General features: G+C 33.7%; 50 protein-coding genes, 1 tRNA gene, 1 other RNA gene and 1 riboswitch (1 of these 53 only partly in view). Of the genes, 7 read left to right on the plus strand and 45 right to left on the minus strand.

Annotated elements, in window-relative coordinates:
* Nucleotides 1-78: 78 nt before the first annotated feature.
* The 17 genes from metK to T537_RS0104280 form a co-directional block, all read right to left on the minus strand.
* On the minus strand, nucleotides 79-1,254 hold the full coding sequence (metK, locus tag T537_RS0104200; RefSeq protein ID WP_031556493.1) for a methionine adenosyltransferase: 1,176 nt from the start codon (nucleotides 1,252-1,254) through the stop codon (nucleotides 79-81).
* Between the two features lie 121 nt (nucleotides 1,255-1,375).
* Nucleotides 1,376-1,485, minus strand: a riboswitch (SAM riboswitch).
* Between the two features lie 161 nt (nucleotides 1,486-1,646).
* Nucleotides 1,647-2,753, minus strand: a complete 1,107-nt coding sequence (locus T537_RS0104205; protein WP_031556494.1) for an HD-GYP domain-containing protein — start codon at nucleotides 2,751-2,753, stop codon at nucleotides 1,647-1,649.
* A gap of 176 nt (nucleotides 2,754-2,929) precedes the next feature.
* Entirely contained in the window at nucleotides 2,930-3,082 is a 153-nt protein-coding gene (locus tag T537_RS12830) for a hypothetical protein (protein ID WP_155895228.1), read from the minus strand.
* 93 nt (nucleotides 3,083-3,175) lie between these two features.
* Complete coding sequence (locus tag T537_RS0104215) at nucleotides 3,176-4,072, minus strand: YitT family protein (RefSeq protein ID WP_034244250.1); 897 nt, start codon at nucleotides 4,070-4,072, stop codon at nucleotides 3,176-3,178.
* On the minus strand, nucleotides 4,056-5,390 hold the full coding sequence (locus T537_RS0104220) for a DEAD/DEAH box helicase (RefSeq protein WP_027437976.1): 1,335 nt from the start codon (nucleotides 5,388-5,390) through the stop codon (nucleotides 4,056-4,058). Before T537_RS0104220 ends, T537_RS0104215 begins: the two co-directional genes overlap by 17 nt.
* Before the next feature lie 161 nt (nucleotides 5,391-5,551).
* Nucleotides 5,552-6,010 carry a low molecular weight protein-tyrosine-phosphatase gene (locus tag T537_RS0104225; protein WP_031556498.1) on the minus strand — a complete coding sequence of 153 codons (459 nt, stop codon included), beginning with the start codon at nucleotides 6,008-6,010 and terminating at the stop codon, nucleotides 5,552-5,554.
* A gap of 76 nt (nucleotides 6,011-6,086) precedes the next feature.
* The gene (locus tag T537_RS0104230) at nucleotides 6,087-6,527 is read right to left on the minus strand and encodes an HTH domain-containing protein (RefSeq protein WP_027437974.1); all 441 of its coding nucleotides are present in this window, start codon (nucleotides 6,525-6,527) and stop codon (nucleotides 6,087-6,089) included.
* A 21-nt stretch (nucleotides 6,528-6,548) separates the two neighbouring features.
* On the minus strand, nucleotides 6,549-7,688 hold the full coding sequence (locus T537_RS0104235; RefSeq protein ID WP_242839157.1) for a Fic family protein: 1,140 nt from the start codon (nucleotides 7,686-7,688) through the stop codon (nucleotides 6,549-6,551).
* A 20-nt stretch (nucleotides 7,689-7,708) separates the two neighbouring features.
* On the minus strand, nucleotides 7,709-7,897 hold the full coding sequence (locus T537_RS0104240) for a MerR family transcriptional regulator (protein ID WP_027437972.1): 189 nt from the start codon (nucleotides 7,895-7,897) through the stop codon (nucleotides 7,709-7,711).
* A gap of 115 nt (nucleotides 7,898-8,012) precedes the next feature.
* Nucleotides 8,013-8,570 carry a hypothetical protein gene (locus tag T537_RS0104245; RefSeq protein ID WP_031556501.1) on the minus strand — a complete coding sequence of 186 codons (558 nt, stop codon included), beginning with the start codon at nucleotides 8,568-8,570 and terminating at the stop codon, nucleotides 8,013-8,015.
* 58 nt (nucleotides 8,571-8,628) lie between these two features.
* Complete coding sequence (locus tag T537_RS0104250; RefSeq protein ID WP_027437970.1) at nucleotides 8,629-9,387, minus strand: metallophosphoesterase; 759 nt, start codon at nucleotides 9,385-9,387, stop codon at nucleotides 8,629-8,631.
* Between the two features lie 551 nt (nucleotides 9,388-9,938).
* Nucleotides 9,939-10,184: a hypothetical protein gene (locus T537_RS0104255; RefSeq protein WP_155895230.1), complete on the minus strand. Its 246-nt coding sequence runs from the start codon at nucleotides 10,182-10,184 to the stop codon at nucleotides 9,939-9,941.
* Nucleotides 10,185-10,336: 152 nt separating this feature from the next.
* Nucleotides 10,337-10,615, minus strand: coding sequence for a hypothetical protein (locus tag T537_RS0104260; protein WP_031556503.1), 279 nt, complete (start codon nucleotides 10,613-10,615; stop codon nucleotides 10,337-10,339).
* Between the two features lie 70 nt (nucleotides 10,616-10,685).
* Nucleotides 10,686-10,994 carry a hypothetical protein gene (locus tag T537_RS0104265; protein ID WP_031556504.1) on the minus strand — a complete coding sequence of 103 codons (309 nt, stop codon included), beginning with the start codon at nucleotides 10,992-10,994 and terminating at the stop codon, nucleotides 10,686-10,688.
* 111 nt (nucleotides 10,995-11,105) lie between these two features.
* Nucleotides 11,106-11,870, minus strand: coding sequence for a SagB/ThcOx family dehydrogenase (locus T537_RS0104270; protein ID WP_027437967.1), 765 nt, complete (start codon nucleotides 11,868-11,870; stop codon nucleotides 11,106-11,108).
* A gap of 13 nt (nucleotides 11,871-11,883) precedes the next feature.
* Nucleotides 11,884-12,684 carry a carboxymuconolactone decarboxylase family protein gene (locus T537_RS0104275; protein ID WP_031556505.1) on the minus strand — a complete coding sequence of 267 codons (801 nt, stop codon included), beginning with the start codon at nucleotides 12,682-12,684 and terminating at the stop codon, nucleotides 11,884-11,886.
* Between the two features lie 156 nt (nucleotides 12,685-12,840).
* Nucleotides 12,841-13,572, minus strand: a complete 732-nt coding sequence (locus T537_RS0104280) for an ATP-binding protein (RefSeq protein ID WP_027437965.1) — start codon at nucleotides 13,570-13,572, stop codon at nucleotides 12,841-12,843.
* A 151-nt stretch (nucleotides 13,573-13,723) separates the two neighbouring features.
* On the opposite strand from T537_RS0104280, the gene T537_RS0104285 reads away from it, so the two are divergent.
* Nucleotides 13,724-14,398: a Crp/Fnr family transcriptional regulator gene (locus T537_RS0104285; protein WP_031556506.1), complete on the plus strand. Its 675-nt coding sequence runs from the start codon at nucleotides 13,724-13,726 to the stop codon at nucleotides 14,396-14,398.
* Between the two features lie 49 nt (nucleotides 14,399-14,447).
* Here T537_RS0104285 and T537_RS0104290 read toward each other — a convergent pair whose 3' ends face one another.
* The 11 genes from T537_RS0104290 to T537_RS0104340 form a co-directional block, all read right to left on the minus strand.
* Nucleotides 14,448-16,487 carry a methyl-accepting chemotaxis protein gene (locus tag T537_RS0104290; RefSeq protein WP_031556507.1) on the minus strand — a complete coding sequence of 680 codons (2,040 nt, stop codon included), beginning with the start codon at nucleotides 16,485-16,487 and terminating at the stop codon, nucleotides 14,448-14,450.
* Nucleotides 16,488-16,660: 173 nt separating this feature from the next.
* Nucleotides 16,661-17,893: an L-lactate MFS transporter gene (locus T537_RS0104295; protein WP_031556508.1), complete on the minus strand. Its 1,233-nt coding sequence runs from the start codon at nucleotides 17,891-17,893 to the stop codon at nucleotides 16,661-16,663.
* A gap of 47 nt (nucleotides 17,894-17,940) precedes the next feature.
* On the minus strand, nucleotides 17,941-19,884 hold the full coding sequence (locus T537_RS0104300; RefSeq protein WP_031556509.1) for an oxidoreductase: 1,944 nt from the start codon (nucleotides 19,882-19,884) through the stop codon (nucleotides 17,941-17,943).
* 137 nt (nucleotides 19,885-20,021) lie between these two features.
* Nucleotides 20,022-20,894, minus strand: coding sequence for a LysR family transcriptional regulator (locus tag T537_RS0104305; RefSeq protein ID WP_031556510.1), 873 nt, complete (start codon nucleotides 20,892-20,894; stop codon nucleotides 20,022-20,024).
* Between the two features lie 20 nt (nucleotides 20,895-20,914).
* The gene (locus T537_RS0104310; RefSeq protein ID WP_031556511.1) at nucleotides 20,915-21,466 is read right to left on the minus strand and encodes a hypothetical protein; all 552 of its coding nucleotides are present in this window, start codon (nucleotides 21,464-21,466) and stop codon (nucleotides 20,915-20,917) included.
* Between the two features lie 244 nt (nucleotides 21,467-21,710).
* Nucleotides 21,711-22,553 (minus strand): SDR family oxidoreductase, encoded by an 843-nt coding sequence (locus tag T537_RS0104315; RefSeq protein WP_031556512.1) that lies wholly within the window; start codon nucleotides 22,551-22,553, stop codon nucleotides 21,711-21,713.
* Nucleotides 22,554-22,585: 32 nt separating this feature from the next.
* A complete protein-coding gene (gene uxuA / locus T537_RS0104320; protein WP_027437957.1) occupies nucleotides 22,586-23,632 on the minus strand; it encodes a mannonate dehydratase in 1,047 nt (348 codons plus the stop codon).
* A gap of 16 nt (nucleotides 23,633-23,648) precedes the next feature.
* Nucleotides 23,649-24,485 carry an HAD family hydrolase gene (locus T537_RS0104325; RefSeq protein WP_027437956.1) on the minus strand — a complete coding sequence of 279 codons (837 nt, stop codon included), beginning with the start codon at nucleotides 24,483-24,485 and terminating at the stop codon, nucleotides 23,649-23,651.
* A 20-nt stretch (nucleotides 24,486-24,505) separates the two neighbouring features.
* Nucleotides 24,506-26,248, minus strand: coding sequence for a glycoside hydrolase family 3 protein (locus T537_RS0104330; protein WP_031556513.1), 1,743 nt, complete (start codon nucleotides 26,246-26,248; stop codon nucleotides 24,506-24,508).
* 61 nt (nucleotides 26,249-26,309) lie between these two features.
* Nucleotides 26,310-26,681: a TM2 domain-containing protein gene (locus T537_RS0104335; RefSeq protein WP_031556514.1), complete on the minus strand. Its 372-nt coding sequence runs from the start codon at nucleotides 26,679-26,681 to the stop codon at nucleotides 26,310-26,312.
* Nucleotides 26,682-26,698: 17 nt separating this feature from the next.
* A complete protein-coding gene (locus T537_RS0104340; RefSeq protein ID WP_031556515.1) occupies nucleotides 26,699-28,168 on the minus strand; it encodes an MFS transporter in 1,470 nt (489 codons plus the stop codon).
* Between the two features lie 214 nt (nucleotides 28,169-28,382).
* Here T537_RS0104340 and T537_RS0104345 point away from each other — a divergent pair, with 214 nt between their 5' ends.
* Nucleotides 28,383-29,609: an AraC family transcriptional regulator gene (locus tag T537_RS0104345; RefSeq protein ID WP_031556516.1), complete on the plus strand. Its 1,227-nt coding sequence runs from the start codon at nucleotides 28,383-28,385 to the stop codon at nucleotides 29,607-29,609.
* Nucleotides 29,610-29,612: 3 nt separating this feature from the next.
* Here the strand turns inward: T537_RS0104345 and T537_RS0104350 are convergent, their stop codons facing one another.
* From T537_RS0104350 to ffs, 11 genes are all read right to left on the minus strand, one after another.
* Nucleotides 29,613-30,422, minus strand: coding sequence for a class I SAM-dependent methyltransferase (locus T537_RS0104350; protein ID WP_051637159.1), 810 nt, complete (start codon nucleotides 30,420-30,422; stop codon nucleotides 29,613-29,615).
* 106 nt (nucleotides 30,423-30,528) lie between these two features.
* Nucleotides 30,529-31,737, minus strand: coding sequence for an iron-containing alcohol dehydrogenase (locus tag T537_RS0104355; protein ID WP_027437951.1), 1,209 nt, complete (start codon nucleotides 31,735-31,737; stop codon nucleotides 30,529-30,531).
* A 276-nt stretch (nucleotides 31,738-32,013) separates the two neighbouring features.
* Nucleotides 32,014-34,008 (minus strand): transketolase, encoded by a 1,995-nt coding sequence (gene tkt, locus T537_RS0104360; RefSeq protein ID WP_027437950.1) that lies wholly within the window; start codon nucleotides 34,006-34,008, stop codon nucleotides 32,014-32,016.
* Between the two features lie 185 nt (nucleotides 34,009-34,193).
* Nucleotides 34,194-36,698, minus strand: a complete 2,505-nt coding sequence (locus T537_RS0104365; RefSeq protein ID WP_027437949.1) for a hypothetical protein — start codon at nucleotides 36,696-36,698, stop codon at nucleotides 34,194-34,196.
* Between the two features lie 174 nt (nucleotides 36,699-36,872).
* Nucleotides 36,873-41,309, minus strand: a complete 4,437-nt coding sequence (locus tag T537_RS0104370) for a coiled-coil domain-containing protein (RefSeq protein ID WP_031556519.1) — start codon at nucleotides 41,307-41,309, stop codon at nucleotides 36,873-36,875.
* Nucleotides 41,296-42,015, minus strand: a complete 720-nt coding sequence (locus T537_RS0104375) for a DUF6063 family protein (RefSeq protein WP_027437947.1) — start codon at nucleotides 42,013-42,015, stop codon at nucleotides 41,296-41,298. The genes T537_RS0104370 and T537_RS0104375 overlap by 14 nt, the downstream gene beginning before the upstream one ends.
* A gap of 11 nt (nucleotides 42,016-42,026) precedes the next feature.
* On the minus strand, nucleotides 42,027-43,541 hold the full coding sequence (locus tag T537_RS0104380) for a hypothetical protein (protein ID WP_034210387.1): 1,515 nt from the start codon (nucleotides 43,539-43,541) through the stop codon (nucleotides 42,027-42,029).
* Between the two features lie 43 nt (nucleotides 43,542-43,584).
* Nucleotides 43,585-44,181 carry a recombination mediator RecR gene (recR, locus tag T537_RS0104385; protein ID WP_031556521.1) on the minus strand — a complete coding sequence of 199 codons (597 nt, stop codon included), beginning with the start codon at nucleotides 44,179-44,181 and terminating at the stop codon, nucleotides 43,585-43,587.
* Nucleotides 44,181-44,531 carry a YbaB/EbfC family nucleoid-associated protein gene (locus tag T537_RS0104390; RefSeq protein WP_027437945.1) on the minus strand — a complete coding sequence of 117 codons (351 nt, stop codon included), beginning with the start codon at nucleotides 44,529-44,531 and terminating at the stop codon, nucleotides 44,181-44,183. Before T537_RS0104390 ends, recR begins: the two co-directional genes overlap by 1 nt.
* On the minus strand, nucleotides 44,531-46,156 hold the full coding sequence (dnaX, locus tag T537_RS0104395; protein WP_031556522.1) for a DNA polymerase III subunit gamma/tau: 1,626 nt from the start codon (nucleotides 46,154-46,156) through the stop codon (nucleotides 44,531-44,533). Before dnaX ends, T537_RS0104390 begins: the two co-directional genes overlap by 1 nt.
* A gap of 179 nt (nucleotides 46,157-46,335) precedes the next feature.
* An RNA gene (gene ffs / locus T537_RS12660) (signal recognition particle sRNA large type) lies at nucleotides 46,336-46,600 on the minus strand.
* Nucleotides 46,601-46,691: 91 nt separating this feature from the next.
* Here ffs and tadA point away from each other — a divergent pair.
* From tadA to rsmA, 3 genes are all read left to right on the plus strand, one after another.
* Entirely contained in the window at nucleotides 46,692-47,216 is a 525-nt protein-coding gene (tadA, locus tag T537_RS0104400) for a tRNA adenosine(34) deaminase TadA (protein WP_031556523.1), read from the plus strand.
* Nucleotides 47,217-47,228: 12 nt separating this feature from the next.
* Complete coding sequence (locus T537_RS0104405) at nucleotides 47,229-47,774, plus strand: GNAT family N-acetyltransferase (RefSeq protein WP_031556524.1); 546 nt, start codon at nucleotides 47,229-47,231, stop codon at nucleotides 47,772-47,774.
* Nucleotides 47,775-47,836: 62 nt separating this feature from the next.
* Nucleotides 47,837-48,712 (plus strand): 16S rRNA (adenine(1518)-N(6)/adenine(1519)-N(6))-dimethyltransferase RsmA, encoded by an 876-nt coding sequence (gene rsmA / locus T537_RS0104410; protein ID WP_155895231.1) that lies wholly within the window; start codon nucleotides 47,837-47,839, stop codon nucleotides 48,710-48,712.
* A gap of 163 nt (nucleotides 48,713-48,875) precedes the next feature.
* Here rsmA and metG read toward each other — a convergent pair whose 3' ends face one another.
* The 5 genes from metG to T537_RS0104435 all read right to left on the minus strand — a co-directional run bounded on the left by metG (nucleotide 48,876) and on the right by T537_RS0104435 (nucleotide 54,797).
* Complete coding sequence (metG, locus tag T537_RS0104415; protein ID WP_027437940.1) at nucleotides 48,876-50,879, minus strand: methionine--tRNA ligase; 2,004 nt, start codon at nucleotides 50,877-50,879, stop codon at nucleotides 48,876-48,878.
* Nucleotides 50,880-51,047: 168 nt separating this feature from the next.
* Complete coding sequence (locus tag T537_RS0104420) at nucleotides 51,048-52,832, minus strand: DUF885 domain-containing protein (protein ID WP_027437939.1); 1,785 nt, start codon at nucleotides 52,830-52,832, stop codon at nucleotides 51,048-51,050.
* A gap of 119 nt (nucleotides 52,833-52,951) precedes the next feature.
* The gene (locus T537_RS0104425; protein ID WP_031556525.1) at nucleotides 52,952-53,680 is read right to left on the minus strand and encodes a DnaJ domain-containing protein; all 729 of its coding nucleotides are present in this window, start codon (nucleotides 53,678-53,680) and stop codon (nucleotides 52,952-52,954) included.
* Nucleotides 53,681-53,694: 14 nt separating this feature from the next.
* Nucleotides 53,695-54,531 carry a DUF5685 family protein gene (locus T537_RS0104430; RefSeq protein ID WP_027437938.1) on the minus strand — a complete coding sequence of 279 codons (837 nt, stop codon included), beginning with the start codon at nucleotides 54,529-54,531 and terminating at the stop codon, nucleotides 53,695-53,697.
* Between the two features lie 193 nt (nucleotides 54,532-54,724).
* Nucleotides 54,725-54,797, minus strand: a tRNA-Lys gene (locus T537_RS0104435).
* A 454-nt stretch (nucleotides 54,798-55,251) separates the two neighbouring features.
* Between T537_RS0104435 and T537_RS0104440 the strand changes: the two genes are divergently transcribed.
* Complete coding sequence (locus T537_RS0104440; RefSeq protein ID WP_051554959.1) at nucleotides 55,252-56,628, plus strand: AI-2E family transporter; 1,377 nt, start codon at nucleotides 55,252-55,254, stop codon at nucleotides 56,626-56,628.
* A gap of 102 nt (nucleotides 56,629-56,730) precedes the next feature.
* Here the strand turns inward: T537_RS0104440 and trmB are convergent, their stop codons facing one another.
* Nucleotides 56,731-57,372 (minus strand): tRNA (guanosine(46)-N7)-methyltransferase TrmB, encoded by a 642-nt coding sequence (trmB, locus tag T537_RS0104445; protein ID WP_027437936.1) that lies wholly within the window; start codon nucleotides 57,370-57,372, stop codon nucleotides 56,731-56,733.
* A gap of 196 nt (nucleotides 57,373-57,568) precedes the next feature.
* On the opposite strand from trmB, the gene T537_RS0104450 reads away from it, so the two are divergent.
* On the plus strand, nucleotides 57,569-57,671 hold the 5' end (the start) of the coding sequence (locus T537_RS0104450) for a D-alanyl-D-alanine carboxypeptidase family protein (protein ID WP_051554958.1). Its footprint extends 1,292 nt past the window's final position; the window shows 103 of its 1,395 coding nt (coding positions 1-103); it begins with the start codon at nucleotides 57,569-57,571; its stop codon lies beyond the right edge, outside the window.

Consider the following 57,671-nt stretch of genomic DNA (forward strand, 5'->3'; position numbering starts at 1 on the left):
ATCTACTTAAGGGGAATCATATCACAAAAAATACTGCTTCTTTTTTATATATTTTTTATAATCTGCACTAACTACAAATTATAAATATTTCTTAAGAGTTTCTACCTTATCAAGATGCTCCCATGGTAAATCTACATCTGTTCTACCAAAATGGCCATAAGCTGCTGTCTGCTTATAAATTGGTCTTCTAAGGTCTAACATCTTTATAATACCATTTGGTCTTAAATCGAAGTTTTCTCTTACAATTTCAACTAACTTCTCTTCTGATAGCTTACCTGTTCCAAATGTATCTACTCTAACTGATGTTGGAGTTGCAACACCAATAGCATATGATAACTGGATTTCACATCTATCTGCAAGGCCTGCTGCAACAATGTTCTTAGCAACATATCTTGCTGCATAAGCTGCTGAACGGTCTACCTTAGTACAATCCTTACCAGAGAAAGCTCCACCGCCGTGTCTTGCAGCTCCACCGTAAGTATCTACAATAATCTTACGTCCTGTAAGACCTGAATCACCATTAGGACCACCGATTACGAAACGGCCTGTTGGGTTAATATAAATCTTAGTATTCTCATCAATCATGTTCTGATCTACGATAGCATCAATTACATACTTCTTAATATCAGCATGAATCTGTTCCTGTGTTACATCTGCAGCATGCTGGCTTGAAACTACGATAGCATCAAGTCTTACTGGCTTGTCGTTCTCATCATATTCTACTGTAACCTGAGTCTTACCATCTGGTCTTAAATAGCTAAGTGTTCCATCCTTACGAACCTTAGTTAACTGAAGAGAAAGCTTCTGTGCTAAATTAGCTGAGTATGGCATAAATTCAGGTGTTTCATTAGTTGCATAACCAAACATCATACCCTGATCGCCAGCACCTGTTTCTAAGTCATCCTTACCATCTCTTGTTTCAATAGCATTATCTACACCCATTGCAATATCAGCTGACTGCTTATCAAGAGCAACCATAACTGCACATGTGTTACCGTCAAATCCCTTATCAGATGAATCATATCCAATATCTGTAACAGTCTTACGTACAATTGCTGGGATATCAATATTAGCCTTAGTTGTAACCTCACCCATAACCATTACAAAACCTGTATTAGTTAATGTTTCACAAGCTACTCTTGAATATGGATCCTGTTCAAATAAAGCATCTAAAACTGCATCTGAAACCTGATCACAGATTTTATCTGGATGTCCTTCTGTTACTGATTCTGATGTAAATAATCTTTTTTCCATTATTGTATAATCTCCTTTCATACTAAAAAAACGTGCTTCTTGAATATCTTTTATATCTTAATAAGAGATCTCACATAAAAAAAAGGCCCTCAAAAAGGACCCGAAATACAAATTCAGACTCCTCTTATTGTTCGAAATTATCTCGCTCAGGTTGGCACCTTCCTCTAATCTATGTTAGAGGGGTTGCCGGGCTTCATCGGTCCTATGTACCTCCACCACTCTTAATAAGGGATATAATCAATATTCACTTAATATTGCAAATTACCATCTGCTATACTTGAATCATATAATATATGTATACATTAGTCAAGTTAATATACTAAACTATATATAAAAACCCCAGAGTAGGTTTCCCTACCCTGGGTAAAAAAATGAAGAAGGAAGTTATAAAGCTAATTAATAATTGCTGTTATCTCAATTTCCGGATGCTTAACCATATCTACTAACTCATCACCAATCATAACAATTGGCCTTGATAAAGCATTCTCGTTAATAATAACAACCCTACCAACTCTTCCATCTGATAATCTAATATCATTATTTATGTAAGAAGAAACAATATTTTTTAAAAAAGAAAGTGCAATAGCTGGATCGTACTTTGAGAAAGTGTCAGCATGCATCATCTCAACAACCTGGAAAGGACATATAGCCTTTCTATAGACCCTGTTAGCTGTCATAGCATCATAAACATCTGCAACCGCCATAACCCTAGCTACATATGGAATTTTATTACCCACAAGTCCAAAAGGGTAACCTGTTCCATCATATCTTTCATGATGAAGTAAACACGCTTCTTTAGCCTCTTGTATAATATTCTGATCTCGTAAAATCTCATAGCCAAGATTTACATGCTTCTTCATTATGGAATACTCATTATCTGTTAATTTACCTGGTTTTGTTAATATTTCCTTAGGAATCTTAACCTTACCAATATCATGAAGCATACCAGCAACAAAAAGATTTTTTTCATCTTCATCTTTAATGCCTAACCATCGCCCTAATACAGAAGCAATTAAAGCTACATTTAAGCTATGGACATATGTTAGATCATCATATTTGCGCATACTATGAATCATATCTAATAATCTAAAACTATTGCTATTGCTGCTACTATTTATAATATCCATCGGACTATTAAGTATTTTATTAGTATCAATCTCTTTATGATCTTCAACGATGCTTTTAAATTCTTCCTTAAGAACGTCTACTGATTTTTCAAATTTTTCCTCAAAAACTTTAAAATCTTCAGATTGTCTAATCTTGTCAAAATACTGAATACTCTCTTCAGACTCTTCTACTTTTGGAACGTCTGAATTAGTTGATGCATTCTCATCATAAATTTTTATCTCAAGAACCTGATGGCTTGAAATGTCTGAAATAGATTTCCAATCCAATACAGTATCCTTTTTTACCAGGAGATTTCCTTCCTGTGAAAAAACATCGGCCGATAATTTCATGCCAGCTTTAGCATCAAAAATAAATATTACGGCTTCTTCCATACAATTCTCCTTATCGTCCGCCAGACTATAGTAATATTATATAATTTACATTATCCTTAGTCAACAAACAATTTAAAATTTTAAAACACTAAAAAAAGAACCTCTCAGCAGCTATTGTATAACGCTCTCCACGTCCTACGTTCTCCTTGAGGTTCTTTAATAACAAATTGTATTATTTATCCACGTAATCCATTTATGACACTTAATTCATCCACAATTACGCTATCAAATTCCATATTACTGTCTATAACTCTAACATCATTTATTGTATTATTAGTTTCTGTTTGAGTTGTAGCAACCTTACTTAAATTATTAATTTTAATAGCCACAAACATCATGCATAAACCAAATAACACAATAAATAAATCAATCTTTATTCTCTGTAATAAATTTATCGGACGATTCCCTTATAACTTAACCCCTTATATGGAATTTTTTATTGTCTTAGGTATATATCTAATTTCAGAAACTGTGTAAACCGTTATAAAAGCCTTAGGATCTGTTTCTTCAATAAAACACATAAGTTTTTGGTATTCCATCTTAGAAACAATACATATAATCTCATTTCTTCTTTTTAAATCATAAGCCCCAATTGCTTCATAGATTGTTGCGCCACTCTTTAAATCGTTCAAAATGAAATCTCTTATCTGTTCTTCTTTTTCAGAAATAATGCACACTCTACGTTTAATATTCTGACCAAAAATAAAATGATCAAGAACAAGACCGTTAAGGTAAGTACCAAATAGTGATAAAATAACAGACTTTGTATCATAGAAAAATATTGTCGAACAAGCTATAACAATGCCGGCAAGACTCATAGCCTTACCTAATTCAATCTTTAAGTATTTATTAAGCACCTTTGCAACAATATCCATTCCACCTGAACTTGCATTGTCATTAAAAAGCATTGCACAGCCAAAACTTCCAATGCATATATAAATCACAACATCAAGTAATGCATCATTAGTAAATGATACATTGTCTGGATGAATATGCTCAAATAAAGCAAGGAATAAAGGCAACATAAGAGATGTGTAAATTGTCTTAAATCCAAACTCTGAACCAAATAATGCAAAGCCAACAATTAACAATATAAAATTCATAATAAAAGCCAATTGTGACACTGAAAGTGGCAATACATTATTAAGAAGTATTGCAAGGGCTGATACACTTGAAATAGCTGCCTTAGATGGCTCCATAAAAAAATACACACCAAAGGCAATAATAAATGTGGCAAAGCCCATATAGATTAAATCTTTAATACATTCACCAACAGATGAATATGTCTTATTAAGCTTAAGTTTACTTAGAAGATTCATTTTTAGCTCCTTTGTAATTTTTAGGATTTCTATAATTTTTTCTATTGTTATTATTTCTATTATTATTCTTATTACCGTTATTATGTCTGTTAAACCTGTCGTGTCTTCCTCTGTTAAACCTTCTAGGCTTGTTTGACTTAGATGCTTTAATACTTCTATCTAGGTCAATTGACCAGTCAGTTTTATATTCAGGTATTTCCTTATTTATTAATTTTTCAATTGCAATAAGTAAATGTAATTCATCTTCACAACAAAGTGTATATGCAATTCCTGACTTACCAGCACGTCCAGTTCTTCCAATTCTATGTACATAATTATCTGATTCTTCTGGTAAATCATAATTAAATACATAATTTAATTTAGGAATATCAAGGCCTCTAGCTGCCACATCAGTTGCAACTAAAATCTGCATCTGACCCGCTCTAAATCTATCAAGCGCATCCTTTCTTTGACCTTGAGTCTTATCACCATGTATTGCCACTGAATTAAGGCCAGCCTTTACAAGGCAAGAATTCAATCTGTCTGCACCCTTTTTAGTTCTAGTAAATACAATGGCATTTTTTCTATCCTTTTTAGGGAGGGCAAGGTTTTCCTCAGTTTGAATTTCCTCCTTTAAAAAATGAATAAGTATCTTATCCTTATATTCGCCTTTTGTATAAATTAGACGCTGTTCCACTGTAGATGCTGTGTCATTTTTTGCTGCAATCTGTATTCTAACAGGATCCTTTAGTAACTGTCCTGCTAAATCCTCCACAGATTTATCCATAGTTGCAGAGAACATAATCATCTGTCTCCATTCAGGAAGCAATGTATTAATCTTCTTAACATCAGGAACAAAGCCCATATCAAGCATTCTATCAGCTTCATCTAATACAAAGAAATCCACTGATTTAAAATCAATAAATCCCTCATCATATAAATCTAATAGTCTTCCCGGTGTTGCAACTATAATGTCAGCGCCCCTTTTAATCTGAGCAATTTGGTTGCCTTTTTTAGCGCCACCATATAGACATACTGTTCGTAAATCCATATAACGACCGTATTTTTTAAAATTTTCAAAAGTCTGAATTGCTAGTTCTCGTGTCGGTGTAAGAATAAGTGCCCTTACTCTTGCTCTCTTTCTAAACTCTATAGCATTTAAAATAGGTAAGGCAAAAGCTGCAGTCTTACCTGTACCAGTCTGCGCTAAACCAATTACGTCCTTGCCTTCCATAATTACAGGAATTGCTTTTTCCTGAATTGGTGTAGCCTCTTCATAACCAGCTCTTCGAATCGCGTTTAAAATATCTTTCTTAATTCCAAATTCTTTAAATTTCAATATGTTTCTCTCTTTCCAAAAAAAAGACTGATCAAAAGCACATCGCCCGATCAGTCGTAGGTCTTTATGTTTCTTAGTACTTTATTCACAAAAATAGCTACATTATTATACAGTACTTTCCCACAAAATACAAAACATATATTAATTTTTTCCTAAACATTTTATAAACTTTCCAAAAGCCTTGTTACACCTAACTCAATATCATCCCAAGTTGTATTAAAATCACCTGTATACCATGGATCAGCCACTCCTCTTTTAAGGCCTGCATACTCCATCATAAGATGAATCTTATTCTCAGGATCACTTTTCCAAAGCCTCCTCATATTTCTAATATTGTTCTCATCCATTGCTATTAATAAATCGAAATTATCATAGTCTTCTAATACAATCTGGCGTGCTCTCTTTCCAGCACAATCTATTCCATGTGCTCTTAAAACATCCCTTGCTGGTGGATATACCGGATTTCCCACGCCTCTCCAAATCTCTTCAGAAGAAGTCGCAGCCGATTCCACATAAAACTCCCCTTCACGTCCCATTTTCTTAATTTTATCTTTCATAATAAATTCTGCCATTGGCGAACGACAAATGTTGCCGTGGCAGATGAAAAGTATTTTTATCATTGTCTTAAATTCCTTATAAATGCTGTATTTACGGGCTTTCCCGATGTTTTTAACAATGTATCATCTCTTCTATTTGTTAACTATTTTTATCATATTCTGTTGCGTATTTAAAGCGATACATTCCTTTTCCTTTTCCTGTGACAGGCACTATCGTCTCTGTCTCCTTAAGCTTTGTAATAAGATTTCTGGCTGTTCGCTCGGAACATTCAAGTATTTTTTTGATATAAGCAGAACTAAACACTTGATTGACCTCCAAGTTATCGTACACCCTTTTCATATTATCAATTGTTGGCTCATTATAGTTTTTATTTGTACAAGCTTGTAAAAAAGCATCTCTAAAAAGTTTAATCGGCAAGTTTTGTTCTTCAACATTGCCGTTTTGAACTGAATCGGCAACTTTTAAGTCTTCAATCGGCAACTTTTGATAAGACGAACTCATAATTGTCGTCTTGAGAATAAACGTATTGTTATCAAACACAGGATCTGGAAGTCCAATTGCTTCCAACTCCTTACACATACGATCAACGCCCTCTCCAACTTACTTATCTTCCGTATTCTTAAAAAGATACTTCCCTTTGCCTTTTCCCTTCATTGGATAAATTAAATCCAATTCAAGCATTCTTTTTAACAAAGCAGATGAAGGAGATGCTGTTAATCCTAGAATATTTTGCACATCTGTTCTTCCAAAGAACCGGTCATATCCAAATTCACAAAACAAATCTCGAATGTGCTGTTTTGTCTTTGAGCTTAGCTCATTCGGTATTTCAATATCCTGTTTTATCTCCTGAATGTCCTGTTTCGAGTCTCCAATATCCTGTTTTATTCCCTGAATGTCCTGTTTTGCATCTTTCCATCTAACATGAAGATATCTATTTTTCAGTTCATTTGTTTCTCCTAGCAAAAGATTTCTTAAAAACAATTCCAAATACTCTGTTGTTTCCCGAATATTTTTCGTATAATCGTTATAATTTGCTCTAACCAAAGCATTTCTAAAATACCAGGAATTCTTTGCAAACAAATCATTAGTTACATCAAATCCTAAGGACCTCAAATATTTAATGAGAAATACTGCTGTCGTTCTCGTATTCCCCTCACCAAATGCATGAATTTGCCATAGATTCGAAACAAACTCTGCCAGATGAGGAATCAGCTCTGCCACAGCAGAAAATGCATACTTGTACTCTCTTTCCTTTTGCATATCGTATTCTAGCATTTCCCTGAGTTCAAGAGCATTTCCATAATTCACCGAAGCACCATCTAACACCCATTCTCGCTTTGATATGTTGTAATCTCGAATTTTCCCGGCATGAGAAAATACTCCTTCAAAAATTCTTCTATGAATTCCAATATACTGAGGAACCGAAAATGTAAATGCATTTTCAGATAGAATCGCTGCGATTCTACCCGCGACAATATCTGCTTCTCTGTCTCTATCACTGCTTTCTTTTCTATCTGTCGATGCAATATAATAACTCTCAATCAGTTTATTAGCCTCAGGCAAAGAGATATTTCCTTCAATATTATCTTTCGCAACTTTTTTAAGATAATCAGATGTTTTTAAACCATCAACTGCTTGGAGTCCCATGGCAGTATACCATGCATAACCCAAATCTTTTTTTGATGGCTCTGATTGTTTTATATATTCTTCAAATGGGTCATTTTTTATATCATCCACCATATTTCTCCTCCTGATTTATTCTATACGTCGTTTTCTTTCTTCATTTTTCGAACCTTTCTAGGATCTTCTGGTTTTTCCGCATTGTCCGGGATAAGCCATATCCCCTTATTAATAGCACCTTCAACGCGACCTTCTTTACATAGAATCTGTACTCTACGCGCGGTTATTCCCCAAATCTTTGCAATTTCTGAAGTTGTTAAATATTCCATAGATTTCTCCTATTAGATTAAGTTAAAATCCAACAATTCTATTATATTCGTAGCAGCGAACATTTACAAGAAAAAGGAAAGGAATATGGCGCATTTGCCACATTCCTTTCCTTTATCATTTTACTACAACTACTTCTCTTTTATATGCCGGCGAATACTCCTCATCCCACTCTTCCAAGAAATCATCATTATCAGAGATTTTATCAATCAAATCATATCCTCTCTGAATTGTTATTTCCTCAGAAAACGGAACTGTATCCTTCTCAAAAGATATCTCACGACCACCCACTTCGAAAATAATTGCTCTCGTAAGCCAAACCTCATATGCAGGTTCACCGTTAATCGCCATAGTCTGCTGTTCGTTAACCATCTTTACCGAAGTAATCTCTTCTCCTACAGGTGTAGATATCATTTCAACATTCTTGAATGCTGACTTTATCATTGAATCCGCTGTAACTGATAATTTAGCTACTGCCATATCATCTATTGCGCCGAAATAATCGACTGCCTCCTGCACATTGGTAAATGCATACACTTCATCACCAATATACAATCCAACTATCTGTGTCACGCTATTGGTATACTCAAAAGCATCGCACTTATACTTAACAAACGACTTTCCAATCCAACTCTGTATTAAATTGGAATCAAATCTCATATCTATAGTTTTCATGGCACATTATCCTTTCATCTTTTTTTTAAAAATCCGCGAAAAAATCATCCATGACCCTTTATGAGATTCGAATCATTTGTTCATAGATTAAAATCTCTTTATCGAATATATTTCTATTATCGTGGTAGTGTCCAAAGAACCACTTTTTATAGTTCACATTGTTTTTTATAAACTCCAAATAATCCGTCTCTCTATCCGGCTTATACATAGTGCCTCCCAATAGCACCTGCGTACTACTAGAACAACAATGTGTAATAATAAAATCCACAGTATAATCATGCTTTCGCAAGTTGTTTCTGCCTTCTTCCATCTCTTCTTCATTCGCAAGTTCCTGTTCCCACCAAGAGAGATGGTTGATACGATAAAGTTCATATTCTTTATCGAGTCTTTTCTTCTTTAGCTTAAAGTCCGGGTCATCGGTTTCAAGAATTCCACCCGTTACATCATGACTGCTTGCACCACCAAAAGTAAAAATCTTCTTTTCATCTATTTCAAAAACTTGACCACGCATTAAATGCAGCACATGTGGTCTGAGTTCATGAACCTTGCCTCCATGCCACTCCTTAACAGGATAACTATTCAATCTATCAAAGTTTTCATGATTGCCATCGACAAACAAAAGCGTGTATGAACGTTCTTCAAACCAGTCAAGCCAATGCTTCTCATTTTTGCTCTCCTGCCCCACATTCCAAACTCCACCAAAATCACCACAGATAATCACATAATCATCCTTAGTCATTTCCATTTGTTCAGGAAAATTATCCATATTAAATCTACGTTTAAAGTCAGCATGCGTATCTCCAGTAATATAAATCATAGTAATTCCTCCGTAATATTATTCTATCCTAATATGCTTATGCTTTTCCATCTCCATTTAGGGTGATTTTTCAGATTTTACAACATCAATTATTATTTTGACAATTTGTGACCACATGCCCACTTTTTATCAAATATTTAGTTCAGTTCATATATCGACCGAGATGGTCATTTTAAACACGTTGTTGTTACGGTACACGACTCATTTCATTGCATAATTCTCCACGCTCATAATAAAAAGCAACCACTTTTCATAAATTACTGCTAACGAAAAGTGGTTGTTTATTCTTATTTTACAAATTATTCTTCATAATTTCCAAGTAATTCTCTGGAAAACCAATCAACTCCAAATCAATATCATTTCTGTAGTCATATATCACTTTTTACAGTGTCTGCAACGTAAAAAAGCTGAGCACAAGTCTCAGCTTGGTCCCCAATGCCAAAAAGACTTTGGGCAACTCTGTTACATATAATATATTCAAAAAAAAGAAAAATTGCAATAGATTATATTGTTTTCATCTTTTCCTTATCCAAAACACACCATTATTCATTTTAATAAATCCAAATATCCTCTTCTGTAATTGACTCCAACATGCGAAGCACAGTGACTCCATCTTGCTCTACTTTTATGAGTTCATCAACAGTCTCCACTTCCGTTGTCTCCTGATAAAACTCACAGAATGAAATCACATCTTTACCGTCAATCACTCCATACGTTATAGAATACTTTTTTCCATTGAACTTAAATTCAATCTCACGTCCCTCAGAAACATATTCTCTTAACTGATCTAAATTCATTTGTTTTACCTCCGTATCTGAACTATCTCTATGCATCTTTACATTATCGTAATAGATTATCTTATGCTGATGCGGAACATTAGGATGCATCTTAGGGTATCCTCAAATATTTCCCATTGAGTGTTAGTTGAGGTAGCGCCCAAGGGGATTTTTTATTCGTCTACCCATTCCATTTCCTTTTCACATTCCCAGAAAGTTCTTCCATCAAATAATGGTTCTTTTAAAAACGCATCTAAACTTGCAGAACAATCCAATCCTTTTACACTCCATAAAACGGATGCTGTGGGTTCCCACTGCTGCAGCTCGAAATAATACGTTCCATCATCAAGATTATATCCTTGCGAAAAATACTTTTTTCCATGATAGGTATAAATCACTTCTTCACCACCCCAGAGTTTATCTACGAATTCATCAATATTTCCATTAATCATAATTCTGCTCCTTTAAAAAACTGCTTATAATATTTCCATCCCTTTCAATCAGCAATGCAATAATTAGTCTTTATAAACTATCTACATAATCCTTAGCTTCCACAAGACTTACACCTGTAAATTCTCTTACCATTTTAATTGCTTCCACAACTCTACCTGCTCTTTTAAGATTAAGGACCTGTGAATAAGCACTACTATTTAATCTAATTTTACCACTATTCGAATTAATACCAGACTGACCGATGGGCTTATTAAGAGCAACTGGTGAGCTATTTATATTATGCTTTCCAACTTCGCTTTTAGCTTCGTTATTAAAAAAATTGTTATAAACAAAAACAATAATAGCCAATACAACTAAACCGATTAATATATATATCACTTCTCACACCTCACTTTTTTCTACTTCTTTTTCATTCTAACATAGGCAAAATAAAAATTAAAATCCAGCCAAGAAATTTGACTGGATTTTAAAGAACTCTATATATAAAATTTATTTTTTCTTACCAACTGCTGCCAGATAAATTACAAATTCATCTTCACCATCAAGATCAAGCAATGCATCCACCCTATCCTGATCATAGATACCAATTGCACAAGTTCCTGCATCTATAGATTCACTTGCAATATATAGATTTTGACATATATGTCCAACATCAATAAGAATCTTTTTATGGGTCATTATATTAAACTTATACTCTCCACGATATGGAACTGCTGACCATGCAAAAAGTACTGCTGCACCATTGGCAAAACCTGGAAGGTAAGGCTGTTTAGAATCTAGCATAAAACTCTCAATAACTTCCTGCATCTTATCAATACTCTTTATAAAAGCAAGTTCATTATCTAAAGGACGATATCTATAAATACCCTGCTCTAAACCCTTAACATTTCTTACAATAATATAAGTCTCAATAGGATAACACGCCCCACCTGATGGCACCGCTCTTTTTTTATTGCCCTTAGAGTCAATATCAGTAACGCCAAAACTTGCCCATAAAAGGTATGAAAGTTCTTCAAAACTAATAGCTTCATCCGAATAATTTCTCACGCTTCTTCTAGATTTAATATTATCAAACGTATCATTACACTTTACAATATCCTTAGATGGACTTGCTAACTTTATAAGCCTTTCACCATCTTTTACCTGCTTTTGTGCTGCCGGCTTTTCTAAGCCAAGAACCGCATCAGTCTTAATTCCAGCCATATCACTAAAATATGTCTTTAGGAATCGTCTGTTTTCTTTAATCGTAGCCATAAAAATAGCCTCCTTATTTATTAACAGCTTTAGCGTAATCCTCCTCTGTTACTGCTTCGCACCATTCATTGCTTGTCTCCTCACCCTCTACTTCAATTGCAAGGTGTGAGAACCATGAATCAGCCGCTGCTCCATGCCAATGCTTAACCTCTGCTGGAATATTTATAATAGTTCCAGGAGTCATTTCAACAGCATCTTTTCCCCATTCTTGATAGAAACCTCTACCTCCAACGCAGATAAGCATCTGTCCACCACCAGATTTTGCATGATGAATATGCCAATGATTTCTACATCCTGGTTCAAAAGTTACATTAAACATAGGAACCTGCTTATCTGAAACTTGAGCAAGATAACTCTGTCCGTCAAAAAATTTTCCATAAGGATTAGGCTCTCCAACTGGGAAGAAGATTGATTTTTCATAAGACTCTTTAGTTTGCACCAAATTCTCTTCTGTCTCCCCGTTAACTTCCTTAGCCAAGCTTTCTACATCCTCGCCATAAACTTCCTTAGCCAAATTAAACACAGCCCATGCCTTTGGCCAACCAGCATAGAAAGCTACATGTGTTATGATTGCTGCCATTTCTTTTTGAGATACACCATGCTTTTGGGCATTATCAATATGATACTTAAGACTGCTATCAGTAATACCCTGAGCCATAAGCGACACAACTGTAATTATGCATCTCGTTTTTACATCAATATCCTGATTGTTCCAATTTTCACCAAATAGCACATCATCATTAAAATGTGCAAACTCCGGCGCAAATTCCCCAAGCTGATTTCTTCCTGCTGTTTGTACAATTTTCTCTGTCATTAGTTTTTCCTCCTTATTCTATTCCTAATCCGTCTATCTAACTTCAATCTACACTAAAAATACGACTAAAGACTCAATTACATCTAACAGATACAATATACACCTTCGAGTTAACTCCAAGTCAACAGCTAATTTAAATCAAATAAAATATTTACCCTACTCAATAATTCTTCCATCACAAGATATTGTTACTACTTGCCATGGAATAAACTTACCACTATTTTTTAGAGCTGTAATAGCTGCTGCCTGCAAGCCTCCGCAACATGGCACCTCCATACGCACAATTGTGACGCTTTTTACTGAATTATTGGCAATAATAGAAGTAAGCTTTGTAGAATAATCAATGTCATCAAGCTTAGGACAAGCAATAATTGTAACTTTGCCCTTCATAAAATCCTCATGCATGTTGGCATATGCATATGCTGTACAATCAGCAGCAATCAATAAATGCGCATCATCAAAGAAAGGTGCCATTTCAGGAACCAATTTAATTTGACATGGCCACTGATTAAGTCTTGATGGATGCAAGTCATTTTTTAATACTAACTTGTTAGCTTCCAAATTAACATCTCTATTAAATGTTCTCATTCTAGAACCAGGACATCCACTAGATTGGCCAACATTTATCCTGTTACTGTCATTTGTCAGCTTCTTTTTCTTACTTTCCATAACTGCTGCTTCATCATAAGCTGGCGCATCCCTGTGTTCAAAACTTATAGCATTAGTTGGACAGCTAGGAAGACAGTCCCCAAGTCCATCGCAAAAATGCTCACGTACAAGCTTAGCCTTACCATCAATAATTTCTATAGCACCTTCATGACAAGCGCTTGCACATAAACCACAACCGTTACATAACTCTTCATCAATATGAATAATCTGTCTAAGCATTTTTATACCTCTCATTCTATTTCTTATATATAAATGTAAAGCAGGCATTTTAAATTCGCTTTGCAACTTAGCCTTAGCTTTACCGATCGTGAGAATTATAATATACTAAGAAAAAAGAATACGTGGTTATAACCACCAACGAGGTTTAAATATGGATAAAATAGAATTAATGAATAATCCTCTATTTAATAATCTTACTGATACGGATTTCAAAAAGGCAATGACAATTCTAAATCCCACAAGTAAAAAATACCACAAAGGTACAATAATCCTTAGAGCCGGCGAAACAACAACTAGACTAGGCATTGTTCTATCAGGTAGCGTTAATATTGAAAGTAATGATATCTGGGGAAACCGAAGTATTCTAAATCACATTAATAAAGGACAACTTTTTGCAGAAGTTTATGCCCTTCTAAACCCTGAAATTATGCTTGTTGATGTCATCGCCAATACTGATTGCGAAATACTTTTCCTTGATATTTCAAAATTACTATCCATAACAGGCACTACTAATAGTAACTTTAATAAGCAAATAACTAATACTCTTCTTAACAATTTACTTACCATAACCGCAAGAAAAAATTTACAATTATCAAAACGCAGCTTTCATACAGCTAAAAAAACAATACGTTCTAGAGTTATGTCCTATTTAAACTCAGTTTCATTACAGGCAGGAACTAACGATTTTTCCATACCATATAATCGCCAACAACTAGCCGATTATTTAAATTTAGAGCGAACTGCCCTATCTAAAGAATTAGGAAAAATGAAGAAGGACAGACTAATAAGCTTTCATAAAAACCATTTTAAAATTCTAGATACATAAAAAGTGTGGATGTAACCCATCCACACTTTTACTTTATTTAATGTCTAATTTATTCAATTGTAAACTGATTAAGTAATCCATTAATAGAATCTGCCGATTGAGAAACAGAGTTTGCTGAATCCTCAACATGACTGCTTCTATCTGCAATATCGTTAGCAGAAACAACTAAATTTTCTACCGTTGCAACAACTTCTTCTGAACTTGCTGACTGCTCCTGTGAAATTGCAGCTACATTAGAAGCAATATCATTAACATCATTCATCAAGCCAATCATAGATTGCATGATTCCTGCAGCACTATCAAGTTCCTTAATAATAACAGAGAAGCTATCTCCTGCCTTTTTAACAGCCTCGCTACTCTCTCCAATAGCCTCCATATTGTTTTGAGATTTATCAGTAAGTTTAGCAATCTCATCTGTAATTTCATGAATAATATTAGCAATATCCTTAGCTGCATCCTGACTGTTAGAAGCTAGATTTCCAATTTCTCCAGCAACAACAGCAAATCCCTTACCTGCTTCACCTGCTCTTGCAGCTTCAATACTTGCATTAAGTGATAAGAGGTTAGTCTGTTCTGAAATAGAATCAATCATTCTAACAATCTCGTTAATCTTATCTGCAGATGTCCTTACTACATTAACAACATCATTCATTTCACCCATTGATTCAGTAATACGATCCATGTTCTGTTCAACATTAATCATATCCTTTTTGCCGACATCAGCCTGCTTTACAAGATTTAACATTACCTGGTTAGTTTCATTACCATTCTCTGTTAAATCTGAGATTGACTGTGCAAGGTCTGTTGCATTTTGTGCAAGCTCTGTAACAGCTCTTGAAATTCCATCCATTGCCTCTTCAATCTGTTCCATTGAAACTGACTGATCCTTAGCTTCCTTTGCCATAAAGTTAGAAGCTTCCTTAGATGTGTCTGACTCTCTTTGTAATTGGTCAGCTCTCTCCATAATTTCACTAATGGTTTCTTTCATCTTGTCTACATAATTAGACATTTCAATACTGATAAGTCCAATTTCATCACCACTGCTTGCTGGCATAGTAGTTGTAAAATCACCATTAGAAATATTTAAAATACTATCTGTAAGGCTGCCAACAGGTTTTGTAATAATTCTGTTAATAGCAACAAGAATAACCGCTGTTACAATTACAAGTACAACCAACATAATAATAATTGCAACAATTCTAAAGTGGACAGATTTTGCAAGAACATCCTTTTCTGCCACAACTGATACAAGAACCCATGTAGTACCCGGTATATCATACTTAGATACATAATTCTTAGTACCATTATCCATCTTTAAATCAATTACTTCTGTCTCTGATGTATTATAAGCATACTGTACAAGTTCATTAAGATATTTACTATTAGCACTTGAAATTAACGTACCATTTAAACTTGAATCACTATACGAAATAAATTGTGTTTCTGAAATAACAGCTGATCTACCTGTAGACATAGGAGTTAGACCAGAAACCTCTTCATTTAAATCATTTAAAAATACATCCATAGCCATTACAGCTTTAGTACCATCATACAAATCTACTCTTCTAGCAAATGTAACACATAAAACCTTCGTAGCTGCATCAACATATGCATCTGTTATTTTAAAAGTATCATTTTGCATGCCAAATTTATACCAATCTCTTTGGGTAGGTCTCCATGAAGCCTCCTGAATTGTACCATTAGCAAACATATAACTGTCATCTTCAAAGCCAAGATAAATACCAGTATTCTCAATCGGCTGATAATTTACAGAAGGAGTTATATATTCCAATATAGCATCATGGTTTTCAAACTCTACATTCTCTAAGGTATCTGCATACATACCAAATTTTGATGTCAGCATTTGAAATGGTGAACCTAATTTACTTGCATTTTTTTCTGTTTCAGCCTGTAAATCCATCTTAGATAATTCCATCATAGAAGATGAAGCCTGTTGATTAAGGAAAAAAATGATTACTATAATTCCAATTGCTATAACAGGTAAAATAGCAATTAACAAGGTAGTACTAATACTCCTTTTGACTTTTGGCTTAGCCGTTCCATCCATTAAAGCGTTTTTCTCGTTCATAGATAATATCTCCTATCTTTTGCATACTTATTCAGTTTTTCACGTCTGTTACTTAGTATTATTATAGCTTTTATTCTGAAGATATACAAGCATATGCAGCAATTCAAATTAGATTTTTAACATAAAAAAGCATAGGTACAATTAAGTACCTATGCCTTTAAACCTATATAGAATTAATTAGAAGATTTTCTTCTTGTAACCAATCTGAACAAGAATGTAAATACAAGACCAATTACTGCAAAGCAAATTGCATACATGAATGCTGTCTTATATTCTCCCGTACTTGCAAAAGTATTACGCATAATCTGAGGACCAAAGTAACCTGCAATAGCAAAACCAATGAACATAATACCATAGTTAACACTGTTGTTCTTTGGACCATACTGATCAGCTGTAAAGCCTGGATAAACTCCCATAAATGAACCATAACTTATGCCAACAACTGATACGCCAACATAGAATAATGCAACAGACTGACTATCTGATGATAAGAATAGACATGCTAAACCAACAATTGATAATACACATGCGATTGAAAGTGCATTAATTCTACCTAATTTATCTGATAAGAAACCTGCAAAAATTCTACCAAATGCATTAAATAAAGCGATTACAGAAACTGCTATAGCAGCAGCTGCAGGTGTCATACCTACCATACTCTGAGCTACTGATGATGCCTGAGAAGTAATCATCATACCTGAAAAAGCACCACATGTAAGTAAGAAAAGCATAACATAAAACTCTGGTGTCTTAATCATACCCTTCCAATCCTTTTGTTCTCTGTTAAAAGCAGCCTTTACAGGTGGATTCCATCCTGCTGGCTTATAATCCTGTGGACACTGCTCAACAAATAATACTGAAATAATAATAAGAACAATAAATGCAACGCCTACTGCCTTGAATGCAAATGGTGCGCTTGTCTTATCTACAATTGCAGTAACAATTGGAGGTAAGATTACTGAACTCATACCATAAACTGCAGTAGTTATACCACCAATAAGACCTCTCTTATCAGGGAAAAACTTAACACAAGTAGATACTGTACTACCATATGCCATACCAAGACCTAAACCACCAATGATACCGTAAGTAACAATTAAGAAACCTACGCTTGTAGCAAATCCTGAAAGGAACATTCCAAGACCCCACATAATACCACCAACTAAAATTACTCTCTTTGGTCCCATATGATCATTAAACCAACCACCAGTAATCATAGTAATAGGTCCAACAGAATTAGCTATTGTATAAACTAAAGCTAAATCACCAGCTGTAACACTAAGTCCAAGTGAATTATTAAAATAACCTGCCATTGCTGAAGAGAATACACTCCAAGCATAAATAGAACCTAATACAAGGTTAATAAAACAACATGCGATCAAAACGACCCATCTTTTCTTATCCATAAAAATCTCCAATTCATTAAATTTACTTTTGTATTTTCTGCTAAAAATTAAATATCAAGAGCGGCATGATAACCCCAATATACAGCATTAGTTATAGTAGAAACCTTAGCTGCATCACCAATTACACGAACGAAAGGAGCTGTGTTTCGTAAAGCCTCAACCATATCTGTACGTGAGCGCTGTCCTAATGCACAAATTACGCTTTCGCCAGGAACTAACACTTCTTCACCCTGTGCATTTTCACATACAACACCTTCTGAAGTTACCTTAACTGCTTTAAATCCTGTATGAACAGTTACATATTTATCAATTTCCTTTAATAATAAAGGACGATGACGTACATTCGCATCTGGAGCTAATTGATCACGCATTTCAATAAGTTCTACATGCTTACCTTCCATACCTAAGTGAATAGCACATTCGCAACCTGCAAGGCCACCACCCATTACAACAACCTTGTCAGTAACTTTGTCTTTTTCCTTATAGTAGTTATTAACTACAACTACATTATCACCATCAAGACCAGGAATTGGTGGAACAAGTGGAGATGAACCAACTGCAATAATTAATGCATCTGCATTTTCTTTTTCTGCATATTCCTTAGTTACTTCTGTATTAAGTCTAATTTCAACACCAGCTTTTCTAGCTAATTTTTCATATGTAGCTGTTAACTGATACATTTCATACTTAAATGGAAGAGCCTGCTCACTCTTAAGAATTCCACCAAGTTCATCTTCCTTCTCACAAAGAATTACTTCATGACCACGTCTTGCTGCTGTATATGCTGCATAAAGTCCACCAGGACCACCACCAGCTACTAATACCTTCTTCTTAACTGGTGCAGGACATACCTCATCACCCTCAATTTCACGTCCAATAAGAGGGTTAACTGTACAACGACGTGTAGATGTAGCTGCACGCTCTGCCATACATGTAAAGCATCTTAAGCAACGAACAATCTCATCATCACGATTCTCTGTAATCTTCTGTGGTAAATATGGATCTGCAAGAAGTGCACGTCCCATATAAACAATATCAGCTTTTCCAGATGCAATAATTTCTTCCATCTGAGCTGGATCATTAAGACCACCAATTGTAGCTACTGGAACCTTAACATGCTTCTTAATTTCTGCTGCAAGGAACACGTTACGTCCATGTTCTTCAAACATAGAAGGATGTGTAATACCAAATGTCTTCTGATATGTACCAGCTGAAACATGAAGAATATCTACATAGTCTTCAAGCTGCTTAGCAATTTCAATTCCTTCTTCAAGACCGTAACCACCTTCACAGAACTCAGAACCAGACATTCTAAATTCAATTGGGAAACGTGGACCTACTGCATTTCTAATAGAAGTAAGAATTTCCTTAGCAAGTCTACATCTATTCTCAAGACTTCCGCCATATTCATCTGTTCTTTGGTTAAATAATGGTGAAAGGAACTGATTTATAAGCCAGCCATGACCACCATGTACCATAATCATTTCAAAACCGGCACGCTTTGCCATAGCAGCAACATCACCATAAGACTTAACGATTTCATCAATCATTTCCTTAGTCATACCCTGAACTTCAACGCCATCAGGTCTAACTGTGTCCATTGGACCCCACTGCTTCATAGTCTTCTGCTTTGTCTTATCTGTCATGTATGTTCCAGCAAACATACCAGAATGAGAAAGCTCTAATGAAGGCATACCACCATGTCTTCTAATTGCATCTGCTGTATAAGTTGCACATGCTAAAGAATTAAGAATTGCTGGATTAAGTCTGTATGCATGACTTCCATCAGATTCATGAACCATACATTCTGAAACAGTAACTGCACCAGCACCGCCCTTAGAACGAAGTTCATAAAAAGCTGTAGACTTAGGACCAATACAGCCATCATTAGTTATATCTGTTCCACCCATTGGAGCTGAGAACATTCTGTTTCTAAAAGTTACACCAGCAACAGTTATGGGACTTGTTAAATGTGGATACTTTCTTTCCATTGATATTACCTCCATATGTGTTAAAAAATTAACATTCATTTGTTATAATTTTAACACTCCTTTTTTTATCAATCTATCAACAAAAAATAAGTAGGTAGAAACAATTTGTTTCTACCTACTTAGATATAATATTATTCTTATTTCTTCTTGATTATCTTTTTTATGAACTCTTTTATTATTGCACTATCTTTATTTTTCTTATTAAATGCTACATAAATAGCCCACGGAATTGCATCCACAATAGGAATTAACTTAATATCTTTGTTAATACTGCCTCCCTTATGAATATTCACATCAATTCCAATACCAAGACCATTTTCTACAAATTCATAAATCATAGCAGCTTCCATGGTCTTAATCTTAATACTAGGATAAAAACCTGCATGCTCACATGACTGTACAAAGTTGTGATATGACTGATATTTTTCATTAAGTATAATAATATTTTTCTCTTTCAAGTCATTTATTTCTAATTTATCCCTATTATAGTAGTCATGTCCCTTAGGAATAACCGCGCATAAGTCCCTACTGTTTATTTCCTGCTCAACATAATCTGAAGCAGCTAAACGACCAATAACTAATGCCACATCCAAATCTCCAGCTATTAGTTTTTGCTTAATATCTGGATTTTGACCCTCCTCCCATATTAGCTCATAATTACTAAATTTATCTTGGAAGAAGTCCATTTTATCCAAAGAAAGAGATCTTGATAATCCACAGGAATATCCAACTCTAAATAGTTCTTTTTCCCTCTTTAATTTGCCTAATTCTTTTTCTAAATCATCAGTATCACGAAGTATCTGCTGCCCTTTTTCATAAAAAATAATGCCAGCTTTTGTTGGAATTAGTCCTGTCTTAGTCCTTTCAAAAAGCTTTATATGCAACTCTAATTCTAATCTGTCTAGTATCTTACCTAAGCCCTGTGGACTAATATACAAAGTTTTAGAGGCCTTATTAATACTTCTTGTTTCATAACATTCTATAAAACTACGAATATCTTTTAGTTGCATAAGTTCTTCCTTTCAATTCACTAATTAAGAGTTAAAGTTGCATTCTCTATTCTGCAATACTTTTCTCCGTTCTCCTCATAAACAGCATATATTCCACATACAGTTACCTCTGCCTTATCCTCTGGATATTCCTTTGGATAAATGTGGCTACCATCGCCCCAGACAAATTCCATTCCTGACGAACAGCATCCAAGGGCATCAGAAATCAAGCAAAATGTATAATATGTATTATTGGACTCATCATATGTAGCATAATACTGTCCTTTCATCTTTACTGTCTTACCTAAATATCTAGCTGGATTTCTCATCATATCATCTACAGTTGCATAGCAAAAAGTCTGACTCATTGTTGTTAGATCGTAATCTATCTTCTCAGACAAATTAGTTGATTTTGCACTATTCATTTCTGTTGATTCATTAACATTGTTTGTGCTCTTACTTGTTTCGATATTACTACCCGTCTTATTTAACTCATTTTCATTTTTCTGACTAACATGATTGCAATTAACAATATTAATCGAGAGTATCATTATGACAATAACTAGTAATAATTTTTTGGCTTTTCTTTTCATAAAAATACAATATCTCCTTTGATGTCAAAAATACTTGAATGTATTATAACATGAAACTAGTTTTTTCCAAAATTTTAAAACTGCGCATTTAATATTAATACTAAGATTATAGTTTCCAAAAATCTTAGTAAAAAAAAGAAGTACTTAACCTTCATCTAATTTCTTAGTTGATAATGGTCAAAGTACCTCTTTTTTTAGCTATATTTAAGGAAATTAAGATATATTATTATGATGCATATTAGAATTATACACCAGAATAAGCAGAGAAACCTGCATCGATAGGGAGTACAACGCCTGTAATTGCGCTAGCTGCCTTATCGTCGCAAAGGAAGAATACACCACCAAGTAATTCTTCGCTATCAACGAAACGTCCCATTGGTGTACCCTTTAAAATCTTCTCAGAACGAGCTGTTGGAGTACCATCTTCATTAAATAAGAGTGCTCTGTTCTGGTTAGATACTAAGAATCCTGGAGCGATTGCATTGCAACGAATTCCTGTACCAGCAAAATGTGTAGCAAGCCACTGAGTGAAGTTACTAATAGCTGCCTTAGCTCCTGAATATGCAGGGATTTTTGTAAGTGGTGTATAAGCATTCATAGACGAAATATTAAGAATGCTACCAGACTTCTTCTCTACCATATCCTTAGCAAAAATCTGAGTAGGGATTAATGTTCCCTGGAAGTTAAGCTTAAATACAAAGTCAACTCCTGAAGCATCGAGATCAAAGAAAGTCTTCTGACCTTCCTTAGCTTCATGCTGATATTCGTTATCTGTTGTTGCTCTTGGATTATTTCCACCAGCACCGTTTACTAAAATGTCACAAGGACCGAAATCCTTTAAGATAGCCTGATGTACTTCTTCTAACATTTCTGGTTCAAGTACATTTGCCTTATAACCCTTAGCAATAAAACCTTCTGCTGTTAATTCTTCAGCAACCTTCTTAACTGCTTCTTCGTTAAGATCAAGTAAAGCTACCTTAGCGCCAGCCTGTGCAAAAGCTCTTGCCATATCACTACATAAAACTCCACCTGCACCTGTTACTACTACAACTTTTCCTGTAAAATCAATGTTTAAAGGTAAATTCATAATTCTAATACTTCCTTTCATAAATGTCTTTTTTATTCAATAACTCCGCCATTAGCTTCAATAAGTCCGTTAATATAAGCTGAGCCAAGAGCTCTATCATATAGGCCATAACCTGGCTTACCTGTTTCACCCCAAATCATACGTCCGTGATCTGGTCTAAAGTATCCATCAAATCCTGTTTCAACTAATGCCTTAACAATAGCATTCATATCAAGACTTCCGTCCTTTGTTAAATGTCCAGATTCTTCAAAAGAAGTATCCTCTAAGATTCTTACATTTCTAAGATGCATAAATCCGATTCTCTTCATTTCTGAATACTTTCTTACCATTGCTGGAATATCATTCTTAGGTGAACATCCAAGAGAACCAGTACAGAAACATAATGTATTAGATGGACTATCTACAATTGAAAGATATCTATCAATATTAGCTTCACAAGTGATTACTCTAGGAAGACCAAAAATTGGATATGGAGGATCATCTGGATGAAGTGCCATAACTACACCACATTCCTCAGCAACAGGAATAACTCTTTCAAGGAAATACTTAATGTTCTCCCAAAGACCTTCCTCACCTAATTCTCCATAAGCTTTAATAAGTTCTCTAACCTGGTCCTGTGTATAGCTTGAATCCCAACCTGGAAGATGAATATCATCCTTTAAAGGATCAAGACCCTTTAACTGATTCCAATACATAACAAGGCTTGTAGAACCATCTTCTGCCTTTTTATCAAGCTGAGTACGTGTCCAGTCAAATACTGGCATAAAGTTATAAGTTACACACTTAACACCGTACTTAGCACATCTTCTAATTGATTCACAATAGTTTTCAATGTGTCTATCTCTTTCCTTAGTACCAAGCTTAATTTCTTCTGTTACAGGAATAGATTCAACAACATCAAATACAAGACCATTTTCCTTGCACTTATCAGCAATATACTTAATGCTTTCTTCTGGCCAAACTTCACCAGGTTTAACATCATATACAGCAGATACAATAGAACGCATACCTGGAATTTGTCTAATAAATTCTAATGTGACAGGATCACTATCACCATACCAACGAAATGAACTCTTCATAGTTTTTCTCCAATCCTTACTTTAAATTATCTATAAATTCTTGTTCCTTTACCTGACCATATTCCTTATAATCAAGCTCGGTTAATTTAGAGATTCCCTTTGTTTTTAACTCTTCCCATGATTCTTTTTCATGGCGAACAAGTATAGGATAAAAATAAACATCATTTGATTTAGCTGCTGCCATATCTCCTGGCGCATCACCAACCATTAAAATGTGATCATTTTCATAGCCTAAACTCTTAAGCTTCTCAATACATAAAGCCTTAGTACCAGAGTCCTGGCAGCATAAGCAATCAACATAGTCTGTTAACTTAAATCGCTGCCATTCCTCCACTACTGCTTCCCTATTGGCACTTGAAACAACTGCAATGTCAGCAACAGTGTGTGCCATCTTTAACCCCTCTAGGACATTATCGAAAGGTTTCTTCAAACTATCATCTAATTCATTAATAGACTTGTTAACTGCATTAGACCAGTTTAAAGCCTTAGAAAAAATAGGACATCCTGTATCCTTAAACATTTTTTCAACAGCTCTATTACTTAATTCTGCTGCAGTTTCAGTCCAACTTAAAAACTCATCAATATACGGTATTTCGCAGTATTTTTTATTAATCTCATCTAATGCCTTAGCAAGCCCAGCGAATCTATTGATACCTCTTGTCATGCTATAAAGATTAATCTCATTCCATCTAACTAGAATTTCATCATTCCACTTAGATAGGTTCCATTCAGCTACCATACATGGTCCAAAGCAATTAAAATGCTTAATATCCATAGTATCCATAGCACAACCATCGCTATCAACGCAGATTAAAAAGTCTTTATTTTTCTTAAATTCACTTAAATTAACCATAGCTATTCCTTTCTAAGAAACTATAATCTTGTATCCCAACGGCCACAGAATACAGTCTCATCTGCTTTACCATTAAATGTATCTAAACCTATCATCTTCTCAATTGCTGCTCTAATATGTTCTCTCTTTGGTGAATAAGCATTAATAAATGTATGAATTTGAGGTAAATCAATTAAATGATTTGTGTAATTTAAACTCATAGCAATTGTAGGTACTTCTTCGTTATACCAAGGAAGCTCACAACTGTGATTTACACTCCAACGAAGTCTTACATTATTTTCCTGTGCATATCCCTTTACGTTTACAACAATAAGTGCTAAATCATGGCTTTCTACAAAGCTCTGTCTTGTCTGATGATTTAACATCTTAATAAAGTTCATTGGTGAAACACCATTTTCAACTTCAAGGTCATGATAGTTAGGACACACATCTACTTCAAAACCAGCTTTTTCTAGCTCCTCTATAACTACATTTTTAACAGGATCTCCTGTATAACCCTTAGTTGTTGGTGTTGAACCTACATAAACTAAGAATAATCTCTTCTTTTTATTGACATCTACTGGAATGTTATTTCTTGTATCCTTAACAAGAGTTATACATTCTTTAGCTGCCTTAATGGCAAATTTATGATGTTCTTCACAACCAATAATAGAAAGGTCCTTAGCTGGAATATTTCTATCTGGGCTATTAAGATGTAAATGAGCCTTAAGGCCTAAGATTCTGTGAAGGGCATCACTTAATCTTTCCTCTGTTAATCTGCCTTCTTCATAAGCCTTCTTAACATAACCAATATCTTCTTTAACATCGTTGGCAAAAAGGAACATATCACAACCTGCAATAATTGCTCCTGGAACTGCCTCTGAACGCTTGCTTGTTGCACTAAGGCCAACCATGTGTGAAGCATCTGTAATTACAACACCATTAAAGCCCATATCCTCTCTTAAAAGGTCTGTTAATAATTCTTTTGAAAGTGTAGCTGGCTTAATATCTTCATCCTTAATACCAGGTACTAACTTTCTAGACATTTCTGGAAGAGCAATATGTCCTACCATAATTGCCTCAAGGCCTTCCTTAATAAGACTTCTATATACATAACCAAAGTTATCTTCCCATTCTTCAACGGACATATTATTAACACCCATAACAAGATGCTGATCTAATTCTTCAACACCATCACCTGGGAAATGCTTAGCTGTACATGCCATATTAGGATTAGCTGCCTTAACACCCTTTATATAAGCTCTAGCATTTTCTAACACCTTTTCTGGATCAGAACCAAAGCTTCTTGTATTAACGATTGTATTTCTCCAGTTCTTATAGATATCAACTACAGGATTAAACATCCAGTTACAGCAAAGTGCTGATGCTTCTTTAGCTGCTACATAACCTAAGTTATATGCATTTTCAGTATTTCCACCTGCACCACATTCTGCTGCGGTAGCTACAAAAGTACCACTTTTACTTACACCGATTCCACCATCATCACAGTTAGCAGCTATAAATAAAGGAGTCTTACTTGTCTTCTGATAAAAAGAGTTCTGATGGTAAACTGTTTCATTATCTCCACCCTGCCAGCGAAGACCACCTTGGTGAGATACTTCTAAGCTTTCCTTTATCTTCTCCTCATCAACTCCTGGAACTGCCTTTAACAATACAAAAAGCTGTCCGATTTTTTCATCAATTGACATTGAATTAATTGTTTCTTCTACCCACTGAATCTGTGAATCATCCAAATTAAATGGACTTTTCTTTAAATCTACCATTTTGTTTCTCCTGTTCTTATTAATACAATCAAAAAATATCTATATTATCATTTGCTTACTTCTAAATGATTACACGCTTATCTTCATCGCTTTTTAAAAATGCCGCATACCAAATGTCTAAAATACTCATAGCAAAAGATAGACCTGTAAAACTAACTAATAAATAAATAACGCCAGTAATATATTTCTTTACCGCAAACTGATGAATCCCAAAAATTCCTCCAAACAAAGCAAGAAGGCAATATTTTTTCTTACTTATTCTAACTGGAAGTCTTTTTTCTTTGTGATCAACAATTAAATTAAGTATCTTCTTCCATATATGTGTTTTTTGCTTAATTTCTAATTCTTTTTTAAGATTACTTAATTCTTGTTCAGCAGCAATAAACTCATTAATATCTACTTTTTCATCTTTAGAAAGTTCCTTATTTAGCATTTTTAAACTCTCCTATTCTATGCGATCTTATTCTGTTCCTTAATTCTTGCAATTTCTTCTTGTATTTCGTTCATCTTATCCTTAGATAATGGATAGAACTTCATTGCAATAATGTTACAGATAAGGCCAAATAAAATTAAGCCATACATACCAACCATACCAATAATAAATAACTTAGTACTATAAGGTGTCTCTGCAGTTGGAAGTGCATGTGTAAAGCCTATAGCTGCGCACATTAAACCAACAATTGTTGAAGCAAGTGATGAAATTAACTTATCTACAAAACTAAATAATGTACCGATCATACCAGGCACATACTTTCCACTTCTATAAACTTCATAATCAGCACAGTCAGCTGTCATTGTAATAACTACATTAGAGCAAACTGTATTAAAGCCGTTATAAAGAAGTGTAAATACTAAGAATAGTACTGTGAATACTGTCCAACCCTTAAATACGCCATCTCCTGGAAGACTAAGAGTTGTTGGATCTCCAAGCACAAAGAGAAGAATTAAAGCTACACAGCTAAATAATGCTCCCCATGAACCAATCTGCATTGATTTTTTCTGACCAAACTTAGCTGAAACTAAACCAGCTATAAATATGATAAAAATCATATTAGGAATAATTGTATAGGCATTTAACACGCCTGAAACTGCTGCGTTGCCACAAACAATACCATAAACAATAAGAGTAATTGTTGCATCACCCTTTGCCTGAACAGCAAGCTTATCTGTTGATGCAGATACAACTAACATCTGAATTGCTCTATTATTCTTAATAATTTCAACATAGTCCTTAAATGAAACTTTTGAAACTCCACCAATACCATAGAATTCTTCTCTATCCTTCTCAATTAAAGAGATTATAACGATTACAGAACATACAACTGAGAAGATTACACAGAATATCCAGTGTTCAGTAAAGAAATCCATGTTAAAGCTAAAGTGATGTTTCTTTAAAAGGTATGTGTATGAATAATATGGCATAGCTGCAAAGAAAATAGCATTACCAAGTCCAATAAATACTGATAATAATGGTCTTTGCTTAGGATCATTAGTCATACAAGTCTGAGCTGATTTTGTAACTACACACTGTAATGTGTAACCAACAATATAGAAAGCATAGAAAACAACAAAAGCTACAAATCTAAACGCCTTAGGAAAATTTGGTACAACAAAAAACATTATTGCACTCATACAAATCATTATTACTTGACCAATAACAACGAAAGGTCTATTTTTACCAAATTTACCGTTTGTCTTATCTACCACAAAACCAATAAATGGATCTGAAACACCGTCCCAGATTCTCATAACTGTTACAAGTGATGATGCTAATACAACACCAACTCCAATCATTCCTGTCAAATAATAGGAAATGAAAGTCATTAACCATAAATACATATTTGTTGCTACATTATTGAGGGAAAACCCAAATAATTGCCATAATTTAGCTTTATGAATTCCCTGTTCATCTTTTCCCATAATACATTTTCTCCTTCAAATTTAAGTGATTTTTCTTGTATTGTCAGTATAAATGCTAATCCCTTTTTCTTCTCGTACAATATTACTTTATTCTAGCACATATTTAATATTACTATTTATTAGCATTAATTTTATGCTAAAATATATACATATTATGCTAGTATATTGTATACAATTGTTACAGTTTTAACATTGGTTTGAATTGGGAGGTTATATGAACGTTGACTTAATCGATAATTATAAAGATATTCTTGATAATCAGGGAATACAATTTTTACTTATTCCTAAGACCCTTAATAATTTAAGTTTAATAGACTACAAATTCCGTGAAACCACATATAAAGACTTTGATTACAAGGATATCCTAAACAAAGTAAAAAAAGAATGTAACGATTCTCCTGTGCTATTCTATAAAGATGATTTAAATCTAAATTACTGCTTTTTTGAATTACCTTTAATTTTACAAAATGAATATAAAGCTAGATACGTCTTTCTTGGGCCTGTAATTTACAGATTTGTTACTCAAAAAGACCTAGACTCCGTTATAAAAAGACACAATTTCCCACTGGCCCTATCAAGAGATCTCCTAGAGTTTTACAATAGAGTACCATCTCTACCAACACATGATTTTTGGATTTCTCTTCTTATGCCACTACTAAAAGCGCTTTTTGGAACAGATAACAACTACCATTACGTAGATTTAGAGACTCAATTTAACCAAGAAGATAGCGATAATACATATGAATTAGAAGAAGTTAATGATAACACATCATTTCAAGCTGTTTTTGATAGATATAAAGCTGAAGAAGCAATGTTAGAAGCCGTTACAATGGGGGATTCTAAGGATGCCATTGAAAAATTCCATAAATTCAGACAATTTAATATAGCTCCAAGAACCCCTGATAACTTAAGAAATGTCAAAAACTTTTTGATTATTTTTAATACTAATTTACGACAGGCTGTAGCTAAGGCTAAGATTCATCCATATTATATAGATGGCTTATCAAGAGAATTTGCTGTAAGAATTGAAACAACAAATAACATATCTCAATTAGAAAGTTTAAGTATAACTATGATTAGAAAATACTGTATGTTGGTTCATAACTACACAACTAAGGATTATTCTCCTGTAATAAAATCATGTATTGAAAAAATAAGATTTGAATATAACGAGAACATAACCCTAGATTCCCTAGCAAGTTATGTAGCTGTTACTCCTAATTATCTATCACTACAATTTCATAAAGAAACAGGGCAAACCATAACAAACTATATCCAAAATGAACGTTTGGAACATGCAATTTTACTACTAAATTCCACCAACGATTCCATTCAGGAAATAGCTGCCTTATGCGGTTTCCCTGATCCAAATTACTTTACACGAGTTTTTAAGAAGAAAAAAGGAATTACACCAAAAGAATATCGTAAAAATATTAATTGATAGCTAATTTTTCATAAAACAATCATATCTAATTGAAGTGCCCTTATAAGAGAATTCAGGTTTTCTATTACCTAAAATTTCTGCTTTCATAGGGCGCTTTATTATTATCTTCTTAGGGTTAAGACTTAGTGCTGCGCTTACCATTTCATCTCCATTAAAACAAGGTCTTTCTAACTTCTGTAAAAGCTGAAATTTTTTCTTAATCTTTGAGGACTTCTGTCTTTCAGGAAACATAGGGTCAAGATAAATTAAATCAGGCATATTAGAAACCACCTTATTCTCACTAAGCAAGCAATCTCTCATATCTAGCATAGCTTTAATACTATCTCCTTCAACAAGCTTCATTCTCATTACCATATCTTTAATTTCAGGAATCTTTCTAGCCCTAATTAAAGCATCCTTTAAAAGAGCAGCAATTACAGGATCTTGCTCATAAAGTGTAACTTCAAAACCAGCTGCAGCTAAGATTAACGAATCCTCTCCAAGGCCTGCTGTTGCATCCATAGCTCTTAATTTGCCCTCTTCGTCCTTTAATTTAGCTGCTCTTGCAATAAGTTCATGTTGCCACATATCAGCTTTAACTCTTGGCACCATACTTGTAAAATCACCCTGTAATTTAAGTTTTCCACCAACTAATGATAATCCGTCATTATCATACACAAGAGCTAAATCCTTATCCCCAATTTCACTTAAATCCTTCACCTGTCTAACATTTAAATGATTAGCAAGCATCTCACCATCTTGCTTATATCTTTTGTGATTTACACAAACAACTAATTCTACAACTTCTTTGTCATTATTATTTTTACTCATACTATCTAATTCCTTTGCTTATAAACTAGTGATTATTTTACAATAAAAAAGTTGCTTTGCGCAAATCGCAAAGCAACTCATATTTAAATTAATATTAATCTTAATCTTAGAAATCAACTTCTGTATCATAGTAGCAGCACTTAAGAAGCTTTTCCATTTCTTCTTGACTTGGCTGTCTTGGATTTGAGCCTGTACAAGCATCAAGAATAGCATTAGCTGCAATATCTGGTAATTTCTTAAGGAATTCTTCTTCAGGAACAATAGTCTCACCTGGAAGACCACCCTCACCATAATTATTAATACTATGTGGAATATTAAGATCATCGTTCATCTGACGAAGATACTTAATTAAATTATCTATCTTCTCTGTTTCAGTATTACCACCAAGATTGATGAAATCAGCAATCTTAGCATATCTCTTAGCAGCAACTGGATCCTTAGAGTTAAACTTAATAACCTTAGGTAAATACATAGCATTAGCAGCACCATGAATGATATGTCCCTTTTCAAAAGCAGCTCCCGTCTTGTGTGCCATTGAATGAACAATACCAAGTAATGCGTTAGAGAATGCCATACCTGCTAAACACTGTGCATTATGCATAGATGAACGACATGTCATATCGCCATTATATGACTTTACTAAGTTCTCCTTAATCATCTCAATTGCATGAAGTGCTAATGGATCTGTATAATCACAATTAGCTGTTGATACATATGCTTCAATTGCATGTGTCATAGCATCCATACCAGTGTGAGCTACTAATTTAACTGGCATTGTCTCAGCTAAATCTGGATCTACAATTGCAATATCTGGTGTAATTTCAAAATCAGCTATAGGATATTTAATACCCTTAGAATAATCTGTAATAATAGAGAATGCTGTAACTTCTGTAGCTGTACCTGATGTTGATGGAATAGCTACAAAGTGAGCTTTCTTTCTAAGCTTAGGTAAACCAAATACCTTACACATATCTTCAAATGTAACTTCTGGATATTCATACTTAATCCACATTGCCTTAGCAGCATCAATTGGAGAGCCACCACCCATAGCTACAATCCAATCTGGCTCGAATTCCATCATTACTTCAGCACCCTTCATAACTGTCTCAACAGAAGGATCTGATTCAATACCCTCTATAAGCTTAACTTCCATACCAGCTTCTTCCAAATATCCCTTAGCTCGGTCTAGAAATCCCCCTCTTTTCATCGATCCGCCACCAACGCAGATAACTGCCTTTTTTCCTTCTAAGGTCTTAAGCATCTCAAGTGATCCTTTACCATGATATAAATCTCTTGGTAAGCAAAAACGTGCCATATCAAAAACCTCCAATACATTACATATTTTTAGTTGTTAATTACTTAACAACTAAAAATATTATACCATGAGTGATAATTTTTCTCAATATCTTTGACACAATTTTATCAGTTTTATTTTCATTATTTACCATGTATACAATGTGTATATGTAAATATTCATACAAAAGTATTTGTTTACAATAAAAAAGGTCTAACAAAGCCCTTTACTCTTAAGTAAAAGATCTGTTAGACCCTAATATTATTAATTATCCAAGCTAAAATTCTTGAATTTTAATTATCTATTAACTACTTCTTTAACTGTCTTAGCAACATTCTCTGCTGTAAATCCAAAATGTTCGAAAAGTGTCTTAGCTGGACCTGAAGCACCAAAGCCCTTCATAGAAACAACTTCACCATCAAGACCAACATACTTATACCAACCAAAATCAGATAAAGCTTCAACTGCTACTCTCTTACGAACAGCCTTTGGAAGTACTGATTCCTTGTATTCTGCTGACTGAGCCTCAAATACATCCATAGATGGCATACTAACAACTCTAACATCAATACCTTCTGCTGCAAGACTTGCCTTAGCTTCTACAGCAAGTGAAACTTCTGAACCTGAAGCAATAATAATTGCATCTGGAGTTTCCTTAGTTGAATCCTCTAATACATATCCACCCTTAAGAGCTTCCTTGCTTGAACCTGCAAGCTGTGGAAGATTCTGTCTTGTAAGAACAAGAGCTGTAGGTTCATTAGTTGAGCTAACAGCATGCATCCAAGCTGCAGCAGTTTCTGTTCTATCAGCAGGTCTGAATACTGAAATGCCTGGCATAGAACGGAAAGCAGCTAACTGCTCAATTGGCTCATGTGTAGGACCATCTTCACCAACACCGATTGAATCATGTGTGAATACAAATGTAAGTGGTAACTTCATAAGTGCTGTAAGTCTAGCCATTGGCTTTACATAATCACTGAATACGAAGAATGTAGCAACAAATGCCTTAAGACCACCATGAAGTGCTAAACCATTACCAATTGCTGCCATTGCCTGCTCACGAACACCAAAGTGAAGGTTAGAACCAGCATAATTATCCTTAGAAAAATCGCCAGCACCCTTCATATTAGTCTTATTAGATGGAGCTAAATCAGCTGAACCACCGATTAAGTTAGGCATCTTAGTCTTAATAAGGTTAAGGATTGAACCAGATGTAGCACGAGTAGCTTCAGCCTTATCTCCCTTAGCCCAATATTCTTCTGAATCAAATAATTCTGAAAGATCAGCACCACTAAAGTACTTATCCCAAAGTTCCTTCATTTCAGGATACTTTGCGCAATATTCTGCAAATAACTTATTCCAATCATCTTCAGCCTTAGCCTTTGCTTCACCAATCTTCTTATAGTTAGCATAAACTTCTTCTGGTACAAAGAAATCTTCCTTAGAAGGCCAGTTAATGTTCTCCTTAAGTGCTGCAACATTATCAACACCAAGAGGTTCACCGTGAGCGCTTGCCTTACCCTGCTTTGCTGGACAACCCTGACCAATAAGTGTATTAACCTTAATAATTGTAGGTCTTGTTGTATCAGCCTTAGCTTCTTCAATAGCCTTACCAATAGCCTTAAGATCTGTACCATCTTCTACTTCTAATGTCTGGAATCCAAAAGCCTTAAATCTAGTTAAAACATCTTCTGTAAAGGCAATATCTGTGCTACCTTCAATTGAGATGTTATTAGAATCATAAAATACGATTAACTTAGATAGACCAAGTGTACCTGCAAGTGAGAAACATTCTGATGAAATACCTTCCATCATACAACCATCTCCACCAAGTACATATGTGTAATGATCTACTACCTTGTAATCATCCTTATTAAAAACCGAAGCTAAGTGAGCTTCTGCCATTGCCATACCAACAGCCATTGCCATACCCTGACCTAAAGGTCCTGTTGTAGCTTCAACACCAACAGTGTGACCATATTCAGGATGACCTGCTGTAAGTGAGCCAAACTGACGGAAGTTCTTTATATCATCAAGTGAGAGATTTCCAATTCCGAATAGATGTAATAATGAATATAAAAGCATAGATCCGTGTCCACCTGAGAGGATAAATCTATCTCTATCTACCCAATCTGGATTGCTTGGGTTAAATTTCATATGGTTAGCCCATAATTCATATGCCATTGGAGCAGCTCCAAGTGGTAAACCAGGATGACCTGAATTAGCCTTCTGAATGGCATCTGCTGATAAAACTCTTATTGCGTTTACTGACATCTCATCAATATTAGTCATTGTTATAATCTCCTATATATCTCTATTAAAATAATGTAATCGTTGCCACTATAAAAAGTGACCTTGGCAAGCATACCATGTAAAACAAAATATTGCAAGGAAACCGACGGCTTCCTTGCAATTATTTTTATGTTTTTTATACTTTTAGTAATGTACCTTTGCTGCCTTTTAAAAAAGAAGAACTATCAATCTTTAAAATCTGACTCTGTAAGGTAAATCATATTACCATCTGTAGATTTCTTTTTCTTAAGTGCTCCAAAGAATTTTCTAGAAGCTCTTCTTTCTGAATTAAGAATTGCGTTGTTAATAATTTCCTTAATATCATCAAGTTTAATATTATCATTAACATTCTTAAGCTTATCGATCTTTAAATATAATTCAAGTAATGCGTCATCATGAACTTCATACTGTCTCTTCTTAGCAAATCTCTTAGCCATTTCAACAAGTTCATTAACATTATACTGCTTAAGAACAATTCTATGATTAAATGTATTAGTAAGTTCTGGATTGAAATTAACTAAAACATTCATCTCTGCGTCTGAATCCTCAAGGATTACAATCATTCTGCCTGTATCCTGTTCTAGGCAATTAAGAATTTCATTAATTCTCTTTGGCTGAATTGTACCAGCGCCTTCAATAATAAGCACTGTACCTCTAAGCTTAGCCATTGCCTTAGTAATACCTCTGGCATTAATGCTATCGCCTGTTGTCTTCGCAATTTTTTTAGGAGCATCTGGATATAAATGATTAATTGCTCTTACAATTGCTCTTGCTAAATCAAGCTTATCAGCACTTGTGTTACCAGAAAGAAGAATATTACCTTTAACAGAATTAGTCATATTCATCTCGCCCTGTAAGCCCTCAAAGAAATCTACTAACTGCTCCTCAAGACCTGGCATATCTTTATATTTTCTAAAGATCTTAGCTAGTTCAGGATCAAGCTTTCTGCCGCCATCCTCTTCTTCTAAATCCATTTCGTCAATAGACTTCTTCATCTCTTCGATAATATCAGTTCTTTCTTCAACTTCATTTGTTGATTCCTCTACTGACTCTTTAACCAAATCTTCTTTAACTTCATCAGTAATTTCTTCTGTCTGTAAAACCTTTACACTTTCCTTTTGAATATCTTCTCCCATTTTATTCTCTACCCCGTCTTTTTCCTTATCAGCAAATTTCTCCTCTTTTACTGATTCAATCCAATCCATAAGACTTAACTGACCCTCTATCTGATCATCTAAGCCTGTTGTTTCCTCTTCACTATTAGTCTTAGACTCTAACTGAACTTCTTCCGGTTCTAACTCCCCAGTCTTCATAAAGCTAACATCTGCTGTTTCGCTTTGTGCCGGACTAAATTCCTTATCTTCTTCGTTAATATATCCACTAATGTTCTTAGCGATTTCAGTCTGAAGATTCTGAGTATTATTGATATCATATTCAGGAACTACTGTATCAAAGTTCTTTACATTCTCTTCAATACGAGCTTGTGTTTCTTTACGTTCTTCTTCTTCGTCTTCTTTATTAATCTGATCAATATTATTTTCTATCTGCTTTTTAGCATTTTCAATGAGCTCTTTTAATGATAAATTAGCCTTATCTATACTACTTTCCATTGAACTTGCTCCCTGTATGCTAGGAGTAACATCAAGTTCTGGCTTTGTTACAACTGGACTTTCTTTATCATCTCTTCTAACTTTCTGTTCTTTAACTTCAGTTTCGTTATTCTCTTGCTTGTCCTTTTCAAGGGCTCTCATAACGAATTCTTTAATTTCTTCACTATCGTTAGTTTCTATAATATCTGTATTAGGACCATCTTTACCAGGTGCGCTAATTGTAGGAACATCATCAACCTTCTTACTAACAGGCTCTTTATGAAGAGCTGTGATTTCTTCAAGCTTCTTTGAAGCCTCGATTGATGCCTTCTCATCTTCTTCCTTCTTAATAATGTCTGAAACAGCTTTATCAAAAACTGCTTCCTTCTCATCATTATCAAGAACTTCTCCTACTTCATCTTTCTTAATCTTAACTAATTCTTTAGTTTCTTCGAATTGTTTTTCAAGATTAATATCAGATTTCTTTGCCATGGCATTATCAAAAATCTTCTTCTGAGTATTAGTAAGTTCTGCACCTAATTCGTTCTTTAGGGAAACAGCCATTTCTACATAATCGCCATCTTGGAACCATAAAACAATATTATCGCAAGTCTTAATACACTCATCTTTTCTATCTGTCTTAAAGTAGAGCTTAGCAAGCTCATACATATATTTCTCATCAATTTCATGTTCTTTATATTCTTCAAGAATCTCTACTAATTCATTATCACTAGCATTCTCCGCATGTCTTAACTCATATAAAAGAACATATTTATCAACATCTCTATGAGCAACATGAGCGTATTCCTCATATAACTCATCAGCCTCCTCATAATCACCGATCTTAATGTTTAATTCTACTAATTTGTAGATTAACTTCTTTCCACCAAGATTTCTGTTATATGCAAGAATCGCCATGTCTCTTGCTTCATCATAATCTTCAATTGCTTCAAATACATTAATTGCTGTTGCAAGAGCCTGCCAATCTTTACACTTAAGCCAATTAAGATCCTTGGCTATTCTTGCTGCCTCTTCGTATTCTTTCTTAGCTGCAAGTTTTCTTACTTGCTCCATTTTTATATTAAATTCATATTTATCCATAATTACAAACAATCCAACCTTTCACCCATAGTACATAATGTTACTAAACATTTACAGGTTTGTTACATTTTTGCACACGTGTAAATTTTAGCACAGAACAGAAAGCTTGTAAACCAATACACAACCTTCTATACTGTGCCATTTGTTAAATCTTTGTGTTTTCTATACATTTGTCTATGTTAAAAAATCAAAGCTAGCCTGCTCATATTCCATTCTTGTATATTCAAGTTCAGACTCTTTTGTGTTGCTATAATAATCGACTACAACGGTCTGCTGTTTATTATCTACAAGCTTCTGACCTAATATATAATTAACATCAAAACGTCCGATAATTGCTGGTGTAGCACCTCTTGCTGGTACAATTAACTGTACATGATTAGTAGCAAGAAGTTTAAAAATTGGCTCCCAGATATAAATATCCTTTGCAGCACCAAATGGATTATCAATAAAAATTGTTTTTCCAGTTACGCCATCACTTGAATACTCATTCATATTAGAAATGTAATTAATTATTGCAATAAGGAACTGAATATAAATACCCTGTGACTGACCTGTTGAACCAACAGCCTCCTCATATTTAAGGTATCTTGATTGATCCTTAATTCGCTCTCTCTTATATAGATTAACTCTAACGGCATTCATATCCGTAACTATAACTGAGAATAATCTCTTCCAACTTAATCTATTACGGATATATTTTAATCTCTCAGATAAATCCTTGAAACTTTCTGCCATTACAACGGTTTCATCAATATAATTAGACATTCTATCCTTATATAGCTCTTCCTTAACATATGGAATTGCAAGACTTATAATGCTAATTTGCTCACCATCTAAATTAATATTTGATAATTTTGGCAATCTATCAAGTTCAGTCTTTATATTGGCACATGTCTGAATACATCTGTTTTCAAAGTTATCCTTAATTCTTTCCATATCTTCGATGCCTTTGCGAATTCTATCCTTTTCAAGTTCAATTAACTGGTTAGTTTCGCTAAGAGCAGCTATCATAGTCTCTGCTTTTTCAAAACTATCAGGAGTATTAATAGATATCTTTATCTCTTCTGATAATTCCCTTGCATCAAAACCATTTAATAGGTCAATTAAGTTCTGCTTATTTTTAACAAATTCTTCTTTTTTCTTATATTCAAGCTTTCCTATTGCCTGGTATTCCTTAATTACATCTTCGTAATCATCTAGGTTAATGCTTAAGTTTGAACCTAGATTTGAATCTACTGTTTCTGGTAATTCCATACCTGCATCTGCAACAATTCTTCTTAAGTCTCTTTCAATTACAGCTATTTCCTTTAGCTTTGATTCTGAATCCTTAATAGCTTTTTCCTGATTCTTAACATCCTTTTTAAGCTTTTCTATTAATTCTTTATGCTGCTTTATAAAAGCCTCAGGATCATTACAATCAAAAGCCTTATATTCACCATACTTCTCTTCGATCTGATTAATTCCATAACAAATTGAACCATCTAATCTATTATATAAAGCTTCCTTAGAATCAAGTTCAGCCATATTTTTCTTATGGTTCTTTTTAAGAGTTTCAAGCTCTTTTTTGTAATCCATAAGCTTGTTAGTTGCTAAATTAAATTGCTTTTCCTTAGAATATAGATTTTGCATTTCCTCAAGCTTAAAGCCTCTATATTCAATCTGATTAACGCACTTAGCTATTGAAGAGTTAAGATGTTGAATTAGGTTTTCCTTATCCTTAACATCTGCACTCTTTGAATTAAGAGCTGTTCTTAAGCCGCTAAATCTGCTCTCAAGTCCACTCTCATCATTCTCATAAATAGCATATATTTCTGTGCATTCAATGCTTGGATCATAATACTGCTTATACTCTTCTTCCCAATTAGCCTTTAAATTAACAATCTTCTTATCATATGAATAATTAATCTCTCTTTGGCTATTTAACTGCTCTGAAAGCTTAGATAAATTATTCTCATAGTCTGTAACCTTTACCTTAGCTGCAGCAATTTTTCCCTCAAGAGAAGCTACTTCATTATATACATCAGAAATTTGAGCATTAAAGCTAATAATTGTCTTTAGCTTTTGTACTCTTTGTCCTATTTTTTCAACTTCTGTTTCAAGAGTTTCCTTATCTTTTTCTGATTCTCTAACTCTTTCATCTAGTTGATGTCTTTTTTCTTCATAAGACATTATTTCTTCTTCGTAATGACTAACTTTTCCCTCAATCTCATTAATAGACTGACTTTGATTATTCTTATTCTTTAAGACTTGATAAGAAAAAACGAAGGTATAATCATTCCAAATTAGGTCTTTTCTATCCTCTAATGTCTTCTTTTTATATCTAATTTCTGAAAGTTCATCATTAGCAAGTTTCAATTCTCTATCAATATCAGCCTGATCTCGTAAGAAATTCATATCCTTTAAGGCAAAAACTACCAATTCCTTATTAACCTCTAGCTTTGTATCAATTAATATTTGCTCACTAATTACAGGAAAAATTACAGCACCTCTACCAAAATTAGTTAAGGTCTGATCATTTTTAATTCTTTCAAAATCGTTTTTTATAATGAAGCCATATTCAACAAAAGGTGTTCTCTTTAATACATCTCTTCGTTGTCCGACTGGTAGGGCATCAAACCACTCATGGCCTTCAACCACATCATCTCCATACTGTGAAACCAGATAATTTTTTAATCTTTCTCTTTCTTTATTATCACATGTATAAGTTCTTTTATTTACATTGTCTATAAACTTAACAAGAGCCTTTTCTTCCCTTATAGCATCTTCGTAATCTCTATAAACACTTCTATATGTGTCCAATATCTGATCACATAAGCCTGCATTTAATTCCTTGCCATAAATGCTAATAATATTCTCTAATTTCTCATTACTACTAGCATCCTTTTCCTTATCTGTCGCACTGTCTGTTAATTGAACTTTTAAGACATCAATTAAAGCTTTATTTGTGTTAATCTGTTCAGTTAGCTTATTTAATTCCTGTAAATCCTTTTTGTAAGAATCAGACACTGTAATGAGTTTTGCTTTATAGTCTGATAAATTCTTAGTATCATTCTTAAGCATTTCCTCTGCATTTTCAGGAACTAGAAGGCCAACTTCATCCATCATTGATTTTAGTCGTTTATTAGCTCCTTCTATACCATTCTTATTATGTTCTATAAGACTTTGTAATCCTGCAAGTTCCTTATCTGCCTCTCTTAGGTCTTTCTTTGCAACCTCATATTTAGCATTAACATTTTTCTCATCATTATCAGATAACTTCTTCTTACTAAGTAAATCATCTAATTTGCGATTATAAATCTTATAATATGCTCCTGCTAACTCCTTTAATTCCTTTAGAATGTCATCATCATCCCTTAATCTTCCATCAAGAGATGTCTTAACAGAAAGAAGATTATCATTATAATCTAAATAATCCTTATAATCTTGTAACGCCTCATAAAGATTAAGTTTTTTCTCTAAATCATCAATTTTTTCTTGTTCATTAGAAACAATATCCTTAGATTCCTTTACAAGTTTTTCTAATGCATCTAGTGAACGTTTCTCAGACATTACTTCTGCTATAGCAATGTTCTTATTCTCATAATCTAGGGATTCCTTTATTCTATCTAGGGCATGTCCTTTTTGTTCAACTTCAAGTTGCTTATTTCCATGCTCATAAATTGAGCAAAGTCCTAGATTATATAAATCCTTGGAAGTCTTATTTTTTCTATCGTAAAAATCTTTATATGTCTCTAGGTATTCCCTAAATCCGTCTATAGCTGCGACTTGGCTATCATAAGCGCTAAGACGTGCATGTTTTTTAGATAACTCCACTAACTTATCCTTGATATCAAGTAAAGTCTCTGCCATCTTTTCTTCGTCATTATCTACAGATAGTCTGTTATTAAAGGATTTCTGAATTATTTCTTCAATTAATAAGTCCTCAATTACTTTTCTACTTGTCTTATAATTAGTTTCAAAGTATGTTCTTACATGACCTTCTGTCTTATTTATTCCGCGAACAATTTCCCACGCACTTTCATAAATACCATATTTAGTAATAAAACTCTGATATTCACCCTTCTTGTCAAAAATATAAACTTCGTACTTAAAGTCCGTTTTATTCAATTCACGAAGATAGTTTTTAAGTCCATTATAAGTGATTTTTTCTCCATTGCTTGAAAGTGGCAAGTTCTTAATATCATTGTCGCCAAACTCTCTATAAAAAAGACAATAATTAAAGTACTCGATTGAAGCACTGCTACTTGACTGGGCTAGACTATCATCTTGGTCATCGTCCCCTTGCTTACCCTTTCTTGCACAAAAACCTGTAGTCATATACGTAAAACCATCTTTTACGTAACACTTATCAAGCTTCCATTCCACAAGAGAATGAATACAGGTATTTCCTCCTCCCTGTCTAAAAAGCTTCTCTATAGGCTGCTTTTCATCAAGAGTACAATTTGGAATCATATTCTGTAATAGTAAAAGCATAAGCAAACTTTTACCACCACCATTAGCCAAATCATATATAGTGTTTTTGCAATTAAAGCGCATAACAAAATCATCATAAACTTGAGTTGCAAAATTATATTTTACGTTATTAACACGAATTCTATTAATTTGCGGCATTTTCTACTCCCCCGTTCATAATCTCAGAAAATCTTCCTCTATATTCATCAAAATAATTTTCAATTAAGCTCTTAAATCTATCTGTTGGATAAAATCTATCCTGACTTTCCACTAATAATTCTTGACTTACAAGGAAATTAAGTACAATTTTTACAAAACCTGCTTTAGAATTTCTTGCAGCTCTAAGACCTGACTGTTCCTCATAAGTTGCTGCAGGAAGTTCATCCCAGCTAAGGGCAATCTGCTTAAAGGAATTCTCTTCAACCTCATCAAGTACAAGTCCTTTACTTTTATCTACTATTGATGAGCTTGTTTTTTCCACATTATTTATTACATCTTCAACCCTTATAAACTCCGCATATGTAGAGCTAATGGTGTCTGTATAAAAAAGCATAATAACATTGTAGATTACAAAATATGATAGATATAATTCCTTATTAACCCTAAGTCCCATCTTATTTCTAAGTTCTTCGTTAGTATATCCAAAGACCTTATTACTCTCTTTAGGACCCACAAATAATGCATTATTATATTCATAAATATTTAAATTGAATTTCTTCAAAGACATATGAACAATGTCATATACCTCAGCATTAGTATTGTATTCCTGATAAAGTCCAGAATTATCGCCTTTTTCAGCCACCGATTCTCCATTAACAAGTTTAGATACAATATCTAACGCCTTATCTAAATTTCGATTTTCCATAATTCTCCTTTTTAGCTTACCTTCCTGATTAAAATATCGCTAACTTCTAAATCATCGCCTATCTTAACCATATCGTCCTGTTGCTTAACTAATTCAATATTAATTCTATTGCTACCCTCATAGCCCTCTTTTAATATTCCATCTAAAAATGTTTCATTATCCATTTCGCTTCCGCCAATTTTATATGTCTCTTTTTGACAAAGATTAACAAAAAACGAGAAATAGTCCACATTTTTTAGAATGTTTTCATCATAAGTTTTTTTCATAAGTTCATTAAAGTCGCTTAAGCTTATACTTGTCTTCTTATGAAGGACGCTTATAAGATTATTCATAATAAAGATGTAATTAAACTTAATTCTTGCATCTTCGATTTCATCCTCAAAGACAATATCCATTGCTTCTTCATTAATAACTTTTTCCTTATATTCATACTTGGCTGGCTTCATAGTTAAAGCCTCATCTATACTATTTAATCCAAAAGTCTTTTTAATGTTTGGCTTAAATAAAGGACCAAGCAATATGCTTAATGCATCTGCATTGTCTCTTTTTATCATAGCATTTAGAGTAGCTGTAAAATCCATATGACTTCTTAGTCTGCTTAACTTAGCACGTCTAACAGCATCATCTGTCATCTTCTGCATTTGTGTGCAATCTCTTAAAAGCTCTGCATGTCTATTCATAGCTATCTTTAGCTGATTTTCTAGATTATATATTTCATTAATAGTTCTATAATAACTTTCAGTTTTTTCCTTAGTGCTACTAGCATTTAGTCGATCTATGGATTTTTTTATTAATTCCTGATTTTTCTTAAATAACTTTTCTTCATCTTCAAACCACTTCATTCCCGTTTCAACAAATTCTTCATATGCATCAATGCCCGCATAAACATCTGTTGATAGAATTAAAAGGACTTCGTTCTTCTTTTGTTTTAATCTGTTCACTTCTTCATTAATTCGCTCTACAACTTCAATACCACCTCTGAAGTTCTCTGAATTAATCATTTTTTCAAGAAGCAACTGAGATACATTTATTCTACTTTCATCTTTTATTTCTTTCGTATCAAGATAGAATTCTACCGCATCCGCACTTATGGAATACCACACTGTATTATTACGTATCGTACTTTCTATAATTCTCATTCGTGAAACATATCTCTTTTTATCAATTGGATCAAAGTATGAAAATTCAAATGGTCTACCGTCATTTTTAATCTTATCAAACACATAATCAGATATTTCCTTAGCCTCTTCCATTGTTAAATCAAGGCCAAAATCTCTTTTTAGTAGACTTTCTGTAAAATTAAGATACTCAATATAGGTTACATCCTTTTCTTTAAAGTTATTCTCTTCAATGAAAAAACGTAAGATTGCCATTATGATATAACCCATATCAAGAACTTCATATTTACCATCCTTAAATTGAGAAAAATTGGTATCTATCAATTTAAAAAACGGATAGTATTTTTTTAGATTTAGCATTCGCTCACGGTGATCTGTTATAATATCACCCATCATATTTTCAGCCATTTTATCTCCCTTGTGGCTCTTTAGCCAATCCCCCAAATATTAATTACAATTCTGTTCTACCTTCAAGTGCACGAAGTAATGTAACTTCATCAATATATTCTAGATCTCCACCTACAGGAACACCACTAGCAATTCTTGTTACCTTAATTCCTGTCGGCTTAATCATCTTGCTAATATACATGGCAGTTGTTTCGCCTTCTAGATTAGAATTAGTGGCAATAATAACTTCATCCACATCACCTTCTAATCTCTTTATAAGTTCCTTTAATTTAATATCACTTGGACCAATTCCAAGCATTGGGCTAATAGCTCCATGAAGTACATGGTAAACGCCTTCATATTTACCTGTCTTTTCGTATGCTGCCAAATCCTGAGTCTGCTCCACAACCATAATCACCTTATGATTTCTCTTCTCATCTCTACAAATCGGACAAATTTCCTCATCTGTTAATGTAAAACATGATTTGCAATAATGAATGTGACCTCTTGCCTCAACCATTGTATTAGCAAGGCGCTCCACCTCATCCTCAGGCATATTAATAATATGAAATGCCAGGCGCTGTGCACTTTTTGCGCCAACACCTGGTAATCTTGAAAGTTCTTCTATTAGCTTATTTATATGTCCACTATAAATGTCCATTAAAATAAACCTCCGCCAAGACCTGAAAGGCCTCCAGTAATCTTAGACATAGATGCTGCAGATTCTTCCTCGCACTTTCTAAGCGCTTCGTTAGCTGCTGCAACAATTAAATCCTGAAGCATTTCAACATCATCTGGATCAACAGCTTCTGGATCAATTGTAACCTTTGTAAGTTCTCTCTTACCAGTTACTGTAACTTCAACAACTCCACCACCTGCAGTTGCTGTGAATTCCTTACTTTCTAGTGCTGCCTGCTGCTCTTCCATCTGTCTTTGCATTCTCTGAGCCTGCTTCATTAAATTATTCATATTGCCAGGCATACCACCTGGAAAACCGCCTCTTTTAGCCATTAGATCATTTCCTCCGTATTATCATCAATTTCAATTTCGACTCCACTAACAAGATCTTTAATATCTGTATATCTGTTGTAGAAGTCTTCATTATCATCTAATTTTGTTATAAGAAGATCAACTGTAACTCCAGTTCTTTCCTCTATTAAATCAACCAATTCAGCCTTTCTTTCTTCTCGGCTTAAATCGTTATAGCTACTTAAAGATTGTATCATAATCTCTAAACGTTTTCCATCTTCAGAAAGCGTTACATGTGACTTTTCTAGCATTTCTTTAAGTCTAGCTTCCTCTATACTATCAACTATGCTTCTCCAAGCTTTCGCAATACTTTTTATATCTTCTGGGACAGCCTTATAAACTCTCTTTGGTAGTTCTTCTTTAACAGCATCCCCTTTATCTGTATCACTCGCCGCTCTAATTGGTACCATTACAGCCCCTGATTTTATTTTATTTAAGGCTTCTTCTAATTTACCTTCTAAAATGGTAATTCTACTTGTAAGATCTGATATATCCTCACTATTTTCCATAGCAGGTCTCATAAGTTTAATTAAAGTAATTTCTAATTCAATTCTCTTTTGAGTTGCCAGCTTAAGCTTAGCAACACTTTCAGATAGAATTCTTATATAACGCATTAATGTATCAACATCAACAAGTTTACTTACCTCTACCATATCATTTAGGTTATCACTAGAAACATCAATAACGTCTTCTATTTCCTTAATATCTCCTGTTGTCTTAATAAGAAGAAGATTCCTTAAATACCAAATAAAATCATTAACAAATTGAACAAGATCTCGACCTTGAATAATAATGTCTTCTATAAGATTCATACACTGTGTCACATCGCCCTTTAATATAATCTCCAAAAGATTCTTAAACACATCTGTGTCAACAGCGCCTAAAACCTCAAGTACATTCTCATATTTAAGGTCCTTACCAAGATAAAAAGCGATACATTGATCAAGTAAGGATAGGGCATCTCTCATTGAACCATCTCCAGCTTTAGCAATATATCTTAAAGCTCTATCTTCAACATTAATATTCTCAGCTTTCATAAGCTCTGAAAGTCTTGATGCAATTGTATCTATGGTAATTCTATGAAAATCGTATCTTTGAACACGAGATAGAATTGTAATTGGTATCTTAGCAACTTCTGTAGTTGCAAGTATAAAAATTACATATGCTGGTGGTTCCTCTAAAGTCTTTAAAAGAGCATTAAAAGCACTTGTTGATAGCATATGTACCTCATCGATGATATATACTTTGTATTTACCTTCTGTTGGTGAATACTGAACTTCATCGACAATCTGACGTACATCATCTACGCTATTATTAGATGCAGCATCCATTTCAATAACATTCATAGATACTCCAGCTGCAATAGCCTTACAAACAGAACATTCCCCACAAGGATTTCCATCCACAGGATTCTCACAGTTAACAGCTTTTGCCATAATCTTAGCAATAGTTGTCTTACCAGTACCTCTTGTACCTGTAAAAAGATATGCATGTCCTATTCTATCCGCTTTTATTTGGTTTTTTAATGTTGTAACAATGTGGTCCTGACCCTTAACATCATCGAAATTATCAGGTCTCCACTTTCTATATAATGCTTGATATGCCATAACTTTATCTCTCTTTTACAAATTTATAAATCTATTCTAAATTATAAATCAAATTACAAATATTTAAAAGCAACATATTTAATCCACGCAATTGTAATTTCACTATATGATAACAATTGCCACATAAGGTTAAACCTCATGTGGCTAATAAAAAGATAAATTATTCCAATGTTTTAAAGCCGTGCGCTTTAGTCTCGAACAATCATCCACAGACGTTACCAGTATAGTTAGCTCGGCCCAGGCGACCTCTCGGCACATAGAAGGTTCTACTTAATGCTGCTTCGTTCCCGACCTGACATGATTCATAGATTCCTATTGCGAAAGACCCAAACGTCATCACCACTTTTACCGGGCTGCTCCATAAAATCAAGCCCTCAACCAAAGCATCACCCCTGCTATAGCAGATTTCAGGTACAGGGTTCTGCTACCACCCCGGCTGCACGGTAATATAAATTATACTTATAATTGCTCTCTTTTGTCAACCACATATAAATGTGATAAAATCAATTATAAAGTTAGGAAATAAGGTGTTTATATGGAAGAAACCACAAACAGTATTGAAGAATTAAATTTACATAAAAAATATATGCGACAAGCTATTACTCAGGCTAAAAAAGCTTATAAATTAAGGGAAGTACCTATAGGCTGTGTAATAGTACACGATGGAAAGGTTATTGGCAGAGGCTATAATAGACGAAATACAGATAAGACAAGCCTTGGACATGCTGAAATAACAGCCATAAAAAAAGCAAGTAAAGTTATTGGAGATTGGAGACTTGAAGATTGCACAATCTATATAACCCTAGAACCTTGCCAGATGTGCGCTGGAGCAATTGTACAGGCACGAATTCCCAATGTTGTTATTGGTTCTATGAATCCAAAAGCCGGATGTGCAGGATCCATTATTAACATATTAGATATTAGTGCCTTCAATCATCAGTGCAAAATTACAAAAGGCGTTTTAAATGAAGAATGCTCTAATATGCTTACTGAGTTTTTTAAAGAACTTCGCGAATACAAAAAAGCTATGAAAAAACCAGACATCCAAAAATCCAATTAAGGAGGACTTGTCATGAAACTCGAATATGATTTGGGAGATTATGTTCTACGTGCTTTAGATGAAACTTATACACAGCAAGTGCTTGATTTTTATAGTAGAAATCAGGCTTCCTTTAATCAGTATGAAACAGATAAGCCTGTTAATTTCTATACACAAGAATATATTTCTCTAATGCTTAATGCGGAATTTAATGGATATATAAAAGGAAATTATATACGCTTTTATTTGTATAAAAAGGACATTCCAGACTACATAGTTGCAACTTGTTCTTTTTCTCATATTCACTATGCCGATACTAAAAGTTGCAATATAGGATATAAAGTTGATTCCCTATATCATAACCGAGGAATTGCAACAAGCTTAGTTTCACAATGTGTAAAAATCATGTGTGAAGAAAAAGGACTTCATAGATTTGATAGTTACATCTTACCAAGTAATGCTCCATCTCTTAGAGTCATGGAAAAACTCGGATGGATTGATGAAGGAATTGCCTATAAATACGCCTTTATTAATGGTACTTGGAAAGATCACAAGCATTTTGTTTACATAAATAACTAGACAAATTTTACATTTTATAGATATAATATCTAGACTTACATTATGTATGAAAGGATTTAATTATGAAAAATTATGACAATGTAATGCACCTTGGTAATCCAACCAATACCATTGCAGTATTAAATAGATATGGTTTTAATTTCCAGAAAAAATTTGGACAAAACTTTCTTATTGATGAAAATATCGTAAGTAAGATTGTAAGAGAAGCCGGTGTAACAAAAGACGATTTTGTACTTGAAATTGGACCTGGTATTGGTACTATGACTCAGATTCTATGTGAGAATGCAAGAGAAGTAGTAGCCGTTGAAATCGATACAAAGCTTATACCAATTTTAAGAGAAGATACACTTAGATACTATGATAACGTAACAGTTATTAACGAAGATATCCTTAAGCTTGATATCAACAAATTAGCAATGGAAAGAAATAATGGCAAACCAATTAAAGTTGTTGCCAATTTACCATACTACATTACAACACCTATTATTATGGGACTTTTTGAAAGTCATGTTCCACTAGATAGTGTAACAATCATGGTACAAAAGGAAGTAGCTGACAGAATGCAGGTAGGTCCTGGCACTAAAGACTATGGTGCTCTATCATTAGCTGTTCAGTATTATGCTAAGCCTGAAATCGTACTTAATGTACCAGCTAGCTGCTTTATGCCAAAGCCAAATGTAGACTCAGCTGTAATTAAACTTAACAGATATCAAACACCAGCTTATGAAGTTAAAAATGAAAGACTACTTTTCAACTTAATTAAAGCTGCTTTCTTACAGAGAAGAAAAACAATGCTTAATAGCGTTTCTAATGGTCTTTCAAATGTAACAAAGGAAGATTTAGCTAACGCACTTGAATCTATGGGCCTTCCAAAGACAGTCCGTGGAGAAGCCCTAACCCTTGAACAATTCGTAGAATTAGCTAATAAATTAGCTTAAACTTTTAACTTAATCTTTAAACAAAAAAGAGCCCTTATACTGATATGTACCCAGAATCCTGAACACATATCATACAAGGGCTCTTTTATTATGTCTATTTTTTACAAAGCAGATACAAGAATCCGTTTTGCTTTTTCCTCATGATTTGTTAGAAGCGCTTTAATTACTTAATCTCACTACCAGCAATAATATCCTTATCTACAGTAAGAACTGATAAATTACCTTCATCATCACTTGCTGCAAGAATCATACCCTGTGATTCAACACCACATAACTTAACTGGCTTTAAGTTAGTAATAACAGCTACCTTCTTACCAACCATTTCTTCTGGCTTATAGAAATTAGCAATACCAGATACAATCTGTCTTACCTCATCACCAATTCTAATCTGTGAACAAAGTAACTTCTTAGCCTTCTTAACTGGTTCGCACTTTAATACTTCACCAACTCTAATCTGGATCTTATCAAAGTCATCAATTGTAATTTCTTCCTTAGGCTCAACCTCTGGATACTTAACACCACCAGCTGCAGCTTTCTGTGCTGCCTGAATCTCTTCAACCTTAGCTAATACTTCTTCAAGATCAAGTCTAGCAAATAAAATCTCTGGCTTATCAGTAACCTTAAGTCCTGACTCTCTTAAACCAAACTTATCTAAGTCATCAAAATCACGAACACCAGCTTCTACATTATCTGGATATAACTGAGCTAAAACTCTATCTGTAGTTTCTGGCATGAAAGCCTTAAGTAAGTTAACACCAATTGTAATACCTTCAACAAGGTTATATAAAACTTCTTCAAGTCTTTCCTTCTTAGATTCATCCTTAGCAAGTGCCCAAGGCATTGTCTCATCAATATACTTATTACATCTCTTAAAGAGTGTAAATACTTCTGTAATAGCATCAGCAACATGAAGTGTAGCCATCTTATCTTCTACCTTCTTAACTGTTCCTGTAACTACTGCCTTAAGATCAGCATCGTAATCAGCGCTATTACCTTCTTCATCAACAGCACCATCTGTATTAACACCTGTCTTATTAACAACACCATCAAAATACTTATTAGACATTGAGATTGTTCTATTAACAAGGTTACCAAGTGTATTAGCAAGTTCAGAGTTCATTCTCTCAACTAATAATTCCCAAGAAATAACACCATCATTTTCAAATGGCATTTCATGTAATACGAAATATCTAACTGCATCTACGCCAAACATATCTACTAAGTCATCAGCATAAATAACATTACCCTTAGACTTACTCATCTTACCATCTGCCTGGATAAGCCATGGATGACCAAATACCTGCTTTGGAAGTGGTAAATCAAGAGCCATAAGGAAGATAGGCCAATAAATAGTATGGAATCTAATAATATCCTTACCAATTAAGTGAAGATCTGCTGGCCAATTAGCCTTAAATAAATCAGAAGATTCACCATCGCAGTCATAACCAATACCTGTAATATAGTTTGTAAGAGCATCAAGCCATACATAAACAACATGCTTAGGATCAAAATCAACTGGGATACCCCACTTAAATGATGTTCTTGAAACACATAAATCCTGAAGACCTGGCTTTAAGAAGTTATTCATCATTTCGTTCTTTCTTGAAACTGGCTGAATAAATTCTGGATGAGTCTCAATATAATCTATAAGTCTGTCTGCATATTTACTCATCTTAAAGAAATAAGCTTCTTCCTTAGCTGGCTTAACTTCACGTCCACAGTCAGGACACTTACCATCTACAAGCTGTGATTCTGTCCAGAAAGATTCACATGGAGTACAATAAAGACCTTCATAAGCTCCCTTATAAATATCTCCCTGATCATATAATTTCTTAAAAATCTTCTGAACCTGCTTTTCATGTGGCTTATCTGTTGTTCTTATAAACTTATCATAAGAAGTATTCATTAAATCCCAGATTCTCTTAATTTCTGTAGAAACTTCATCTACAAATTCCTTTGGTGAAACACCAGCTGCAGCAGCCTTCTCCTCAATCTTCTGGCCATGTTCATCACTACCAGTCTGGAAGAATACATTATATCCCTGCTGTCTTCTAAATCTTGCAATACTATCTGCAAGTACAATTTCATATGTATTACCTATATGTGGCTTACCTGAAGTATAGGCAATAGCTGTTGTCATATAGTAATTTCCTCTATTCTTTGGCATTTAACTTCCTCCTATCATTTTTATTATCAATCCATAATGGATAATAACTTTCGGCATTTGTTATATATATCAAATGTATATTCTACAACGCATATTCTTAAATGATAGTTAATTTAATTCCCTATGTCAAGCCCCGTTAAGCCACCTAAAAACCCAAGCTTAACCCAATTAAAAGCTCTTTATCCAAGGCTCTAAATTGTCAAATAAAATATCAAATTGAATAGGTCCCATATCAAGAATATACCTATGGAATTCCTTAAGATTAAACTTAGAGCCTAACTCATCCTTGGCTTTTTCTCTAAGTTCAAAAATCCCAATCATACCAAAGGCATACTGTGTGTAATTACCAGGATTAGCAATAAATGCGTTATACATATTTTTATATGAAGCCTCACTAAAATTAAAGTACTGTCCTACATACTCACGCATCTTGTTATAATCCCATCCTAGATAATTAACTCCAATATCACCTAGAGCATACACTATAAGCGTTGTTTCATAATTAAGTCCCATAATCTTATTTAGACTTTCATTTCCTGTATTGGCAAAGGAATAAGAAAGCACCTCAACATATGAAGCCCATCCTTCCATATACCCCCTTGGAGCAAGTACATATCTTATCCAGTAAGGATTAGAATTAATAAAGTACTGGGTTTGATATAAATGTCCTGGATACCCTTCATGTGCAATAGTTGGATATATTTCTTCTCTGCCTGCATTATTAATATAAATTGAATTCACATCTGCATTATCAAGCTGCGGAATAAAATACATAGCGGGACTGGCATAATCTTCTAAAGATTTAGTAACATAAGAGACATTATAACTAGTCTCCTTAATCTCAGGAAAATCCGCACTAATCTTTGACTTTAAATCCTCTATCATTGCAACAGGGTCACTCATACCAAAGGAAAAAGTGGACATCTTACTACTTATAGAATAATCACTATAAATAATCTTACTCATTTCATCTAAAAGTTCATCCACATAATCCTCACCCAATTCAAAGAGATCATTTACTGATTCACCCCAACCAAGTTTTTTATTTACCAAATATTCAAAGTATCTGCTTCCGTTAGGATAATTACAAATTCCTCCACTATACTTATTAGTTCCCTTAAGGGCTGCAAGACCAGTTGCTAGTTCTTCATATCCCTTAACCACATTAGATTTAACAGCTTCGTAATTATCCTGCTTATATTTAGTTTTTTCTTCATCTGTAAGGCCACTAAACTTATCAATTCTCTCATTAAAGCTAGCAATCATTACTCCGTCATCATTTAAAGCCTCATCCTTAAAGGAGTTACATGAATTAATAACTTCATCAGCTAAATCATCTGACAAAAAATAGCCTGCATCAGCTCTTAATTTCTCGTATTTTAAAATATCATTAAAATAATCATCCACATCAGCCACAAGCAATAAATATTCATCTATGTCCTTTTTTTCCACAAATGAGTATTCTGCAAAAAGCAATGGTAACTGAACATGAATACCTATTGTTGGTGTTATATCTGTACTTAAAAGGTATAAATCTGCATTATTTTTTTCATTAGTAAACATCTTATAAAGTTCGTTATATGTGATTTTTTGCTTTTCATTTAATGTATTTACATCATACTTATTAAGCTCATTTAGAATTTCCTCGTAATTCTTAGCAGACCCTAAGTTGTCATAATCAATTCTACCTAGATTCTTACTATAATTATTCACGCCAAAGTCAGATGGATGCTCCATATATGAATGAATGCTAATAAGGTCGGATTCCTCCATTATATCCACATAAAGCTCCTTTAGATACTCATCAAAGTCCTGACTACTATATTCCTTAACAGTCTCTATTTCGCTGCTTTGGACGTTTTCATTTTTCTTAGGCTGACTACATCCGCTAATTGAAAAAATAAGACATACACTAAGTACTAAGGAAACTGTAGTTTTAATTATTTTTTTCATAAACTACCCCCAGTTATTATTAATTTTTACCCTCTCTATAAAAATCAAAACACATCTGATTAAAAATCAGATGTGTTTCTCTATTCCCTTAGTGTATATTATATCATTATAAAAATATATTAACAACATAAATTGCAAAATAGCCATGTTCCAAGACATGTCATACATGAAATACCGCTATTAGCTGGGCTATATGATTGCTGTCTTGCATTGTACCACTGTCCGCCACTTTCAAGATTCTGATAATAATTTCTATATTGGAAGTTATCTGGTTCCATTGAAACGGCTTTTCTAGCATATTCTAATGCTGCTGCCCTATCTCCTCTTCCTGCTTGAGCGTTAGACATAATAAAATACCATCTTGCATCTCTATCCTCAATTGAATTAAGAATATTTATAGCCTCTTCATATCTTCCAGAAGTTACATAATTAAGAGCAGATCTTAATTTATACGAAATCTCATCATCACCATTCATATTATTAGCATTTTCATAGAAGCCGCCAAAACCAAATGGGCCAAAGCCCCAGAAGTTTCCATATTCACCAAAATTACCAAAATCGCCCCATGGATTTCCTTGCGCATCTCCATCATATCTATAGCTACTAGCACGTCCCGTACCATATCTATTCTGGCTATATGGGCCTTCGGAATAACCGCCCTCTTTTTCCTTCATTATTTGATTATAAGCTTGCTGAACAGTCTTAAACATCTCCTCAGCCTGTTCCTTATTAGGATTGTTAATATTGGCATCTGGATGATACTTTCTACTTAATTTTCTATATGCTTTTTTTATCTCATCTTCTGAAGCATTTCTTGAAACGCCCAAAATTTGATACGGATCTGACATTTTAACCTCCACTTTTAAAGTTTCTTATCTTCTAGTCTTTTTCTTTTTACTTCCTCAAATCTAATAAATACACCTGAGTAAATTATATTTCGTAAAATTTCTGCATTCTCAATTATTGGCAAGTATTCAAATTCCTTACCAACAACGGTCATATATGCTTTTAGCATATTCTCAATAAATATATCAAAATCCGGTTCCTTCTCATAACTCTTTAGACAGTTATAATTACCGGTTTTCTTATCCTTTTCTAAATCATCATAAGCATCCATTATATACACAAATTGACCAAGTGCCATTCCAATTCTAGATAGGCTTTGACTCCACTCGTCATTTTTCATACATAAAACAGCAGATAAGACCTTTCCAAAGGTTTGCGAAACCACGGAAATGCTCTGTTCATTATTCTTCTCACAAATAGAAAGTTCATGCAATCCCTCTTTAATAATTCTTGCCTTATCTTCATATTTGTCCATTATCTTATTAGCATTTCTTTTTAAAAGATCAGCATAAGCCTTACTATAAATCTTCTTCTCATCTTTCCAATCGTCTACTAGATGATAATATGACATAAGTAAGTTCATATCTGCAATATAATCTGTAACTTCGCTTATGGTCATCTTTTGTTTCTTAATTGGATGCGCCTTACAAGTCTTATTAATTCTTGTAAGTTCAGGTTCATAAAGAGATGTAAGCAAAAGTACTGCCATTGTCATATCATAACTTAAAGTCATTTGACCTAAAAAGGAATATTTTCTTTTTAAGCTATGACATAGACCACAATAAAAAGACTTGTATTCTTCATACTCTCTTATTTTTAATTCCGGTTTATTGACAATAACATAACCAAACATAGTTCTTATCTCCTTACGCGTTTAAGAATATCATAATACAAGTTACAATTCCATTATAATAGCATTAGGGGTTTATTAAAAAAATATTAAGTGGGAGTATTTGACTTTGATTTGTAAATCTTATAGATTTTTTTGTTAGAAAAAAATAAAAGCCTTACAACCTAGGTAATTCCTAAATCATAAGACCTTCTAGTGCACCGCCAGGGGTTCGAACCCTGGACACCCTGATTAAGAGTCAGGTGCTCTACCAACTGAGCTAGCGGTGCTTATTTTGTTTTTCTGAAGCTCTGTAAGAACCTCATTTATTATACATCAGTGAGTTTTGTTTGTCAAGCACTTTTTTTATTTTTTTTTGAAGGCTTGAAAACTTTCTGATGAAGTGTTGCTTGTCTTAGTAATCTTATCTATAATTTACTAAGAAGACTTGTTCGTAAGAACTTGTGTCCCAACGAGATGTAATTATAGTAGAGGATTCATTTTTTGGCAAGTGTTTTTTGCAAATTTTTTCGGTTGTGTTTGTATATTATTGATATTTTCCGCCTTCAAACCCGCATAAACACTGAATTCTTTTTTGAAAATTTCTTAGAAAAAAATTGATTTTTTCTTTGTTTTTTCTTAATTTTTTCCGATTTTCTTAAATAGAAATTAACTTTTACCTCTACTTATTTATGAAATAAAACTTTTATGATAGTCTATTTAAAACAACAAAAGGAGGACCTTATGAAAAAAATATCATTTTCTTCTTTTTTTAAAAAGAAAAAGAAAGAACCAGAACATGAGGACAACAAAAAAGACTCCATTGATATTTTAAAAGAAAACATTTCTAAAATATCAGATGTGGAATTTAATCCTATTAAAGAAGATCAAGTTAAAGAGAATACAGATGATCCATCAGCTAATAACTCTAATAAATTCAAATTTATAAGAAACGATAAATACTTATCTATAGTAATTTATGGACTTATTTTCGTTCTCTTTTCTATTCTTATATATAAACTAATTGGCGACTTATCAATTACATCTAAAGCAATATCCGCTTTCTTCTCCCTTTTAGGGCCATTTATAACAGGCGCATTTATTGCTTTGATTTTGTATCCTTTGGTTAAACTTATATATAGGAACTTTTTTACTAACCTATTGCACATTAAGTCAGCTAAGCTAAAAAAGATACTATCAATACTTCTAGCTTATATTATTGCAATCGGATTTATTGCTATATTACTTGGATTTGTTATTCCACAAATCTATTTTAGTTTGCAGGAAATAATAGATAAACTACCTGTCTGGTATGACAATACTTACAATTTCATTATTAACTTTGAAGACAAACACTCATACTGGACATTTATAAATTTTGACGACGTTAACAATTACATTCAAAGCATATTACCAAGATTAACAAATTACCTAACAGGAATTCTATCTAATATGATTCCTTACCTTGTTAATACCTCAATGGCTATTATGAAGGGATTAGTTAATTTCATTATTGCTATTATTGTTTCAATTTACATGATTTCAGATCATAAAAACTTATTCTATCACGCAAAAAGAGCTCTTTATGGAACACTTCCAAAAAAGACTGCTGATTCATTTAGAATAATAGTAAGAAACTGCGTTAACATCTTCCTTGACTTTATCTTTGGTAAAGCGCTTGATTCCCTAATCATTGGAATTCTTTGCTTTATTATAATGTCAATTCTTAAGATGCCATACTCAGTATTAATAAGTGTAATTGTTGGTGTTACCAATATGATTCCTTACTTTGGACCTTATATTGGCGGTGTTATTGGTGGATTATTTATTATTATTGCTAACCCTGTACTTGTTATTGGATATGCAATATTAATCCTTGTTATCCAGCAATTAGACGGTCTTGTTATTGGACCTAAGATTATTGGAGATAGCACAGGTCTTAAACCATTATGGGTAATATTTGGTATTACAGTTGGCGGTAGCTTATGGGGAATTCTAGGAATGTTCCTTGGTGTACCTATTGTTGCTGTATTAGGATATATACTTAATCTTATTGTACAACACCTTCTTAACAAAAAAAGTGTAAAGATTAAGCCTTATGATTCATTTGATGAATTCTAAAAATTGATTACTAACTTATATTTGTATAAAAGCTATAAAAAATCCCCCTGAATAGGTAATTCTATCTTAAATAGATAATTACATATTTAGGGGGTATTTCTATTAATCTCTATTGGCAATTAGTTTACAAATTGCATTACCTGCTTCTGAGAACTTCTTCTCATATTCAGTCATTACATTGCCTTCATTCATTCTTGGCTCATTGTGAAGATCTCTTGTATAATCTACTAAATTCCAATTAGCTTCCTTTACTTCTTCTAATGAGAAATTAAATAAATCAACATTATCTGTCTTAAATTCTACTCTTCCATCAGCCTTTAAGATTTCATTATATCTTGCAAAAAACTGTCTTGATGTAAGTCTTCTTTTGGCATGACGATCCTTTGGCCATGGATCAGAGAAGTTTAGATATATTCTATCAACTTCATCCTTACCAAATACTTCTGTAATAGCCTCAGCATCCATTCTAATAAATCTCAAATTTGGTAATTGTAATTCATCCTGTTTTTCTACAGCACGTAATAAAACTGAAGAATACTTCTCTATACCTACATAATTAATACTTGGATTTAAGCTTGCAAGTGTAGTAATAAAAGTTCCCTTGCCCATACCAATTTCAATATGAATTGGATTATTATTCTTAAAAACTTCAGACCAAGTTCCCTTCATTCCAATAGGATCAGTGAAAACATATTCATTTTCCACCATAACTTCTCTTGCGCCAGGTACATTTCTTAATCTCATCTTTTCCTCCGCATATGGTTAAAGCCTTAGCTTCGATATTATTTTTTATGTAACTTTCGTATTATAAATGATTTTTTCTATTTTGCCAATATAAAGTTTAGCAAACCATAAGTTGCCACTTTTATCATTAATTATTATAATAAAATGTGATTTTTGATGATAAATTATTTTTTCAAACTTAAAGGACGGAAATTTTATGATAAAACTTAAAAAAATACTTAAGGCAGGAGTTGCACTTCTTAGTGCTAGTTTACTTCTCTTAACACCTGCAATTAATGCTACTGCTGCCATTTCATCTA

Source organism: Lachnospira multipara LB2003 (genome assembly GCF_000702205.1).
In the GTDB taxonomy this organism is placed as follows: domain Bacteria; phylum Bacillota; class Clostridia; order Lachnospirales; family Lachnospiraceae; genus Lachnospira; species Lachnospira multipara_A.

What these genes read in the sequence shown, in the direction of transcription:
- metK (WP_031556493.1), bottom strand. Translation starts at nt 1,254, where the DNA reads ATGGAAAAAAGATTATTTACATCAGAATCAGTAACAGAAGGACATCCA.
- T537_RS0104205 (WP_031556494.1), bottom strand. Translation starts at nt 2,753, where the DNA reads ATGGAAGAAGCCGTAATATTTATTTTTGATGCTAAAGCTGGCATGAAA.
- T537_RS0104215 (WP_034244250.1), bottom strand. Translation starts at nt 4,072, where the DNA reads ATGAATCTTCTAAGTAAACTTAAGCTTAATAAGACATATTCATCTGTT.
- T537_RS0104225 (WP_031556498.1), bottom strand. Translation starts at nt 6,010, where the DNA reads ATGATAAAAATACTTTTCATCTGCCACGGCAACATTTGTCGTTCGCCA.
- T537_RS0104230 (WP_027437974.1), bottom strand. Translation starts at nt 6,527, where the DNA reads ATGTGTAAGGAGTTGGAAGCAATTGGACTTCCAGATCCTGTGTTTGAT.
- T537_RS0104235 (WP_242839157.1), bottom strand. Translation starts at nt 7,688, where the DNA reads ATGGTGGATGATATAAAAAATGACCCATTTGAAGAATATATAAAACAA.
- T537_RS0104240 (WP_027437972.1), bottom strand. Translation starts at nt 7,897, where the DNA reads ATGGAATATTTAACAACTTCAGAAATTGCAAAGATTTGGGGAATAACC.
- T537_RS0104245 (WP_031556501.1), bottom strand. Translation starts at nt 8,570, where the DNA reads ATGAAAACTATAGATATGAGATTTGATTCCAATTTAATACAGAGTTGG.
- T537_RS0104250 (WP_027437970.1), bottom strand. Translation starts at nt 9,387, where the DNA reads ATGATTTATATTACTGGAGATACGCATGCTGACTTTAAACGTAGATTT.
- T537_RS0104255 (WP_155895230.1), bottom strand. Translation starts at nt 10,184, where the DNA reads ATGAATTTAGATCAGTTAAGAGAATATGTTTCTGAGGGACGTGAGATT.
- T537_RS0104260 (WP_031556503.1), bottom strand. Translation starts at nt 10,615, where the DNA reads ATGATTAATGGAAATATTGATGAATTCGTAGATAAACTCTGGGGTGGT.
- T537_RS0104270 (WP_027437967.1), bottom strand. Translation starts at nt 11,870, where the DNA reads ATGGCTACGATTAAAGAAAACAGACGATTCCTAAAGACATATTTTAGT.
- T537_RS0104275 (WP_031556505.1), bottom strand. Translation starts at nt 12,684, where the DNA reads ATGACAGAGAAAATTGTACAAACAGCAGGAAGAAATCAGCTTGGGGAA.
- T537_RS0104280 (WP_027437965.1), bottom strand. Translation starts at nt 13,572, where the DNA reads ATGCTTAGACAGATTATTCATATTGATGAAGAGTTATGTAACGGTTGT.
- T537_RS0104285 (WP_031556506.1), top strand. Translation starts at nt 13,724, where the DNA reads ATGGATAAAATAGAATTAATGAATAATCCTCTATTTAATAATCTTACT.
- T537_RS0104290 (WP_031556507.1), bottom strand. Translation starts at nt 16,487, where the DNA reads ATGAACGAGAAAAACGCTTTAATGGATGGAACGGCTAAGCCAAAAGTC.
- T537_RS0104295 (WP_031556508.1), bottom strand. Translation starts at nt 17,893, where the DNA reads ATGGATAAGAAAAGATGGGTCGTTTTGATCGCATGTTGTTTTATTAAC.
- T537_RS0104300 (WP_031556509.1), bottom strand. Translation starts at nt 19,884, where the DNA reads ATGGAAAGAAAGTATCCACATTTAACAAGTCCCATAACTGTTGCTGGT.
- T537_RS0104305 (WP_031556510.1), bottom strand. Translation starts at nt 20,894, where the DNA reads ATGCAACTAAAAGATATTCGTAGTTTTATAGAATGTTATGAAACAAGA.
- T537_RS0104310 (WP_031556511.1), bottom strand. Translation starts at nt 21,466, where the DNA reads ATGAAAAGAAAAGCCAAAAAATTATTACTAGTTATTGTCATAATGATA.
- T537_RS0104315 (WP_031556512.1), bottom strand. Translation starts at nt 22,553, where the DNA reads ATGAATTTACCTTTAAACATTGATTTTACAGGAAAAGTTGTAGTAGTA.
- uxuA (WP_027437957.1), bottom strand. Translation starts at nt 23,632, where the DNA reads ATGAAGAGTTCATTTCGTTGGTATGGTGATAGTGATCCTGTCACATTA.
- T537_RS0104325 (WP_027437956.1), bottom strand. Translation starts at nt 24,485, where the DNA reads ATGGTTAATTTAAGTGAATTTAAGAAAAATAAAGACTTTTTAATCTGC.
- T537_RS0104330 (WP_031556513.1), bottom strand. Translation starts at nt 26,248, where the DNA reads ATGGTAGATTTAAAGAAAAGTCCATTTAATTTGGATGATTCACAGATT.
- T537_RS0104335 (WP_031556514.1), bottom strand. Translation starts at nt 26,681, where the DNA reads ATGCTAAATAAGGAACTTTCTAAAGATGAAAAAGTAGATATTAATGAG.
- T537_RS0104340 (WP_031556515.1), bottom strand. Translation starts at nt 28,168, where the DNA reads ATGGGAAAAGATGAACAGGGAATTCATAAAGCTAAATTATGGCAATTA.
- T537_RS0104345 (WP_031556516.1), top strand. Translation starts at nt 28,383, where the DNA reads ATGAACGTTGACTTAATCGATAATTATAAAGATATTCTTGATAATCAG.
- T537_RS0104350 (WP_051637159.1), bottom strand. Translation starts at nt 30,422, where the DNA reads ATGAGTAAAAATAATAATGACAAAGAAGTTGTAGAATTAGTTGTTTGT.
- T537_RS0104355 (WP_027437951.1), bottom strand. Translation starts at nt 31,737, where the DNA reads ATGGCACGTTTTTGCTTACCAAGAGATTTATATCATGGTAAAGGATCA.
- tkt (WP_027437950.1), bottom strand. Translation starts at nt 34,008, where the DNA reads ATGACTAATATTGATGAGATGTCAGTAAACGCAATAAGAGTTTTATCA.
- T537_RS0104365 (WP_027437949.1), bottom strand. Translation starts at nt 36,698, where the DNA reads ATGGATAAATATGAATTTAATATAAAAATGGAGCAAGTAAGAAAACTT.
- T537_RS0104370 (WP_031556519.1), bottom strand. Translation starts at nt 41,309, where the DNA reads ATGCCGCAAATTAATAGAATTCGTGTTAATAACGTAAAATATAATTTT.
- T537_RS0104375 (WP_027437947.1), bottom strand. Translation starts at nt 42,015, where the DNA reads ATGGAAAATCGAAATTTAGATAAGGCGTTAGATATTGTATCTAAACTT.
- T537_RS0104380 (WP_034210387.1), bottom strand. Translation starts at nt 43,541, where the DNA reads ATGGCTGAAAATATGATGGGTGATATTATAACAGATCACCGTGAGCGA.
- recR (WP_031556521.1), bottom strand. Translation starts at nt 44,181, where the DNA reads ATGGACATTTATAGTGGACATATAAATAAGCTAATAGAAGAACTTTCA.
- T537_RS0104390 (WP_027437945.1), bottom strand. Translation starts at nt 44,531, where the DNA reads ATGGCTAAAAGAGGCGGTTTTCCAGGTGGTATGCCTGGCAATATGAAT.
- dnaX (WP_031556522.1), bottom strand. Translation starts at nt 46,156, where the DNA reads ATGGCATATCAAGCATTATATAGAAAGTGGAGACCTGATAATTTCGAT.
- tadA (WP_031556523.1), top strand. Translation starts at nt 46,692, where the DNA reads ATGGAAGAAACCACAAACAGTATTGAAGAATTAAATTTACATAAAAAA.
- T537_RS0104405 (WP_031556524.1), top strand. Translation starts at nt 47,229, where the DNA reads ATGAAACTCGAATATGATTTGGGAGATTATGTTCTACGTGCTTTAGAT.
- rsmA (WP_155895231.1), top strand. Translation starts at nt 47,837, where the DNA reads ATGAAAAATTATGACAATGTAATGCACCTTGGTAATCCAACCAATACC.
- metG (WP_027437940.1), bottom strand. Translation starts at nt 50,879, where the DNA reads ATGCCAAAGAATAGAGGAAATTACTATATGACAACAGCTATTGCCTAT.
- T537_RS0104420 (WP_027437939.1), bottom strand. Translation starts at nt 52,832, where the DNA reads ATGAAAAAAATAATTAAAACTACAGTTTCCTTAGTACTTAGTGTATGT.
- T537_RS0104425 (WP_031556525.1), bottom strand. Translation starts at nt 53,680, where the DNA reads ATGTCAGATCCGTATCAAATTTTGGGCGTTTCAAGAAATGCTTCAGAA.
- T537_RS0104430 (WP_027437938.1), bottom strand. Translation starts at nt 54,531, where the DNA reads ATGTTTGGTTATGTTATTGTCAATAAACCGGAATTAAAAATAAGAGAG.
- T537_RS0104440 (WP_051554959.1), top strand. Translation starts at nt 55,252, where the DNA reads ATGAAAAAAATATCATTTTCTTCTTTTTTTAAAAAGAAAAAGAAAGAA.
- trmB (WP_027437936.1), bottom strand. Translation starts at nt 57,372, where the DNA reads ATGAGATTAAGAAATGTACCTGGCGCAAGAGAAGTTATGGTGGAAAAT.